This window comes from Paenibacillus sp. RUD330 (assembly GCF_002243345.2).
Classification (GTDB): Bacteria; Bacillota; Bacilli; order Paenibacillales; family Paenibacillaceae; genus Paenibacillus_O.
Genome location: NZ_CP022655.2, coordinates 5,385,072 through 5,441,717, shown reverse-complemented (window position 1 = coordinate 5,441,717; position 56,646 = coordinate 5,385,072). Strand labels below are relative to the sequence as shown.

The 56,646-nt window shown below is 59.1% G+C and carries 55 protein-coding genes (2 of these 55 running past the window's edge); 36 read left to right on the top strand and 19 right to left on the bottom strand.

Going from position 1 to position 56,646, the window contains the following annotated elements; genetic code table 11:
• The 7 genes from CIC07_RS25800 to CIC07_RS24530 all read left to right on the top strand — a co-directional run.
• Window positions 1-798 carry the 3' portion of an isochorismatase family protein gene (locus CIC07_RS25800; protein ID WP_094248290.1) on the top strand. It extends 417 nt beyond the left edge of the window, so only the last 798 of its 1,215 coding nucleotides appear in the window; its start codon lies off the left edge, out of view; the stop codon is at window positions 796-798.
• 328 nt (window positions 799-1,126) lie between these two features.
• Window positions 1,127-1,936, top strand: coding sequence for an SDR family NAD(P)-dependent oxidoreductase (locus CIC07_RS24555; protein WP_076357327.1), 810 nt, complete (start codon window positions 1,127-1,129; stop codon window positions 1,934-1,936).
• 42 nt (window positions 1,937-1,978) lie between these two features.
• Window positions 1,979-3,244 (top strand): MFS transporter, encoded by a 1,266-nt coding sequence (locus CIC07_RS24550; RefSeq protein ID WP_076357330.1) that lies wholly within the window; start codon window positions 1,979-1,981, stop codon window positions 3,242-3,244.
• Between the two features lie 25 nt (window positions 3,245-3,269).
• Window positions 3,270-4,019, top strand: coding sequence for an SDR family NAD(P)-dependent oxidoreductase (locus CIC07_RS24545; RefSeq protein WP_076357332.1), 750 nt, complete (start codon window positions 3,270-3,272; stop codon window positions 4,017-4,019).
• 11 nt (window positions 4,020-4,030) lie between these two features.
• A complete protein-coding gene (locus CIC07_RS24540; RefSeq protein WP_076357334.1) occupies window positions 4,031-4,765 on the top strand; it encodes an SDR family NAD(P)-dependent oxidoreductase in 735 nt (244 codons plus the stop codon).
• A gap of 69 nt (window positions 4,766-4,834) precedes the next feature.
• On the top strand, window positions 4,835-5,254 hold the full coding sequence (locus tag CIC07_RS24535; protein WP_076357336.1) for a MarR family winged helix-turn-helix transcriptional regulator: 420 nt from the start codon (window positions 4,835-4,837) through the stop codon (window positions 5,252-5,254).
• A gap of 83 nt (window positions 5,255-5,337) precedes the next feature.
• Complete coding sequence (locus CIC07_RS24530) at window positions 5,338-5,733, top strand: VOC family protein (RefSeq protein ID WP_076357338.1); 396 nt, start codon at window positions 5,338-5,340, stop codon at window positions 5,731-5,733.
• Window positions 5,734-5,841: 108 nt separating this feature from the next.
• On the opposite strand, the gene CIC07_RS24525 is transcribed toward CIC07_RS24530, so the two are convergent.
• Complete coding sequence (locus tag CIC07_RS24525; protein ID WP_076357340.1) at window positions 5,842-6,285, bottom strand: MarR family winged helix-turn-helix transcriptional regulator; 444 nt, start codon at window positions 6,283-6,285, stop codon at window positions 5,842-5,844.
• Window positions 6,286-6,453: 168 nt separating this feature from the next.
• Between CIC07_RS24525 and CIC07_RS24520 the strand changes: the two genes are divergently transcribed.
• Complete coding sequence (locus CIC07_RS24520) at window positions 6,454-7,413, top strand: quinone oxidoreductase family protein (protein WP_076357342.1); 960 nt, start codon at window positions 6,454-6,456, stop codon at window positions 7,411-7,413.
• Window positions 7,414-7,603: 190 nt separating this feature from the next.
• Here the strand turns inward: CIC07_RS24520 and CIC07_RS25795 are convergent, their stop codons facing one another.
• Entirely contained in the window at window positions 7,604-8,047 is a 444-nt protein-coding gene (locus tag CIC07_RS25795; protein ID WP_139334429.1) for a hypothetical protein, read from the bottom strand.
• A gap of 7 nt (window positions 8,048-8,054) precedes the next feature.
• Window positions 8,055-8,651: a TetR/AcrR family transcriptional regulator gene (locus CIC07_RS24510; protein WP_094248289.1), complete on the bottom strand. Its 597-nt coding sequence runs from the start codon at window positions 8,649-8,651 to the stop codon at window positions 8,055-8,057.
• Between the two features lie 202 nt (window positions 8,652-8,853).
• On the opposite strand from CIC07_RS24510, the gene CIC07_RS24505 reads away from it, so the two are divergent.
• From CIC07_RS24505 to ade, 4 genes are all read left to right on the top strand, one after another.
• Window positions 8,854-9,615: an SDR family oxidoreductase gene (locus CIC07_RS24505; RefSeq protein WP_094248288.1), complete on the top strand. Its 762-nt coding sequence runs from the start codon at window positions 8,854-8,856 to the stop codon at window positions 9,613-9,615.
• Window positions 9,616-10,144: 529 nt separating this feature from the next.
• Window positions 10,145-11,644 (top strand): malate:quinone oxidoreductase, encoded by a 1,500-nt coding sequence (locus CIC07_RS24500; RefSeq protein ID WP_076357350.1) that lies wholly within the window; start codon window positions 10,145-10,147, stop codon window positions 11,642-11,644.
• A gap of 236 nt (window positions 11,645-11,880) precedes the next feature.
• Window positions 11,881-12,999 (top strand): SGNH/GDSL hydrolase family protein, encoded by a 1,119-nt coding sequence (locus CIC07_RS24495; RefSeq protein WP_094248287.1) that lies wholly within the window; start codon window positions 11,881-11,883, stop codon window positions 12,997-12,999.
• 171 nt (window positions 13,000-13,170) lie between these two features.
• On the top strand, window positions 13,171-14,976 hold the full coding sequence (ade, locus tag CIC07_RS24490; protein ID WP_076357354.1) for an adenine deaminase: 1,806 nt from the start codon (window positions 13,171-13,173) through the stop codon (window positions 14,974-14,976).
• Window positions 14,977-15,103: 127 nt separating this feature from the next.
• On the opposite strand, the gene CIC07_RS24485 is transcribed toward ade, so the two are convergent.
• From CIC07_RS24485 to CIC07_RS24465, 5 genes are all read right to left on the bottom strand, one after another.
• A complete protein-coding gene (locus CIC07_RS24485; RefSeq protein WP_076357356.1) occupies window positions 15,104-15,418 on the bottom strand; it encodes a hypothetical protein in 315 nt (104 codons plus the stop codon).
• The gene (locus CIC07_RS24480; protein ID WP_076357358.1) at window positions 15,411-15,779 is read right to left on the bottom strand and encodes a DUF6864 domain-containing function; all 369 of its coding nucleotides are present in this window, start codon (window positions 15,777-15,779) and stop codon (window positions 15,411-15,413) included. Before CIC07_RS24480 ends, CIC07_RS24485 begins: the two co-directional genes overlap by 8 nt.
• A 211-nt stretch (window positions 15,780-15,990) precedes the next feature.
• Window positions 15,991-16,848 carry a class II fructose-bisphosphate aldolase gene (locus tag CIC07_RS24475; protein ID WP_076357360.1) on the bottom strand — a complete coding sequence of 286 codons (858 nt, stop codon included), beginning with the start codon at window positions 16,846-16,848 and terminating at the stop codon, window positions 15,991-15,993.
• A gap of 417 nt (window positions 16,849-17,265) precedes the next feature.
• Window positions 17,266-19,692: an alpha-L-arabinofuranosidase C-terminal domain-containing protein gene (locus tag CIC07_RS24470; RefSeq protein ID WP_076357362.1), complete on the bottom strand. Its 2,427-nt coding sequence runs from the start codon at window positions 19,690-19,692 to the stop codon at window positions 17,266-17,268.
• A gap of 120 nt (window positions 19,693-19,812) precedes the next feature.
• Window positions 19,813-21,402, bottom strand: a complete 1,590-nt coding sequence (locus CIC07_RS24465; RefSeq protein ID WP_076357364.1) for an arylsulfatase — start codon at window positions 21,400-21,402, stop codon at window positions 19,813-19,815.
• 171 nt (window positions 21,403-21,573) lie between these two features.
• On the opposite strand from CIC07_RS24465, the gene CIC07_RS24460 reads away from it, so the two are divergent.
• A complete protein-coding gene (locus tag CIC07_RS24460) occupies window positions 21,574-21,888 on the top strand; it encodes an ArsR/SmtB family transcription factor (protein WP_076357366.1) in 315 nt (104 codons plus the stop codon).
• Window positions 21,889-21,953: 65 nt separating this feature from the next.
• Window positions 21,954-22,424: an SRPBCC family protein gene (locus tag CIC07_RS24455; RefSeq protein ID WP_076357368.1), complete on the top strand. Its 471-nt coding sequence runs from the start codon at window positions 21,954-21,956 to the stop codon at window positions 22,422-22,424.
• 240 nt (window positions 22,425-22,664) lie between these two features.
• Here the strand turns inward: CIC07_RS24455 and CIC07_RS24450 are convergent, their stop codons facing one another.
• On the bottom strand, window positions 22,665-23,456 hold the full coding sequence (locus CIC07_RS24450; RefSeq protein ID WP_076357370.1) for a hypothetical protein: 792 nt from the start codon (window positions 23,454-23,456) through the stop codon (window positions 22,665-22,667).
• Window positions 23,457-24,189: 733 nt separating this feature from the next.
• Between CIC07_RS24450 and CIC07_RS24445 the strand changes: the two genes are divergently transcribed.
• A complete protein-coding gene (locus CIC07_RS24445) occupies window positions 24,190-25,149 on the top strand; it encodes an ATP-binding protein (protein ID WP_481855876.1) in 960 nt (319 codons plus the stop codon).
• 45 nt (window positions 25,150-25,194) lie between these two features.
• On the opposite strand, the gene CIC07_RS24440 is transcribed toward CIC07_RS24445, so the two are convergent.
• Complete coding sequence (locus CIC07_RS24440; protein ID WP_234992953.1) at window positions 25,195-25,896, bottom strand: glycosyltransferase family 2 protein; 702 nt, start codon at window positions 25,894-25,896, stop codon at window positions 25,195-25,197.
• A gap of 152 nt (window positions 25,897-26,048) precedes the next feature.
• Here CIC07_RS24440 and CIC07_RS24435 point away from each other — a divergent pair, with 152 nt between their 5' ends.
• Window positions 26,049-27,812, top strand: a complete 1,764-nt coding sequence (locus tag CIC07_RS24435) for a stalk domain-containing protein (protein ID WP_076357376.1) — start codon at window positions 26,049-26,051, stop codon at window positions 27,810-27,812.
• Between the two features lie 291 nt (window positions 27,813-28,103).
• Here CIC07_RS24435 and CIC07_RS25735 read toward each other — a convergent pair whose 3' ends face one another.
• Complete coding sequence (locus tag CIC07_RS25735) at window positions 28,104-29,615, bottom strand: exosporium glycoprotein BclB-related protein (RefSeq protein WP_083688148.1); 1,512 nt, start codon at window positions 29,613-29,615, stop codon at window positions 28,104-28,106.
• A 239-nt stretch (window positions 29,616-29,854) separates the two neighbouring features.
• Here CIC07_RS25735 and CIC07_RS24425 point away from each other — a divergent pair, with 239 nt between their 5' ends.
• The 7 genes from CIC07_RS24425 (at window position 29,855) to CIC07_RS24395 (ending at window position 38,675) form a co-directional block, all read left to right on the top strand.
• Window positions 29,855-30,754: a 3-hydroxyacyl-CoA dehydrogenase gene (locus CIC07_RS24425; RefSeq protein ID WP_076357380.1), complete on the top strand. Its 900-nt coding sequence runs from the start codon at window positions 29,855-29,857 to the stop codon at window positions 30,752-30,754.
• Between the two features lie 161 nt (window positions 30,755-30,915).
• Window positions 30,916-31,920, top strand: coding sequence for a Gfo/Idh/MocA family protein (locus CIC07_RS24420; RefSeq protein WP_076357999.1), 1,005 nt, complete (start codon window positions 30,916-30,918; stop codon window positions 31,918-31,920).
• Window positions 31,917-32,849, top strand: a complete 933-nt coding sequence (locus CIC07_RS24415; protein ID WP_076357382.1) for a helix-turn-helix transcriptional regulator — start codon at window positions 31,917-31,919, stop codon at window positions 32,847-32,849. The genes CIC07_RS24420 and CIC07_RS24415 overlap by 4 nt, the downstream gene beginning before the upstream one ends.
• Before the next feature lie 67 nt (window positions 32,850-32,916).
• Window positions 32,917-33,387, top strand: coding sequence for a GyrI-like domain-containing protein (locus CIC07_RS24410; protein WP_076357384.1), 471 nt, complete (start codon window positions 32,917-32,919; stop codon window positions 33,385-33,387).
• A gap of 226 nt (window positions 33,388-33,613) precedes the next feature.
• Window positions 33,614-34,183, top strand: coding sequence for a GNAT family N-acetyltransferase (locus tag CIC07_RS24405; protein WP_076357386.1), 570 nt, complete (start codon window positions 33,614-33,616; stop codon window positions 34,181-34,183).
• A gap of 224 nt (window positions 34,184-34,407) precedes the next feature.
• Entirely contained in the window at window positions 34,408-37,521 is a 3,114-nt protein-coding gene (locus CIC07_RS24400) for a galactose-binding domain-containing protein (RefSeq protein WP_076357388.1), read from the top strand.
• A 170-nt stretch (window positions 37,522-37,691) separates the two neighbouring features.
• On the top strand, window positions 37,692-38,675 hold the full coding sequence (locus tag CIC07_RS24395; RefSeq protein ID WP_094248286.1) for an iron-hydroxamate ABC transporter substrate-binding protein: 984 nt from the start codon (window positions 37,692-37,694) through the stop codon (window positions 38,673-38,675).
• A gap of 71 nt (window positions 38,676-38,746) precedes the next feature.
• On the opposite strand, the gene CIC07_RS24390 is transcribed toward CIC07_RS24395, so the two are convergent.
• The 4 genes from CIC07_RS24390 to CIC07_RS24375 all read right to left on the bottom strand — a co-directional run bounded on the left by CIC07_RS24390 (window position 38,747) and on the right by CIC07_RS24375 (window position 44,450).
• Window positions 38,747-39,664, bottom strand: a complete 918-nt coding sequence (locus tag CIC07_RS24390) for an aldo/keto reductase (RefSeq protein ID WP_076357392.1) — start codon at window positions 39,662-39,664, stop codon at window positions 38,747-38,749.
• Window positions 39,665-39,973: 309 nt separating this feature from the next.
• Complete coding sequence (gene cstA, locus CIC07_RS24385) at window positions 39,974-41,767, bottom strand: carbon starvation protein CstA (protein ID WP_076357394.1); 1,794 nt, start codon at window positions 41,765-41,767, stop codon at window positions 39,974-39,976.
• A gap of 177 nt (window positions 41,768-41,944) precedes the next feature.
• Window positions 41,945-42,691 carry a LytR/AlgR family response regulator transcription factor gene (locus CIC07_RS24380; RefSeq protein WP_076357396.1) on the bottom strand — a complete coding sequence of 249 codons (747 nt, stop codon included), beginning with the start codon at window positions 42,689-42,691 and terminating at the stop codon, window positions 41,945-41,947.
• Window positions 42,666-44,450, bottom strand: a complete 1,785-nt coding sequence (locus CIC07_RS24375; protein WP_094248285.1) for a sensor histidine kinase — start codon at window positions 44,448-44,450, stop codon at window positions 42,666-42,668. The genes CIC07_RS24380 and CIC07_RS24375 overlap by 26 nt, the downstream gene beginning before the upstream one ends.
• A gap of 227 nt (window positions 44,451-44,677) precedes the next feature.
• Between CIC07_RS24375 and CIC07_RS24370 the strand changes: the two genes are divergently transcribed.
• Genes CIC07_RS24370 through CIC07_RS24355 form a run of 4 tightly spaced genes read left to right on the top strand, consistent with a single transcriptional unit; the run spans window position 44,678 to window position 46,581 of the window.
• A complete protein-coding gene (locus CIC07_RS24370; RefSeq protein ID WP_083688289.1) occupies window positions 44,678-45,310 on the top strand; it encodes a bifunctional transcriptional activator/DNA repair enzyme AdaA in 633 nt (210 codons plus the stop codon).
• On the top strand, window positions 45,282-45,800 hold the full coding sequence (locus CIC07_RS24365; protein ID WP_076357402.1) for a methylated-DNA--[protein]-cysteine S-methyltransferase: 519 nt from the start codon (window positions 45,282-45,284) through the stop codon (window positions 45,798-45,800). The genes CIC07_RS24370 and CIC07_RS24365 overlap by 29 nt, the downstream gene beginning before the upstream one ends.
• Before the next feature lie 59 nt (window positions 45,801-45,859).
• Window positions 45,860-46,048 carry a hypothetical protein gene (locus tag CIC07_RS24360; protein WP_076357404.1) on the top strand — a complete coding sequence of 63 codons (189 nt, stop codon included), beginning with the start codon at window positions 45,860-45,862 and terminating at the stop codon, window positions 46,046-46,048.
• 50 nt (window positions 46,049-46,098) lie between these two features.
• The gene (locus CIC07_RS24355; protein ID WP_076357406.1) at window positions 46,099-46,581 is read left to right on the top strand and encodes a hypothetical protein; all 483 of its coding nucleotides are present in this window, start codon (window positions 46,099-46,101) and stop codon (window positions 46,579-46,581) included.
• Window positions 46,582-46,722: 141 nt separating this feature from the next.
• Here the strand turns inward: CIC07_RS24355 and CIC07_RS24350 are convergent, their stop codons facing one another.
• Genes CIC07_RS24350 through CIC07_RS24340 form a run of 3 tightly spaced genes read right to left on the bottom strand, consistent with a single transcriptional unit; the run spans window position 46,723 to window position 48,602 of the window.
• Entirely contained in the window at window positions 46,723-47,508 is a 786-nt protein-coding gene (locus CIC07_RS24350) for an ABC transporter permease subunit (protein ID WP_094248284.1), read from the bottom strand.
• Complete coding sequence (locus tag CIC07_RS24345) at window positions 47,505-48,413, bottom strand: ABC transporter ATP-binding protein (protein ID WP_076357410.1); 909 nt, start codon at window positions 48,411-48,413, stop codon at window positions 47,505-47,507. Before CIC07_RS24345 ends, CIC07_RS24350 begins: the two co-directional genes overlap by 4 nt.
• Window positions 48,414-48,602, bottom strand: coding sequence for a PLD nuclease N-terminal domain-containing protein (locus CIC07_RS24340; RefSeq protein WP_076357412.1), 189 nt, complete (start codon window positions 48,600-48,602; stop codon window positions 48,414-48,416).
• 313 nt (window positions 48,603-48,915) lie between these two features.
• On the opposite strand from CIC07_RS24340, the gene CIC07_RS24335 reads away from it, so the two are divergent.
• A complete protein-coding gene (locus CIC07_RS24335; RefSeq protein WP_076357414.1) occupies window positions 48,916-49,383 on the top strand; it encodes a phosphotransferase family protein in 468 nt (155 codons plus the stop codon).
• 107 nt (window positions 49,384-49,490) lie between these two features.
• Here the strand turns inward: CIC07_RS24335 and CIC07_RS24330 are convergent, their stop codons facing one another.
• Window positions 49,491-49,955, bottom strand: a complete 465-nt coding sequence (locus CIC07_RS24330) for a VOC family protein (protein ID WP_076357415.1) — start codon at window positions 49,953-49,955, stop codon at window positions 49,491-49,493.
• A 164-nt stretch (window positions 49,956-50,119) separates the two neighbouring features.
• Between CIC07_RS24330 and CIC07_RS24325 the strand changes: the two genes are divergently transcribed.
• The 8 genes from CIC07_RS24325 to CIC07_RS24290 form a co-directional block, all read left to right on the top strand.
• On the top strand, window positions 50,120-50,554 hold the full coding sequence (locus CIC07_RS24325; protein ID WP_076357417.1) for an Lrp/AsnC family transcriptional regulator: 435 nt from the start codon (window positions 50,120-50,122) through the stop codon (window positions 50,552-50,554).
• Window positions 50,555-50,672: 118 nt separating this feature from the next.
• The gene (locus CIC07_RS24320) at window positions 50,673-51,014 is read left to right on the top strand and encodes a zinc ribbon domain-containing protein YjdM (RefSeq protein WP_076357419.1); all 342 of its coding nucleotides are present in this window, start codon (window positions 50,673-50,675) and stop codon (window positions 51,012-51,014) included.
• Between the two features lie 160 nt (window positions 51,015-51,174).
• On the top strand, window positions 51,175-51,861 hold the full coding sequence (locus tag CIC07_RS24315; protein WP_076357421.1) for a response regulator transcription factor: 687 nt from the start codon (window positions 51,175-51,177) through the stop codon (window positions 51,859-51,861).
• On the top strand, window positions 51,854-52,957 hold the full coding sequence (locus tag CIC07_RS24310; RefSeq protein ID WP_076357423.1) for a sensor histidine kinase: 1,104 nt from the start codon (window positions 51,854-51,856) through the stop codon (window positions 52,955-52,957). The genes CIC07_RS24315 and CIC07_RS24310 overlap by 8 nt, the downstream gene beginning before the upstream one ends.
• A 263-nt stretch (window positions 52,958-53,220) precedes the next feature.
• On the top strand, window positions 53,221-54,093 hold the full coding sequence (locus CIC07_RS24305) for a M15 family metallopeptidase (RefSeq protein WP_076357425.1): 873 nt from the start codon (window positions 53,221-53,223) through the stop codon (window positions 54,091-54,093).
• 351 nt (window positions 54,094-54,444) lie between these two features.
• Entirely contained in the window at window positions 54,445-54,813 is a 369-nt protein-coding gene (locus tag CIC07_RS24300) for a MerR family transcriptional regulator (protein ID WP_234992954.1), read from the top strand.
• Between the two features lie 12 nt (window positions 54,814-54,825).
• Entirely contained in the window at window positions 54,826-56,070 is a 1,245-nt protein-coding gene (locus tag CIC07_RS24295; protein ID WP_076357429.1) for an MFS transporter, read from the top strand.
• Window positions 56,071-56,257: 187 nt separating this feature from the next.
• A protein-coding gene (locus tag CIC07_RS24290) for a DEAD/DEAH box helicase (protein WP_083688150.1) crosses the window boundary here: on the top strand, window positions 56,258-56,646 show its 5' portion. The gene runs 1,024 nt beyond the window's last position; 389 of the gene's 1,413 nt are visible here — the first part of the coding sequence; the start codon lies at window positions 56,258-56,260; its stop codon lies beyond the right edge, outside the window.

The following is a 56,646-nucleotide window of genomic DNA, read 5'->3' as shown; positions in this document are numbered from 1 at the left end:
CGGGAAGCGGCAGACGAGGACTTTGTGCTGAAGGTGCTTGCCGACGCATGCCTCGATGCCGATCCTGAAGTCCATCGCGTTCTGATGGACAAAGTGTTTCCTCTTCAAGCAGAAGTGATTTCGGTCGATCAGTGGGCGGATTCGCTGGCTGTACGGCCGGAAGCCCAGGACGAGAAGAAGGAGAAGGCGAGAAAGTATTCGATGCTCAACCAGCTGGCCCGGAAGGGGCAAACGGTGTTTGCGGGATCGTCGCTGATGGAGTTTTTCCCGATCAACGAGCTGCAGCAAACGCTGGACCGCAGCTGCTGCCTGTATAACCGCGGCATAGCCGGCTTCGTGACGGCGGAGCTGCTGGAGTCGCTGGAAGCCTGCATCTTCGAGCTGGAGCCCTCCAGCATTTTCATCAACATCGGAACCAATGACATCAGCGCGCCGGATTACAAGCTGGAGCGTCTGCTTGCCGGCTACGACGAGATTCTGACTCGGATCGCCCGGAGATTGCCGGACTGCCAAGTATACGTCATGGCTTATTATCCCGTGAATGCCAAGGCGGAGTTTCCTTTCGTGCCGCGGGAGTCGATGGAAGAGGTGTTCCGCACCCGGACGAACGAAGCGATTCGGGAAGCGAATCAAGCCATCGGGCTGCTGGCGGCCAAGCATGGCTATGCGTTCATCGACGTGAACGAGGGCTTGGCCGACGCGGAGGGCAACCTGAAGAAGGAGTATGCGGTCGACGGCATTCACATGCTTCCGAGCGGCTATGCCGTCGTGTGGAACAACCTGAAAAAATATTTGTAGGCGTTCGCCTTCCAGCGGGCAAGGACATTCCTCTTTATCCGATGCTTACGGGCCGACTGCGGCCATGCAGGGCTCCCGACGAGGGAGCCCTTTTGGTTTCGAGGCGCAATCCATGGCAGCGGAGGACAAGGATCCGTTCGGCGCGGAACACAAGGGTCTGGTTCCATTTTCTTTCCTTGCTCCCAGTATTTAAGCCATTACCAGTCGGAGTTTCCATTGCGCCGGGATCTATCTTTTGATATTATTTAGACGTCTAATAATTAAACATCTAAATATAGATGATGCGGCATGCGTCATCAACCGTTTCAAAGAGAGGAGCCTGAACCAAATGGAAAGAATGAACGGCAAGGTTGCCCTTATTACCGGAGGGGCTTCGGGAATCGGCTTGTCCGCCGCCAGCCTGATGGCGAAGGAAGGAGCCAAGGTCGTCATCGCGGATTTCAACGTCGAGGGGGCGAAGGCTGCGGCTGAGAATATCAAGGCTCAGGGCGGCGAAGCGGTCGGCGTCTTCCTGGATGCCGGCGACGAAGTCTCGATTCAGGAAGCCGTTGAATTCACTGTCAAGCAGTACGGCATGATTACGGTCCTGTTCAACAATGTGGGGCTGACGAATCTGAAGAAGGATCTGGATGCGGTCAACGTCGATCTCGACGAGTGGGACAGGCTGATGAACGTCAACCTGAAGAGCGTGCTGCTCGGCTGCAGGTTCGCCATTCCTCACATGATCGAAGCCGGCGGCGGCTCGATCATCAATACCGCTTCCATGGCGGGATTCGCCTCCGATGCCGTCCGCGTAGCCTACGGCGCTTCAAAAGCCGGCGTCGTCAACCTGACGAAGTATATCGCGACTCAGTATGGCAAGCATAATATCCGATGCAATGGCGTCGCGCCTGGACTGATCTTGACGCCGGCCGCCAAAAACAATATGCCGCCGCAGGTATTGGATCTGTTCGCGAAATACAATGCGCTGCCTTACCACGGAGAGCCGGACGATATCGGCCATACCGTGCTGTTCCTGGCATCGGACGAGTCGAAGTTCATCACCGGACAGACGATCCAGGTTGAAGGCGGACATTATATCGCCAACCCTACCGTTCCGGATTTTGAGCAATTTATGAAAGCGGCGCAGAGCGGCTAGAGCTCGCGCAAGGAACCTTAGAATCGGGGAGAGAAAAACGCAATGAGTCACGCCAAAAAGAAAATCCACTACGCTTGGTGGATTTTGCTGGGGCTATGCATCATGGTCGGATTGGGAAAAGCTGCTCTCAACAACTCCGCGGGCCTCTTTTTAAAGCAAGTATCGACTGATCTCGGAGTCGGAATGGGCAGCCTGTCCTTGTACTTCAGCGTCTCGGCTATCGTGACGATGGTGTTTCTGCCTATCGGCGGCAAATTGATGGCCAAGTACGATACCCGGTTCATCTTGAGCATCGCCGTCATTCTGCAGGCCGGTGCGTTCGCTCTGTTCGGGCTCATGAGCTCCGTTTGGGGATGGTATATCCTAGCCGTTCCGCTGGCCGTAGGCGGAGTGTTCATCACCGTCATCGCCGGTCCCGTCCTGATCAATCAGTGGTTCAAGAAGAGCAAGGGGCTGGCGCTTGGAATCATGGGAGCGGCAGGCGGCCTGCTTGGAGCCTTCACCCAGCCGGCTGTCGGCAACCTGATCGCGCATCAAGGCTGGAGACATTCCTACATGATCGTCGGCATCGCGGTCATCGTGATCGTCGTTCCCATCGTTATCCTCTTGCTGAGGAAGTCGCCTCAAGAAAAGAAAGCGCTTGCGTATGGGGCGGGAGAAACCACGGGCACAATCGGAACCGCGGCCGCAGCGGCGGAAAATAAAGGGGTCACCTTGGCTGCCGCCAAAAAATCCTCCGCTTTTTATGCGCTGATCGCCTTTTTCTTCATGATCACTTCCGCGGCAAGCTTTTCAATGCACATTCCGACGTACTTGATGAACAAAGGCTTCGATGTGTCGTTCGCGGGCAATGTCATGGCGACCAATATGATCGGCGTGCTGATCGGCTCCTTGGTCATCGGCTACGCGAGCGATAAGATCGGCACCCGGAACACGGCGATCGCCGCGATGCTTCTTGGGCTGCTGTCGATCGGCCTGCTGCTGTTCTCGGCTTCCAGCACGGCCGTCATCTCGCTTGCGGTCGGCCTCTTCGGCCTTGTGTCCGCCTCGATCGGAACGCTGGGGCCGGCTCTGACCTCGGCTCTGTTCGGCAATAAGGAATACAGCCAGATTTATTCCAACGCCTCCATGGGGCTGGCGATCTCATCAATCGTGGCCCTGCCGGCCTATGGGTACGTGTTCGACTATACGGGCAGCTACACCCCGGTTCTGTATGCGATCGGCATCATGCTGATCATTAATATCGCCTGCATCGGCCTTGCTTTCCGAGGAAAGAAAAGGCTGGAGCAGGCCGGATCGTGGAATTAATCCAATCGAAGAGAGAGGGATTTCAATGAGATTGCAAGGGAAAGTCGGAATCATCACCGGCAGCGCATCGGGAATCGGCCGCGGCATGGCGCTCGCCATGGCCAAGGAAGGCGCGCATATCGCCATCGTCGACGTGAACGAGCAGAAAGGGCAGGAGACGCTCGCCGAGGTCAACCGCTGCACGGAAGGCTGCCTTTTCATCCGGGACATCTCGGTCAAGGACAATGCGCATGACATCGTGGCCGAGGTCGTCAAGAAGTTCGGCAAGCTGGATATTCTGGTGAACAACGCGCATGCGTCGAGGCAAGCCAGCTTTATCGACACGACTCAGGAGCAGCTCGACCTGTCGTTCGGAACGGGCTTTTACCCGACCTTCCATTTCATGCAGGCGGCTTACGCCGAGCTGAAGAAATCGCAGGGCAAGGTGATCAACTTCGCATCGGGCGCCGGCATCGACGGACAAGTGACCCAGACCTCCTATGCGGCCGCCAAGGAAGCGATCCGGGCGATCTCCCGCGTCGCGGCGAACGAATGGGGACCGGACGGAATCAACGTCAACCTGATCTCGCCGATCGCGCTGACGCCGGGTGTCGAGCAGTGGCGCGACAGCGCTCCGGACATGTACGAGGCGATGATCAACCGCATTCCGCTGCGCCGCCTTGGCGATCCGGAGCAGGATATCGGCCAGGTCGCCGTATTCCTGGCGAGCGAAGAATCGAATTACATCACCGGCCAGACGATCATGGTCGACGGCGGTTCCATCAAATTACGTTAGGAGCAATCACAATGGGAAAATTGGATCGGAAAGTAGCCATCGTAACCGGCGGAGCATCGGGCATCGGCGAATGCATGGTGGACCTGTTCGCGCAGGAAGGCGCCATCGTCATCGCGGCGGACATCAATGAAGCCGCGCTTGAAAGGGCCAGCCAGAAAAGCAATGTGCATGGAATGAAGCTGAATGTCGCCTCCGACGAGGACTGGCAGGCACTGGCCAAGGAAGTCCACGAACGCTTCGGCAAAATCGATATCCTGGTCAACAACGCCGGCATTTCCTCGGAAAAGCCTTTCGCCGAAATCGATGCCCAGGACTGGCAGAAGATGCTCTCCATCAACGGCTTCGGGCCCTTCGCCGGCATGAAGCATGTCGCTCCCTATATGGCGGCCCAGAACAAAGGATCGATCGTCAATATTTCTTCCTACACCGCCTTGATCGGTCAAGGCTTCAATCACTACTCCGCCTCCAAGGGCGCGGTGCGGGCGCTGTCCAAAGCGGCGGCCACGACCTTCGGCCGCCAAGGCGTCCGGGTCAACGCCATCTTCCCGGGCATCGTCGAAACGCCGATGACCCAAGCGCTGAGCACCTCCAAGGATCTGCTGGGACGCCTGATCCAGGCCACGCCTCTCCAGCGCCTCGGACAAGCCATCGACATCGCCCAGGCGGCGCTGTTCCTGGCTTCCGACGACTCCTCGTACATCACCGGCTCCGAGCTGGTTGTCGACGGTGGATACTCGGCCCAATAACGTGTAAGATGAGGACAGCCCTTAATTTCCATTAGGGGCTGTCTCTTTTTGTTGTTCAAGGAGGAGCTTATGGAAGAGCAGACCATATTCGAACTCATCCGCGATATGGACCAATTCACCAATCAACTGATTGTCCAGTGGAACAAAACCTTTTCCGAAGACCTCGGCGTCTCCCATGTTCTCGTGCTCGGCCACTTGAAGCAGAACGGGAAAAGCCGGCCTTCGGACATTGCCAAAATATTGGGGCTCACCCCGCCGACGCTCAGCTACCTGTCGGAAAAGCTCGTCGGCAAGGAGCTGGCTGTCCGCAAGGTGGATGAATCCGATCGCCGGATCGTCTATTTGGAAATTACCGAGACAGGCGCCGCTGTCCTTAGGAAAGCGACTCTGGAAGGCCAAAGGCTGCGCAGGGAGCTGTTCCGGAAGCTGACCGAGGAGGACCGGGCGCATCTGGCGAGAATATATAAGAAGATGAACAGCGGAGACTAAGGCAGCGGTCCATCGGCGGGCGGAAAGCGGCTCCGAAGGAGCGTTCCAGGCTTTGGAGGCAGGACAATAAGGAGGGAACGGACATGAATAAGGTAACGCCCTTTTTGATGTTTGAGGGAAACGCGGAAGCGGCGATGAAGGTGTACGTCTCCGTGATCGAGGATTCGGAAATCAAAAGCATCACCCGGTATGGTGCGGATGAACCCGGCCCGGAGGGAACCGTCAAGCAGGCGGTCTTCTCACTGAAGGGCCAGGAAATCATGTGCATAGACAGCTTTGTCAAACATGCCTTTACTTTCACGCCGTCGTTCTCCCTGTTCCTTGCTTGCGACACTGAAGAGGAAGTGGAACGCGTTTTTGCGCGCCTGTCGGAGGACGGAGAGGTTCTGATGCCTCTGGGCGAGTATCCGTTCAGCAGGAAATTCGGCTGGATTGTGGACAAGTTCGGCGTTTCATGGCAGCTTGCACTGCCTCAGTAGACACAGGTGGATTCATCCTGGCTGGCCGCCGATGCCGCCTCGTCTTCTTATGAAGCATGCAAGCACCTGGATTGGACGTGCAGGGGGCATGGCGCGAAGCCTGGCCACTCAGTCCTGCAAACGAGCGGAGGCGCCCAGAAGCTTCGCTGCAAGGGAGGCGAGCCGGGAGCGCTCGTCGTCAGGCAGGACATCGAGAGCGGCCTGCAGCCGCAGCTCGATCTCCCCGCCGACGCTGCGCACGAGCTCTCTGCCGGTTGAAGTCATGCGGACGTTGAACCCCCGACGGTCGGCGGGAGCGACCGTGCGCTCGACCAGCCCGCGGCGCTCCGCGCGGTCGACCAGCCCGGTAATGCTGGACTTGTCGAGATCGAGATGCCGGGACAGCTGCTGCATGCTCGGCTCACGATCGCGCAGAATGCCGAGCAGCCGGATTTGAATGACCGACAGGTCATGCTCGGCGCCGGCCCGTCCGAGAATGGATTGGACAAGAAAGGACAGCTGGACCAGGCTGTCCACGGCCGACAGGCCGCTTTGAGATTCATCAGGATGCATAAGATTTCACTCCGGACAGGGTAGGATGGGAATGAAGGGCGCGGAAGCCATTTTGGCTCAAGCGCTCTTTTTGCATTGTACCACAGAGGTTGACTTAATACGTGACACAAACTATATTGTTTGTATCACAAACTAAATGATCGCAAAGCCGCGAAGGAGGCCCTTGCCATGCATGCAGCCGTAGTACGTTCTTTCGACCGCGTTCCCCAGTACGAAACGTTCGATGCGCCTCGACCGTCCGGAGAAAACGAAATCCTTGCCGACGTTGTTGCTGCCGGTCTGCATCCTCGAGTCCGGTCCCAGGCCGACGGCTCCCATTACACCAGCCGGGAAGAGCTGCCGCTCATACCCGGCATCGACGGAGTCGGACGGCTTCCGGATGGCCGGACGGTTTATTTCGTCGCCCCCGATACCTCCTACGGAACGCTGGCGGAGAAGTCGGTTGTCGACCTGCGCCGGAGCGTGCCGCTGCCCGCCGGCGCCGATCCTGTGCTCATTGCTGCAGCCATGAATCCGGCCATGTCCTCGTGGGTCGCTCTCCGCCGCCGGGTGGATTTCCAGCCGGGACACAAGGTTCTTGTCCTCGGGGCGACCGGAAGCTCCGGACAGATGGCGGTTCAGATCGCCAAGCTGCTTGGCGCAGGCCAAGTCATCGGCGCCGGACGTCATCAGGAACGGCTCGACTCCCTTCCGGCGCTGGGCGCCGACGAGGTCGTCTCCCTTGCGGGCGACCCCGAGGAGGCCGCGCGGCGGCTCGGTGGAGCGGCCTCTGAAGTTGATGTCGTCATCGACTATCTGTGGGGGAAGCCGGCCGAGCTGGCGATGCTTCCCCTGCTCAAGAGGAGAGCCGACCGGAGCCGGGCCTTGTCCTGGATCCAGATCGGCTCCGTTGCAGGTCCGACTGCTGCCGTGCCTTCCGCCGCTCTCCGATCGGCCAACTTCAGCCTTCTCGGCAGCGGTCAAGGCTCGGTCTCGACGGCGGGATATGTAGCCGAGCTTCCGGCGCTGATCGACGTCATCTCGGCCGGAAAGCTCCGAGTGGATGCAGCGGCCGTCCCGCTTTCGGAAGTCGCGGAGGCTTGGAATGCTCCCGGCGCCCGGCGAGTGGTGTTTCTTCCGGAGCAGTAGGTGGATAACGATGGGCAGGCTGCGCTATGCATCGTTAGGCCATCGCGGCGCAAAGCTGCGGATCATGAAATAACTTACCGATACGGATCCTTTATGATAAATTTGACCTAATTAAAAGAAGGAGGCGTTGTCTTATGAAAAGAACCTCAACCAATCATAGGGTGCTCAAGAAAAAGGGGAAGGCGTTGGATTAGCCCTGTAAACGGCGTTGTCTCCCCGTGAGGAGGGTATCGGAATGGATTCCGGCAATAAGGCCGATCGTGTTGTTGATTTTACTTTGGATGGCGTTTCTTTTCGATTGCAGGAACAGCATGACTTTGGTTGGCTGCGCTCGCTGGGCCGAGTTTTCAAGGTATTTGATCGGCAGGATTCCGGCAACATCTGCTTTGGAGTCGAGAAGCACGGAAGGAAATGCTTCGTCAAATACGCAGGAGCGAAGCCCACGGAGTTTTCGGGTGATCCTAGGGATGCCGCAGCAAGGTTGTCCGAGGCCGTTCCGTTGTACTCGGCTTTGAAGCACCCGCAGCTCATCCGGCTGCAGGACCACTTTCCAACCCCAGACGGCTGCGCCGCCGTATTTGAATGGTTCGAGGGCGAGTGCCTGCATCCGCATTGGTCTTTTTCGGTCCTTCATAGCGGATTCAGAACCTGGGGGCTCTGCCGTCCGCTCGATCATAGGGATACGTCAGAATCTTGATCAGCTGCTCCGCCATGTGATCCGGCGTGTATTTGTAGCCTTCCCTGACCCACTCGACGATGAGCCCGAAGAGGGCGTAGGCGATATAGCTGGCGAACAGATCCGGGTTGATCTTCCCGTCGCCGCTTCCCATGGTGTCCTGCTCCCGCATCACCAGCTGCTTCAGCGTGCCGCAGATCCGGTCCTGGAAGCCGGGCAGCGCATTGGAATTGATGATGATCCGGTAAAAGTCGGAGTAGGAATCGACATGCTTGAAAATGATCACCGAGGAAGTCGTCAGCTCGCCGATCACGAGCTTGTCGGTATGGAGATAGGGCTCGTTGTAGGCCCGGATCAGATCCTCCATGACATCGTTCATGAGCTCTCCGAGAAGCTCTTCTTTCGTCTGATAATGCTTGTAGAACGTCCCGCGGTTCAGCTCCGCCCGGGTGACGATATCCGTGACGGTGATGTGCTTGAACTCCTTGGTCTCCATGAGCAGGATCAAGGCGTCCTTCAGCTCGCGTTTGGTCTTGCTCACACGCCGGTTGGGTACTGGCAACAGATCACCGCCTAAATGTCTACTTCGCGCATGAAGATGAACAGATCGTGGGACAGGCATCCGTTTTTCGACAGTCGGGAAGTTTTTTGCATATTGATCCTTAAATTATAGAGGACTACACTGGTGGTGTACAAATTCGCGAATGATGGATAGGCCCATCCCCCAACTGACACCCTAATCGATAAAAAGGAGCGATCCTGTCATGAAACTCCACGAACAAGTTGCCATCGTAACCGGCGCCGCCTCCGGCATGGGCAAAGCCATTGCCGAGCTGTACGCCAAGGAAGGCGCCAAGGTCATCGTCGCCGACCTCAACCTCGAGGGCGCGCAGCAGGTCGCCCAGGGAATCGTCGCCCAAGGCGGCACGGCCAAGGCCCTTCAGGTCAACGTAGCGAAGCTGGAAGACATTGAAGGCATGATCGACACCGCCGTGAGAGAATACGGCACGCTGGACATTCTCGTCAACAACGCGGGCATCATGGACGGCTTCGAGCCGGCCGGCGACATTGCCGACGAGCGCTGGGATCTGATCTTCGACATCAACACCAAGAGCGTCATGAGGGCTATGCGCAAAGCCATTCCGATCTTCCTGGAGAAAGGCAAGGGCGTCATCGTCAACACCGCCTCCACCGGCGGATACAACGGAGCGCATGCGGGCGCGACCTACACGGCATCCAAGCACGCGGTTGTCGGCCTGACCAAGAACACCGGCTTCATGTACGCGCAGAAGGGCATCCGCTGCAATGCGATCGCTCCGGGAGCGGTCATGACCAACATCCAGTCCTCGATGAAGAACATGAACGAGTTCGGGATCAGCCGCTCCCAGCTGTCTCAAGGCTTGATTCCACGCGCGGGCTCGCCGGAGGAGATCGCCAAGGTGGCCCTGTTCCTGGCCTCCGACGATTCGAGCTTCCTGAACGGCACGGTCGTCACCGCCGATGCGGGCTGGACTTCCGCTTTCTGATCGGTTCTTCTCCGCCGCACCGGCCCATATCTGAATGCCAATCGCCCCTGCTGGTTCAGCGGAGGCGATTTTTTCTTATCGGCGCAAGGAGGCCATGGCGCTGGCCAGAGCCCGATTGAGGCGCGTAATGGCGCGAATCGGGTGATTAGGAGCCGTCGCCCGCCGCTGTACGGCAAGCTGCTGCAGATTTTGCCCTATTAACCGGATTCTTTTATAGACATTATGCTCGACTCCTACTGGGAGAGTCCGTATAATTGTATACAATGCCAACTTTCCGACGTGGGAGCTATATTCAAATGCCCGGGTTGGAATACTAAGCTAAGATGGGGAAAACCGTCCGTAAAATCCACATTTCGCGGCCTGCTTATCGCCTCCCATTATTATATAATAGTAAATATCTTAATCTGCAGATAATCATGGTCATCGTGTTCAAAAGAGCGGTGTGACTCTGTCGCGCCTTGCTTGCTATGCAATTTGTCCGAAAGAGCTGCATTTTTTCTTCAAATATCAGCGTGTAAGGAAGGTAAAAATGAGTAAAACACAAACCCAAACAGACGTTATCTTAATTGGTGCAGGCATCATGAGCGCGACTTTAGGGGCGCTGCTCAAGGAATTAGCGCCCGACTGGAACATCTCCGTGCTCGAGAGGCGGGCGACCGCAGGCGAGGAGAGCTCCAACGAATGGAACAATGCGGGGACGGGACACTCCTCCCTGTGCGAGCTCAACTACACGGTCGAGAAGCCGGACGGATCGATGGATATCAGCAAGGCGATCGGCGTGAACGAGGAATTTCAGGTATCGAAGCAGTTCTGGTCCTATCTGGTCCAAAGCAAGCTGATCGCCAACCCGCAGGACTTCATCATGCCGGTTCCCCATATGAGCTTTGTGCAAGGGGAGAAGGATGTCGCCTTTTTGAAGAAGCGGTTCGACGCCCTGTCGGCCAACCCTCTCTTTGAAGGAATGGAATTTTCCGACGATCCGCAGAAGCTGAAGGAATGGATTCCGCTGATGATGAAGGACCGGACGACGAAGGGTCCTATAGCGGCGACCAGGATTGAATCCGGAACGGACGTCAACTTTGGCGCTTTAACGCGCATGCTGTTCGCCAACCTGCAGAGCCGGAACGTCGAGATCAAATACAAGCAGAACGTCGACGATATCAAACGGACAAGCGACGGCCTGTGGGAACTCAAGGTGCGGAACGTCGACAACGGCGCGGTCGAACGCCGCACGGCCAAGTTCGTCTTCATCGGCGGAGGCGGCGGCAGCCTCCATCTGCTGCAGAAATCCGGCATCCCGGAAGGGAAGGGCATCGGCGGCTTCCCGGTCAGCGGACTGTTCATGGTGTGCCAGAAGCCGGAAATCGTCGCGGATCACCGTGCCAAAGTATACGGCAAAGCTCCGCTGGGCGCTCCGCCGATGTCGGTGCCGCATCTGGACACCAGGGTCATCGACAAAAAGGAATCGCTGCTGTTCGGACCGTTCGCCGGCTTCTCGCCGAAGTTTTTGAAATACGGCTCCATGCTTGATCTGGTCACCTCCGTCAAGATGCACAATCTGGTCACGATGATGGCGGCAGGCGTGAAGAACGCATCCTTGACCACGTACCTGATCAAGGAAGTGATGCAGTCGAAGGAAAAGCGGATGGACGCCCTGCGGGAGTTCGTTCCGAACGCCAAGAGCGAGGACTGGGACCTGCTCGTAGCCGGACAGCGCGTGCAGATCATCAAGGATACGGCAGCCGGCAAAGGAACGCTGCAATTCGGCACGGAGGTCATCAACGCAGCGGACGGCTCGATCGCCGCCCTGCTCGGCGCTTCCCCTGGCGCCTCCACTGCCGTTCCCGTCATGCTGGAGGTATTGGCCAAATGCTTCCCTCAGCAGATCCAGTCGTGGGAGCCGAAAATCAAGGAAATGATTCCTTCGTACGGCATGTCCCTGATGGGCAACCCGGAGCTTATCCATGATATCCATGAATCAACGGCTAGGACGCTTGGACTGAGCCCAAGTCCTCAAGCGGTCAGGTAAGATTCGATGAAATGGCTGTGATCGCGTATGCGGTGCGGCATCCGCTTTGCTGACAGCCCCGTCGTCATGACGGGGCTGTTTTTTAGTCCGGCGAGCCGCCGCATGCGCTCCGCATGATCTCCGCTTGATTTCCGGATTAGGGCAGGCTGCGGTTTTTTCCTTTTGCAGGGCGACATCGGGCAGGGTCCGGGAGTAAACTGGATCTAACGACGAAACCGCAGATGGAGGATAAGACGATGAATGAATTGACTGTACACGCCCTATCCGATCTCCCGCATGCCAAGGTGCATGGCCGGACGACGGGAGAGCGTTCCCCGCTCACTCTTTTCTGGAGCGGAAGCGCCCTTGAGCTTCAGGCCCAGGGGTCCGAGCTATGGGTGGAGCTGGAGGCCGATTACGGCCAGTATGAGCCGTGGATCACCATTCTGATCAATTCGGTGCCGGTCGGCAGGCAGATGGTCACGGCAGGCAGGCACTGGGTCTGCCTGTTCCGCGGCATGGACGGAGAGACAGCCAAGAACGTCCGCATCGTGAAGGACGTGCAGCCGATGAGCGGCGATCCGCGCTGCTCCCTGCACATCCATGCGGTCAAGTTCGACGGGGAGTTTCTGCCCGCAGAGGACAAGCCCTATAAGATCGAGTTCATCGGAGACAGCATCACTTCCGGCGAGGGAGCGATCGGCGGCAGGGAGGAAGCGGACTGGATCCCGATGTGGTTCAGCGGCACGCGCACCTATGCAGCCCTTGCGGCGGAAATGCTGAATGCGGAGTGCCGAATTATTTCCCAAAGCGGATGGGGCGTCCTGACGAGCTGGGACAACAATCCGCATGGCAATATTCCGCAGCATTACCGGAAGGTATGCGGCCTTCTGACGGGAGAGAGGAATGCGGCTCTCGGCGCCTTCCGCGACTATGATTTCGCTTCCTGGCAGCCGGATGCCGTGGTCGTGAATCTGGGCACCAACGATGGAGGCGCGTTCTACTCGCCGGAGTGGAAGGATGAGGAGGCCGGCAGGGCCTATAAGCAGCGTCTGAACGAGGACGGGACCTTCAACGAGGAGGATCTGAAGGCTTTCGAGGCTGCGGCGGAGAGCTTCCTCTCGACGATCCGCTCCTGCAACCCCAATGCCTATATCGTCTGGGCCTACGGCATGCTGGGAACGCCGATGATGCCGGCCATCTACCGCGCAGTCGATGCCTACATCAAGCGTTCGGGCGACCGGAAGGTGTCGGTGTTCCAGCTTCCCGCCATGACGGAGGAGACGGCGGGAGCAAGGAGCCATCCCGGCGCCGCGGCGCATGAGCAGGCAGCCCGAGAGCTGGCTGCCTGTCTGCGGGGGCGGCTTCGGCCTTAGAACGGCTCCCCCGTCATGGCGATGGGGAGCCGCTGCATGCCGGCAGACCGCCGTCATGCGATCTCGCCGCGCCTCCAAGCGGGGTCCGGCCGTGAGGCTGCATAGGGCGGCGGATATCGTGATAAGCTAGATAATTGGAAGGATTTTCGATTGAAGGAGTGGAGGAGCAGGATGAGCGCTGGAAAAAGAACGCCGCTGCATGAAGCAAGCCGGCTGCTGTCCCAGGTAGCCCGCGGCGAGGCGGAGGCCGAGGCCGTCATCCGGAACGGGATTCTGGTCAACGTCCATACCGGGGAGCTGCTGGAGCATGTCGACGTTGCGATCGCATCCGGCCGGATCGCATACGTGGGCAACGCGGAGCATGCCATCGGAAGCGGCACGCGAATAATCGATGCGGCGGGAAGGTACATCTGCCCCGGCTTGCTGGACGGGCATATGCATGTGGAGAGCACGATGCTGTCCGTGACCGAGTTCGCCAAGGCCGCTCTGGCCAAAGGAACGACCGGAATCTTCATGGATCCGCATGAGATCGCCAATGTATTCGGAACGGAGGGCGTGAAGCTGATGCATGAGGAAGGGCAGCAGCTTCCTCTCAAGGTGTTCACGACCTTTCCCTCGTGCGTTCCGGCGACTCTCGACCTTGAGGATGCCGGCGCCAGGCTGGGCGTCGAGGACATCTCCAAGGGACTGGCCTGGGACAATGTCGTCGGACTCGGGGAGGTCATGAATTTCCCTGGAGTGGTGTACGGAGATCCCGTCATGCTCGGAGAGATCGAGGCCACGCTCATGAGCGGCAAGACGGTCACCGGCCACTTCCCGAGCGAGGATGACCGCATGCTGCAAGCCTATCTCGCCGCTGGCGTCACCTCCGATCATGAGACCGTCACCCGGGAGCAGGGGCTGCAGAAGCTGCGCATGGGCATGCATCTCATGATCCGCGAAGGCTCCGCCTGGCATGACGTCAAGGAAGTCATCAAGGTCGTGACCGAGGACAAGGTGCCGACGGGCAACATCTCTCTCGTCACCGACGACGTCAGTCCGCAGACGCTGATGGAGAAAGGACATCTCAACCATGTCGTCCGCCGGGCTATGGAAGAAGGCGTGGAGCCTGTCACGGCCATCCAGATGGCTACGGTGAATGTGGCGAGGTACTTCAACTGCGAGCGGGATCTCGGCAGCATCGCGCCGGGGCGCTGCGCGGATATTCTGCTGCTGGACGATCTGGAGCGGATGCTGCCGTCGACCGTGCTTGCGGACGGGGTTGTTGTCTACGATCAAGGACAGCTGCGCGAGGAATGCTTCCCGGCGTTCGTGTATCCGCCGCATATCCGCCAGTCCATGCATGTCGGACGCGAGCTGGCGGCGGAGGACTTCCGGCTCGCCAGCCGGTTCGACGCGGCTGCCGCCCGCGTCAACGTCATCCGCATTATCGAGAACAGCGCGCGGACCGAGCAGGCCGCCGCGGAGCTGCCCGTGGAGCAAGGCGTCATCCTGCCGGATATCCGGCAGGACACGATCCGTCTGGCCTGCATCGAGCGGCATCACGGCAAGGGCCAGGTGTCGCTGGGCTTCGTGCAGGGCTTCGGAATAACGCAAGGGGCTGTCGCCTCCACGGTGGCGCATGACAGCCATAACCTGCTCGTCATGGGCGTGGATGAGCGGGAGATGGCGTTCGCGGCCAATGAGCTCGTCAAGATCGGCGGAGGCATGATTGTGGTCAGGGACGGTGAGGTGCTGGCGCAGGTTCCGATGGCGATCGCGGGACTGATGTCGGAGAAATCGCTGCCGGAGGTCGTGTCCGAGGTGGCCGGGCTCGAGGAAGCCTGGAAGGCGATCGGCTGCTCCCTGAATGCTCCGTACATGACCTTTTCGCTGGTGGCCCTGCCTGTCATTCCGGAGATCCGGATTACGAACCGGGGGCTGGCGGATGTGACGCAGTTCAAGCTGATCGACGTCGAGATGGCCCCGCCGCAATAAGGGCCGGCTACAAGCGGCGCCCGCCTTGCCGACAAGGCGGGCGCCGCTTGGCGTGTTCTAGAAGACGGCCTGTCTCCGCATCATCTCTGAGCAAGCCCTATTCCGGCTTGGGGCTGGTTAATCGGCTTCATCCTCCGGAATCCTTGGAACGCGATCCGATCAAGTATCCGATGATGGTCGATTCGACCGGAAGGACGACGAGCGTCCACATCTCCTTCAGCCCGAAGTCGGCGGAACGGTACGACGCGGGCGTCAGCGTATAGACGAGGGCGATGAGCAGGACGCCAAGCGCGATCGTGCCCACGATATAGAGGCGGACATTTTCGCCGGAGCCGTAAAATCTTCCGAGGAAGCCGAGCTCGGCTTTTCTTTTGTCGCTTTCCGCGTTCGCGGCGATGATTTTGCTGGCGACCTTGGGATCCTGGATCTCGAGCTTATTCATCTCCCGGACCCCCTTCGCCGGAGTAGAACGTGAAGGCAAGCGCCCATGCGGACAGATCGTAGTGGATCGTCACCTCGTAGCGGAGAGACAGGCTGCGGTTGTCGAGCACGCCTAGATGGATCAGATCCTGATTGCCGGTCGGCTTGCCGCGCGGATAGTTGATGCAGGCGATGCGGACCTCGTTGTAGCGGATCAGCTGGATATCCGTCGCGATGTCGTCCCGATGCGGATCGTGTTCGATGCAGAAATGGAAGGTCAGAGGGTCCTTTTCTTCCGACAGCGTGATTTCAATCGGGCTCATGCCGTAGGCGGATACACGGCCGTAGTAGACGGCCTCCATTCCCCCGGAAGTTATTTTCATCTTCATCCCTCCGATAGCGGTCTCGTACAAGCATCATCGTTCTAGTGTACGAGAGAGGCTGCTGGGACATGACTGCCGAAGGAGCCGAGGCCGGACAAGAAGTCAGGGGCTCCTTCCAAGGCGATGCGCCCATTTAGGCGGCTGCCTATTCCGGCATGCAAAAAAAGGCAGGAAGGACCGAGGTCCTCCCTGCCTTTTTCGTATGGTCGTCTTACGCTTTGTTGGAAGAACCGAACTCGCGCATCTTGCCGATGACCGTCGCTTTGATCGCATCGCGTCCTGGTGCCAGGAATTTGCGCGGATCGTAGACTTCATGGTCAGCCGTCACGATTTCGCGGACTTTTTTCGTGAAGGAGATTTGGTTCTCCGTGTTCACGTTGATCTTGGCCGTTCCGAGGGAGATGGATTTCTTGATGTCGTTCGTAGGGATGCCCGTGCCGCCGTGCAGAACGAGCGGAAGCTTGATCGTCTCGCGGATTTCCGCCATTTCCTTGAAGCCGAGGTTAGGCTCGCCTTTGTAAGGACCATGGACGGAGCCCAGAGCAGGAGCCAGGCAGTCGATGCCTGTCAGCTTGACCAGCTCGAAGCATTCTTTAGGATCTGCGTAGATGACGCCGTCGGCAACGACGTCGTCTTCTTGGCCGCCGACCGTGCCGAGCTCGGCTTCAACGGAAACGCCCTTGCTGTGCGCGTATTCAACGACTTTCTTCGTCGTCTCGACGTTCTCGTCGAACGGATGGTGGGAAGCGTCGATCATGACGGAAGTAAAGCCGGCATCGATGGCTTCTTTGCATTTGTCGAAGCTGGAGCCGTGGTCGAGGTGGATGGCAACCGGAACCGTGACTTTCATTTCGTCGATCAGGGCGCCGACGATGGCGGTAACGACCTTGAAGCCGCCCATGTAGCGGGCCGCGCCTTCGGATACGCCGAGAATGACCGGGGATTGCTCTTCCTGTGCCGCAGCGAGGATCGCCTGCGTCCATTCCAGGTTGTTGATGTTGTACTGGCCGACGGCGTAGCCCTCGGCAAGCGCTTTGTTCAGCATGTCCTTCATGGAAACGAGTGCCATTGTAACTCCTCCTAGTGTCCTGTTTCTGTAGATGGTTTCTCCTCATTCGAGCCCGGGGGCAAAATGAGAATGGCAAGGCTAATGGACCAGCCAATGCTTGTCTACAGCTATTTTAACATAAATGCAGGTCCGTGAACCTGGAATTTATGAGCCAGCCGGCGCTTCAACGCTGACATCGGCGAGTCAGGTTCTGCGAACGCCGGTTGGATCGGCGATCTCCGGCGCAAGTGCAAGGATTAAATTTCCACCGCGAGGCCTCCTTTATTCGTTCCAAACGAAAAAGCCCCGAGGCTGGGCTCAGGGCTTTTGATGAGGAGCGATGCGGGTGGAGATGGGGGAGGCAGAAGGCCTGTCATAGGGAACCATGCGGGTGGGGAGGGTCCGTCCGGCATGTCATAGGGAATCATCGGGCCGGGGTCAGCCCAGCTTCTCGACCTTGGCGTTGTCGATATAGAAGATGCCGTCCGCATCGTTCACTTCGAACCGGAGATCGGTCAAAGCGGAAATTCCGGAATTGTTGAAGCCTTTCTCCGTCACGCGCTCGCCGTTGATGAAGAGGCTGTAAGAGGCGGTTTCGGTGTTGAGCAGCAGCTCGACATCGTACCACTGGCCCGCGGCATAGACCGCGCGCGTTTTGATATCGTTTTTGATTTTCCCGTCGGCGTTGAAGTTGGCGTCCGCCGCTATGGAGCTGCCGCCCATGACCAGGAACCGGAGCCGCGCGCCGGTCTGGGCGGACTTGATCCGCGCCGTCGCCCGGATGATGCCCGTAAGCGAGCCGACAGGGCGCGAAGCCGACACGTTGGTCCCGCTGCGGGTCAGCCGCAGCACGCCGCTGCCCGGCTGGCCGGGGTCGGGCTGGTTCGTTCCGCTGCCGGCGGGCGTCACGGCGTAGCCGTTCGGGACGGTGCCCGGGGCGTTGTCGAAGTCGTTGAAGATCACGCCCGTCCAAGGGTTGGCCTGATTCCCGCTCCAGCGGAACGAGGTGACGGAGTGGGCCGGGAACGTATAGGAGAACGTGGAGGCGCCGACTCCAAGCGCCGCCGAAGTTTCCGTGATGCCGACGTCGTTCGGATGGGACACGTCGTTGAACGACGTGAAGCTGGCGCCGTTCAGCGTGCGGAGAGCCGCCTTGCCGGCGATCTGGTAGCCCCTCAGATCGACCTGCGCGTTGACCGCGTTCGCCGATGAGCGGTTGATGACGACGAGGTACAGGTCATTCCCCGTCTTCGATGCGGCCGCGGCGAGCGCCGGGTAGGACTTGGTCTCGGTTTCGACCGGATTGTTGACGATCCAGCTGCTGAGCAGGCGGCTGCCCGTGCCGTTGCCGATCAGGCTGTACGCCTTGGCCATGCTGGATTCGACGAATGCAGACAGGTCGGGAGCGGCAGGCGCGTACAGACTGTTGTACACTTGGCCTGCTCCCGGCAGCGCCGGTCCGCCGCCGAACGAATAAGCGGCCAGTCCCTGGTGGATGTAGATGCCCCAATTGGAGTTGATCGCTCCCGCCAGAGCCGTCGCATAGGTCAGCGCGCGGCTCAGGATTCTCGCTCCGTCCGCTCCCATAGGGCTGTTCACGACAATCCGTCCGTATTCCGTAATCGGCGCCGTCGTGTCGTTGCGGAGCGACCGGTCCCGGAGCTCGCTTCGAATCGTCTCCAGATTGCGGACGTGGGCGTCGCCTTCGGCGATGTAGGCGTCGTGCAATTGCTGCACGGTGGAGTGGTCCGCGCCGCTGTAGTAATCATGGACGACGTATCCATCGACCTTGCTCCTGGGAATATAGTCGTAGATGGATTCCAGGCTGCTGTACACCCGGATGCCGGGATCGATTTCCTTCATGGCGTCCGCATAGGCTTGAAAGCCGGCATGGACATGCTGATAATTCGCTGCGATGACGGCCTGATTCGGCGGAATATGGCCATGAGTGCCGTCGCCGAACCGGATTTCCCCCGTGGCGTCGTCGAACTGGTAGACGTTGGACGCGCCGGCGGCCGCGAGGCTGGCGACTTCGGTCCATGCCGTCCCGTTCACGGTGACGGTCTGCGTATCGGCTGCGACGGGCGCGTAGCGGGTGTAGAATTTCTCGGCGGCCGCTCCTGCGCTCCGGTTGTCCGACCAGGTGCCGTATTTGCGGGCTCCGCTCTGATGGACCGTATCGCCGAGAGCGTATTTCTCTCCGAAGCTTTTGTTCGGACCGGCCGCCGAGGCTCCATCCATCCAATACCTCTGATTGGCCGAAGCCATTTCGTTGCCGAGCTCGAAGTGGGTCACCTTGTACGGGGCAGGGTGGCCGTTCGCCGCCCGCACGGCGGCCCAATCGGTTCCACCGCCCGGATTGCTGCCGTCGTTCGGGGAATTCAGGTATTCCACGAGATCGGCGGCGCTTTGGGGCGTCTCGGTCACCTCGCTGACCATGTAGACGGTGTCGGCCTGAAGCGATTCCGCGTACCGCAGCCCTTCATCCACTCCGAAAGCGGGGTATGCGCTGGAATAATCGCTGCCGAGCACCTCGTTTTTGCGGCTGGCGAGAGGACCGATGGAGTCTTTCCAGAGAAACAGGTTGCCGATCGTTCCGGCGGGGTACCGCAGCATGCCGAATTTGGCCGCCGCCATTTTGGCCTGGATATCGGGATAGACCTGACCCTTGGCGGAATCGTAGAGTCCGTTGGCATTGTTGGAATACCTTCCGTTGGCTCCGATGACGTCGCGGTCGATCGCGCCCCGGTCGACCGAGGAATCGACGATGATTCCCGCTTCGCCTGCGGCGATGCTTCCCGAGGCCGGCAGAGCCGCCGATGCGGCGAGCAGGACGACGAGACTTTTTTTCAAAAGCGGCTGCATATCATTGGCCTCCTTGCAGGATGGGTTGGAAGACGTGAAAAAGAAGGGTTCGGCAGCGGATTTTCCTGGAGCCGGCCGCATGCGGGGCGGTGCCTCACGGGATGTTCCGCTTGGAACCGGCTACCGCTTCAGCAAGCGGAGGATCTCCTCGCGGGGCTTCACTCCGCATCGGTCCGCCCACGACTCGTATCGGGCAGCCATCTGAGCGGCCCGCTCCGGATAGGCCGCCGACAGGTCGCGCAGCTCGGCGCGGTCGGAAGCCAGGTCATAGAGCTCCCACGGACCCGGATGCCGCCGGACGAGCTTCCAGGAGCCGATCCGGACGGCCGCGTTGCCCTCATGCTCCCAGAACATCGGCGCGTTCCTGTCGGCCTCCCCGTCCAGCAGGCGCAGCAGGCTGACTCCTTCCATGGGCGGGATGCTCCGGCCCCGATAGAGGTCCGGATAGGCGGCCCCCGCCGCTTCCGCGATGGTGGCCATGATGTCCGTCAGCTGGCCCGGAGAATGCCGGAGTCCGCCGGGATCGGCGACCCGCTCCGGCCAGTGGAGGATGAGCGGAGTCGAGATGCCTCCTTCGTGGATCCAGTGCTTGTAGAGGCGGAAGGGCGTATTCGACAGATTCGCCCATGGCAGGCCGTAGCTCTGGTAAGTGGATTCCCCGCCCGGCAGCAGGCGCTTGTCGTTGCCGAAGACGACGCGGCCGCCTTCCCGGTCATGGGAAGCGGCGATGAGGCTGTCCAGCAGCCAGCGCTCGCTGTCCAGCCCGAGCTGCTCCGCGCAGCCTCCGTTGTCGGCAAGGAAGATGAGCAGCGTGTTGTCGAGCCGGCCGCTCCGCTCCAGCGCATCGACGATCGTCCCGATGCCCTGGTCCATCCGGTCGATCTGGGCGGCGTACACTTCCATGGCGCGCAGCTCCCATTCCCGCTCCGAGGCTTCGTCCCAGGCGGGAGCCTCCTCGTCCCTCGGCGAGAGCTGCAAGTCCTCCCGCACGATGCCCAGCGCCTTCATCCTCTCCAGCCGCTCCGAGCGCAGCCTGTCCCAGCCGGCATCGAACCGGCCCTCGTACTTCCGGATCGTTGCCTCCGGCGCGTGGAGAGGCCAATGCGGAGCCGTATAGGCGGCATAGAGGAAGAACGGCTGCTCCGGCGCTTCCGCATGATGGCGGTCCAAAAAGCGGACGGCCTGCTCGCTGATCGCGTCCGTGTAGTAATACCCGGCATCACCAGCGACTTCGTCCTCGATATTATCGTTGTTCCGGCAAAGAGTGGTCGGCTGGAAGTAGCTGCAGGCGCCGGCGATCGTGCCGTAGAACTCGTCGAATCCGCGCTGGGCAGGCCATGACGGCGCCGGCGCCGACTTGCTCGCCGACAGATGCCACTTGCCGCTCATATACGTGCGGTATCCGCTCTCCTTCAGCACCTCCGCGATCGTGACGCACCGGTCGTTCAGGCTTCCTGCGTAGGCGTCCTCGTTCAGGTTCTCCAGCATAAGCCCGACCCCCGACTGATGGGGATGAAGCCCGGTCAGGAGCGAGGCTCTCGAAGGGCAGCAGCGGGCCGTGTTGTAGAACTGCGTCAGGCGGATGCCGCCTGCGGCCAGCCGGTCCAGATGGGGGGTGTCGATCTCGCCGCCGAAGCAGCCGAGATCCGAGTAGCCCATGTCGTCGTTGAGAATCAGGACGACGTTGGGCTTGGTTGTCTGTTCAGGCATGATTCCGCTCCTCCGCTATAAAGTAGGGTTATCAAAGAAGCATACTTGGAATTATACGTTACACGACCTCCTGAACGATGGAAATAGCGCATTGTTTGGCAGGAAGACCACCGTATGTCTGCTGTTGTTCATGCCTTGACGGAAATATAGCTGAACGGTAATATATAAGCCATGAATGAGGACAAGCTGTTTGAAGTGCTCGCCGAGCCCCAGCGCAGAAAAATTCTCGATTCCCTGCGCGTCCGGGAGCGCTCTGTCGGAGAGCTGGTTGCTTTATCGTCGCTAAGTCAGCCCGGAATCTCCAAGCATTTGCGGATATTGCGCGAAGCCGAGCTCGTCTCGGTACGAAAAGAAGGGCAAAGCCATTGGTATCGATTGAACGCAGAGCCATTGAAGGAGCTGGATCGTTGGTTCGAGCCTTATCGGCGGTTCTGGTCGGACAGGCTGGACGCTCTGGAGAAGCATTTGGACGAAGAGGACCGCTAGAACGGTCGCGTGATACCAGGGATTTCGGGGGAGACAGCCCTGATTCCCAAAGAGGAGGTCCAATCATGCTGGCGACATTAACCCCTGTAAAGGATGGATACGAAGCCCGCTTCGAGCGGCGCTTGAAGCATCCGGCCGAAAAGGTCTGGTCGTCGCTCACAGTCAACGGCAAGCTGGCGGAATGGTTCCCGGAGCTCCGGGTGGACGAGCTTCGCGAAGGCGGAAGCATCCGGTTCGACATGCGGGACGGCACGTTCAAGGAGCTTGAGATTCTCGAGCTGCGGGAGCATTCCGTCCTTGAATACGCTTGGGGCGAGGACAGGGTCCGTTTCGAGCTTTATCCGGAGCCCGGCGGATGCCGCCTCGTCTTGATCGAGACCATCCGCGAGATGACCGGCCATACACCCAAGGATCTGGCCGGCTGGCATGTCTGTCTCGATGTCATCGGCGCCTTGCTGGACGGGAGAACGATAGCCCGCATGGAGGAGTGGAAGCTGGCTTACGAGGACTACAAGCTGCTGCTGATGACCTTGTAAAACCGCCATTACCCTGTCCGCGTGAGTGCAGTCCATAGATGAGGCGGCTGTTATCGTCTGCATCATGTACGGCAGAAATGCAAAGAAACCCTGCTCATTCGTTTGAGCAGGGTTTCTTTGCGGCAATATACAAGAGCCATAGGCAAGGTGCGAGGGCTGCCGGCCGCCGCTGCGGCAAGCAGCTTCGGCCGGCAGATCAGGCTCGGGGATCCCAGCTGCTTGTGCCGGGCTTGCCCGACTTTATAGATCGGCGAAGCTGGCCTGGATGCAAGCGACAATCGCTCCGATGACCTGCCCTTTGAACGCATCCGGAACCGATTCGCCGGAGACGTTGTGGTAGGTGTACAGGTTGGCAGCCGTGTCGAGAGTGAAGCCGAACGAAAGCAGGGCTTTTTCAAGCTCGGCAGGTAGCTGGTTCGATCCGAGCTTGTCGACGTAATAGGCTGTCGGGCCTACATAGAGGTCGACGTCGCCCTTGCTCGATTTAATGATCAATACGTCGTTTCGGTTGTTCAGCTCCCATTGGCCCTTCGAGTAAACCGACAATCTCGAGCGCTCAAGTCCGCTGAGGCCGTCAATATTCACCCCGAAGATGTAGTTGATTATTCTGCGGCTATCCGAGCCCTGAATGCTTTCTCCGTAGGCGGACAGGAAATGGTCCATGACGTCGTTCTTTTTCAGACTCATGATAGCGGAGTCCCGGCTCTCGTCATCCGAAGCCAGACCGAGATAGGTGCGCACACCGGCCATGATCTCGGAGTTGTAGCTCGCAAGCAGATTGCCTTCATCGTTTTGAGACATGAGATCGAGGTCGAATCCGAAAACCTTGCCTACCGCGTCTCGAATGACTTGGCCCCGCGCCGGGTTTCCGAGCGACTCCAGATAGATGTCCATGACGCGGACTTGCGCCAGGGCATTGATCTGGCTGTCCATCTCCGTCGAGCTTTCATCTGCGCCCAGGGATGCCCGAACAACCTTCATCACCTCGATTGGATATTTGGTGCTCTGCTGATTTATGACAGCATCGGCCATTGAGCAACTACCTCCGAATGAATGGTTTTGACTTGCAGAACTTGGCTGCCGCCATACCTACAATAGCACAGGGGCGACAACGGAATAAATGGAAAAGCAGGAAAATCTCCATTGTGCGCAGGCTGCCAAACAGGGGGCGGAATGTACCTTCCGCGCCTTTTTTTGGCTGCTCGCAGGGGAGAACAGGAGCGCAGCGGAGCCTTGAAGCTGCACATGCTGGCGGCCGCAGTCAACGGCGATTCCCTTCCTGGCGCAAGCCGGTTCGCGGTTTTATTGGAGGCGTTTTCAAATCAAATTTTAGGATTATTCAAAATATAACGATGAAATCATATGTAATTGATCAATCTGTGATTATAATGGTGTAACGAAATGCTTGCTGACAGAATATAGCTTGAAAATGAAATTTATTTCCCTGCTGCATCAAATATTGAAAGGAAGTTATTCATTGTTTGAGACCTTGCTCTTGAATTTTCTGTTTTTATTAGTTCCAGTCGTGGCTTTTTTAATCTTTTTTGAAAATAAACCCCATCCCTATCATAACAATATCCTTGTTGTTTTATCTGCCATCACGATGATTCTTTGTATCATCAAACCAATAAAGCTAGATATTGGATTTATATTTGATTTGAGATATATCCCGTTCATCCTTGTGGCTTTGTTTGGAGGCCACAAGAATGTATTCCCGCTGTATATCATCCTGAATGCATGCCGCTTCTATGTTGGAGGGCCAGGGATGCTGGAATCGTTCCTGTTCTCTACCGGGGTCTTCATCCTGATTCCTATCTACAGCAAAACGTTCTTGAAATTGGATTCCCGGGGCCGTGTTGTCGCGGCGGCCGCCATTGCCTTTCTGACGATGGGATGTTACCTCGCGACTCTGAGCCTGATTCTAGGCGTATCCGATCGGCAGTTCCGGACCCTCTCCTGGAATGCCTTGACGACTTATGTCGGAGTGACAAGCGTGATCATGATTCTGATCGAGAAGATTCTGATCAACTTCAAGAACAGGGAGCGGATTCTCCAGTCGGAACGGTTGAATGTCGTCAGCGAGCTGGCGGCAAGCGTCTCGCATGAGATCCGGAACCCGCTCACCGTAACGAGCGGATTTCTGCAAATGCTGCAGAAATCGGTGACGATCACGCCGGAAGAGAAGAATTTCGTGGACCTTTCATTGCAGGAGCTCAACCGGGCGGAGAAGATCGTCAGCGATTATCTGTCGTTCGCCAAGCCGCAGTCGGAAAACATGGTCTTCTCCAACATGATCGATGAGCTGGAATACACCAAAAATGTCATCATGCCGTATGCCTCGATCCATGAAGTTGAGGTGAAATTCAGCTTCAGCAACAGCCTCCAAATCCGGTATGACCGGAATCAGATCCAGCAATGCTTGATCAATATCTACAAAAACGGAATCGAGGCGATGAAGGAGACGGGAGGCGGCATCCTCTCCATCGATGTCGCCGAGAGGAAGCAGCATATCGTCATCAGCATCCGGGATACGGGAATCGGAATGACCAAGGAGGAGATCTCCCGCCTGGGCAAGCCGTATTATTCGACGAAGGCGGAAGGGACCGGCCTTGGCATGCTCATGGTCTACAGCACGATCGACAAGGTGAAGGGCGTCGTCGAAGTCGAGAGCGAAAAGGGCGTCGGCACGACCTTCCTGCTCACCATACCCGCGAGCGGCCGGTGACGGAGGCCTGCTGCTGCAGGATCGCCGGCCGGTCCTCCGCGCCGGTCAGGCTTTTTTCTTGGCGTAGGCGGCATAGGCATCGGTAACCGCAATGGGAAGGCTTTTGGCCAGATAGTACCGGTCGTTGACCTTCCAGGTGTGGGTGCTCTTGTTTTTTCTGCGGATGTACACGTAATTGTAGGGGGAGGATGCATAGACGGTGCAGCCTCTCTTTCTGCATTTCCTTAAAAACCGGACATCCTCGCCCAAGGAAATATCGTCGAAGCGCGCGTGCTTCAGCACGCTCCTCCGGAACAAGATCGTGCCCCCTTGGATAAAGTCGACGAATCTATGCTGCTCCTCGGGGGAGCGGACGACCAGCTGCCTGCCTTCCTCCAGATAGACGAGGCAGGCATGCTTGCCGATGACGGAGCTTCCTTTGGAGACAAGCGTCTTGACCTGCTCCCGAAGATAATAAGGCGAATAGTAATCATCGTGGTCAAGCTTGGCGATCAGTGGATGCTTGGACCGCGAGATGCCGCAGTTCAAGCATTGGCCGAGCGATATTCTCTCGGGCACAGAGTAGACGCGGACATGGCGGTGAGCGGAGGCTAGGCGCCGGATCGCCTTCAGATCGGCCTTGTCCTTGTTGACGATGAGGATCAATTCCTTGTTCGGATAGAGCTGCCGCTTGTAATTGCTCAGAATGTTCGGGATGAATTCGGGCCTGTTCGTGCAGGCCACGATCGATACTCCAGGTTTGGCCACGTCTCGCCCCTCCATTTCGATTCAGGTCCATTCATTCTATGAAAGACGCGAGGAAGGCGCTTGGCCAAAAGCCTATCGGGTAATGGAAACATATTCCTGATTTGCGCGTCTATATTGACGTTCCTATTACGAACCGATAAGGAGAAGCCTACATGAAGAAAGCCGCCTCGCTTCTACTGGCGTCGAGTCTCTGCCTGAGCCTTACGGCCCTTCCGGCGCAGGCATCGGAAGCCGCCAAGCCATTGCCCGAAGTGTTCGGAAATATGATTGTCTTTCCTTATGACTATCAGAACAAAGCTTTCATCCGCGGACAGAAAACGGACATCTACGGCGATTTCAAGCTGGCGCAGAAAAAGGGGCGCGTCCTCGTGCCGATTCGCCTGATGAGCTATCTCGCGACTCAGGCGGACCTTCAGCAGGGCTGGGAAGCCAATTGGCAGCAGCAGAAGCCGGATGAGGTCGTTCTCCACAGCAGCAAGCTCAAACGAACGGTCAAGTTCACCGTAAACAGCACTTCGATGACCGTGAATGGCGAAGTCCGCGTCATGGATGCGGCGCCGCAGAAGGTGAACGGACAGATCATGCTGCCTTTGCGAAGCGCGGCGGAAGCGATCGGCAAGAAGATCGATTGGCATGACGGCCTTATTCTCATCGGAGACGATGCCGTGGATTGGCAGGATCCCGGGAGTCTCGCGGCCGGCGGCAAGGTCAAGGAGCAGCTGGCCGATTCCCGCAAGCCGATCAATTATGGCGATTCCGTCCCTCTTGGCCGGCATGGCAATGTCTCGTACTATTTCAAGCGCCTGTATACGGGCAGCGGAGCTGTCGAGAAGCTGTACCGCCAAGCGGACGGTCAAAAAGAGGCCGCCATTGAGCTGGCCGGAAATCCGGTATTCGATCAAGCGAAGGTCATCGGGCAAAAGCTGTATTATGTAGCTGCCGTTGATAAGCTGGCCGAGCTGCATGCGTATGACCTTGCAACCGGAAAAGCGGCCGCCGTTGCCAAGCTGTCTTCTTGGAAGCCGGAGAATGGCTGGGTTGCCGGCATCGAGAGGATGGATGGCGATCTGTACATCATCCTGCATACAGGAGACTTGACGGTAGGATCGGAGACGTTATACCGGGTGGATAACGGGACCCTCGCCAAAGTCGCCGACGCCCGCAGCATCATCCACTACGTCAAATCGGGAGAGGCTCTGTATTTGGCCGAATCCGATCCGATGGCCAAGCCGGAAGACAATCTGAGCCGAGTGGATCTGAAGACCGGCAAGAAGGAGGCATTCGGGCAGCCTGGATATGCCTACCTCATGAACCGGACGTCCAACGGGCAAGGTCTCGGATACTCGAGCGCCGGCAGCATGTATGCCCGGGACGGCTATCTGTATGCGCTCGGCTACAAGGAAAGCGACGGGGCGGATGAGAGCTCCGTCTACAGAATCAGCTTGGGAGATCAGACGCTGACCAAGCTGACAGGCCCGGCCGCATCATTCTGGATGGACGGAGGCCGAATATACTACGTCGAGGGCAAGACCGGTCATGTGATGTCCGCCGGGATGGACGGGAGCGGCGCCAAGACGCTGGTCAGTCGAAAGGCGGCACAGGTCCAATTCGTCGCCGGAGCCATTTATTACAAGGTCAATCCGGCCGGCAGCGACTACGACCCCGGAGAGCTGTTCCGGTACGATCTTGCCTCCGGCAAGGAAACGAAGCTGGCGGCTCAGCCCGTCAGCACGTATTATGCGGGCCCGGCCGGCGTCTACTATCTGTCCGGCGGTTACGAGCCCGGCATCTATCGGATCGATTCCAACGGAGCTCAAGTCCGGGTAGCCTCGGACAATATCGCCAGTGCTATCCTGACGGAGGAGGGCATGGTATACACGATGGCCTACAAGGAAGGGATTTATGCGGTGAAATAGGCGGACTTCGTCGGCTGCCAGCCAGCGCTCTCATTCCATGAGCGCGCAAAAAAGAAGAGAGGCTTCGGCCTCTCTTCTTTTTTGCGTTCAACGGGAACCGCCGGCAGGCTATTGAGCGGGGACAGGCCGGTACGATCCCTTCCACGATACCCAGCGGCCAAGAGGCTCCGGCCGGCTGTTGGACCACAGGGATCGGGCTCCAGACAGGAAATGTTTGACTGGGCTATCGTAGGAGTGGCGGCTTGGGCGGAGATTCCGGAAGCCGTCAAGTCCATGAGTCAGGGAAGGGGGTCATTTGATTTGCACGCTCGCGCTCGCATACCCTCCGATCGTATTGTTCAAGGTCAGCCCTGCCGCGGTGGCCGAGAAAACCAGAAGCAGCCGCGAGCCCGCTCTGACCTGCACGTTCAGTCCGCTGCTGATGCCATACGATATGTTGCCGACAGGGATGATTCCCGTGAGGGGAGGGCTCAGCGGCACACTGGCGCCGACCGGCGTGAATTGGTTGTTGGGGTTTGGCGATACATAGAGCTGAGCCGTGATGCTCACGGTGCTTCCAATGAGAGCCAATGCATTCGTCGAGCTGAAGTATCCACTGATCGAAGTGATCGTTCCGGATTCGGGAACCAGGAATCCGTAATTGAGATTGACGCCCGCACCTCCCGTCAGATCAATGATGGGCCCGAGTTGTACGGATGCATGGCTGCCGAAGCCGAGCAGCGCTCCTTCACCTGAAAGTCCGCCGATTATGGTCGTGAGCGATACGGGGGTGCCGGAAGCAAATGGAATTATCGTGCCGATGCCGCTGCCGACAGATCCATCGGCGCCTTTGGCGGCAATGACGGTATAGTCGGGCGATAGGCCAGGAATTCCAACCGGACTGGCTGTGGTCGTTATATAGGTGCTTCCGGAATAGGTGACAAGCTGATTGATCGGATAATTCGCTGCGGCAGCGAGGTCATACGCAACGAGACCGCTGATGGAACCGGCCGGTCCGGCTGGTCCTGCAGGGCCTTGGGGACCGACGGCCCCTTCCGGTCCGACCGGGCCTTGCTGGCCGGCAGCGCCTGCCGGTCCCGCGTCGCCTTTGGCGCCGGTAGCGCCCGCGTCGCCTTTGGCGCCGGTAGCGCCGGTGTCGCCTTTGGCGCCGGTAGCGCCCGCGTCGCCTTTGGCGCCGGTAGCGCCGGTGTCGCCTTTGGCGCCGGTAGCGCCGGTGTCGCCTTTGGCGCCGGTAGCGCCCGCGTCGCCTTTGGCGCCAGGAGCGCCCGCGTCGCCTTTGGCGCCGGTAGCGCCCGTGTCGCCTTTGGCGCCAGGAGCGCCCGCGTCGCCTTTGGCGCCGGTAGCGCCCGCGTCGCCTTTGGCGAACACGAGCTCGACCGTTTGGCTTTTCGGATCCCAGCCTATTTGCGCGCCGAAGGCTGCCGCGAAGAGGCGGATAGGGAGGAGAACGCGGCCTTCTTTAATCTGAGCCGGGGCATCCAGCGCGACTTGCTCCGTAGAGGAGCCGTTCCTGACTGTCGCTTTTTTGGTCCCGACAACGAGAGTCACCGTGACGCCATCCTTGGCAGCGGTTACGGTCTGGGTCTTGCTGTCCCATGCGACATCGGCCCCCAGCGCTTGATTGATGTCCTTCATCGCCACGAGCACCGTGCTGTTGACGAGAATGGGAGCGACTTCATACTTCACCTTCATGTCGTTTACGTTCAATGTGATTCCTCCGGCCGCGGATACGGCTGGCGCCGAGACGAGGCTGACGGCCAGCGCCAGCAGCAGCGTCGACTTGGCTAATGTACCTTTTACCACTTGTTTGACCTCCTTGGAATGATGGTGGACGGGTGCGGCTCCTATCGCTTCTATGATGCTGTATGCCGGTAATGGGATGAAGTGCGGGTCCAAGGCCTGTTCCCTGTTCTAATGTCGGACGGCAAGGTCGAAAATGATAGCGGGAATATTAAAAAAAGGAAGAAACGGGGTAAGGAGTCGTATGATTGTTCCTGAACACGGGAAACTTTACGGTAACCAAAAGGAGAAGGAGAGCGAAGATGAACTTCAATGTGATTATGGTGGCAGGCAGCGGCGTCCTGGGCAGCCAGATCGCTTTTCAGGCGGCATTCAAAGGTTTCCGGGTCACGGTATACGACATCAATGACGAAGCCTTGGCCAAAGCGAAGGAACGAATCTCGAAGCTGAAAGCCAACTACAAGGAGGATCTCCGGGCGACAAGCGAGCAGGTGGACCAGGCTTACGACCGGCTTTCCTTCAGCAGCGACCTTAGCCAGGCGGCAGCCGATGCCGACCTCGTCATCGAAGCCATTCCCGAGGTCGTCCGGATCAAGACGGAATTCTATGAGAAGCTGGGCCAAGCGGCGCCGGAGAAGACCGTCTTCGCCACGAATTCCTCTACGCTGCTGCCCAGCCAGTTCGCCCAAGCGACGGGCCGGCCGGCGCAATTTCTTGCCCTCCATTTCGCCAACGAGATCTGGAAAAACAACACGGCCGAAATCATGAAGCATCCGGGAACCGACCCGGCCGTGTTCGATCAAGTGGTGGCATTCGCCAAGGCGATCGGGATGGTCGCCCTGCCGCTGCACAAGGAGCAGCCCGGGTATATTCTGAATTCGCTGCTCGTTCCGCTGCTGGATGCGGCGCAGATGCTTCTCGTGAAGGAAGTCGCCGATGTCGAAACGATCGACAAGACGTGGATGGTCGCGACGGGCGCTCCCCTCGGCCCGTTCGCCATCCTGGATGTCGTAGGCATCAACACCGCTTACAACATCGGCCTCTCCAAGGCGCAGGCGACCGGCAGCGAGCTGCATCGGAAGGCAGCCGACCTCATGAAGTCGGAGTATATCGACAAGGGCAAGCTGGGGCGCGCGACGGGAGAAGGATTCTACAAGTATCCGAACCCGAGCTTCGCGGATCCGGAGTTTCTGAAGAGCTGAAGCTGTCCGATATAGGCTTGGATGAAGAGAGGGAACGCATTCCCTCTCTTTTTTGCCGTGCAATCCGTGGTATATTTTGTTTATCCATAGGCAGTCGGCAGATGCAGACCCTGGGCGGGATTGTCATTCTTAAATTCTTGAACGAAGAAACGGAGCGGAGCATGAAAAAGATCAGGTTGGCCGTCATCGGTCTGGGCGTAATGGGAAGGAATATGATTGTTCAGAAGGCTCCCGGGTTTCCGGAAGATATCGAGCTGGCGGCGGTATGCGACCCTGACGCGGCTGCGATCGAGAACGTCCTGGGCAGCGCAGGCGGGGTAAGGACTTATTCGGATTACCGCATCATGCTGGATGAGGGCGGCATCGACTTGCTGTACATCGCCGTTCCGCCGGCCATGCATCATGAGGTGGCGACAGCCGCTTTGCAGAGGAACATCCATGTGTTCTGCGAAAAGCCGCTTGCGAACAGCCTGGAGGAAGCCCGCCAAATGGCGGAGCTGGCAGCGGGATCGGATCTCGTGAACGCCGTGCATTTCTCGTTCCCGCTGGAGCCCCCGGTCCTCAAGCTCAAGGAGCTGCTGGAGGAGGGCGCGGCCGGCACTGTGGAGAGAATCGAACTGTTCCTGCAGTTCCCGCAGTGGCCGCGGGCCTGGCAGCAGAACGGATGGGTCGCGACCCGGGAGCAGGGCGGATTTCTGCTGGAAGTCGGCATTCATTGGATCCATATGATCCAGCAAGTTTTCGGCCGCATCGCCCGGCTGAGCAGCGAGGTCTCTTATCCGGCCGACAGCGGGCTGTCCGAGAACAAGGCCGAAGCGACACTGGCCTTGGACAACGGAATTCCGGTCCTCCTGAGCGGAAGCGCGGGCATGCCCGGCGAGGAGAGGGTTTCGATGGTCGTCCATGGCTCCAAGGGCGTCGTCGCCTTGGAAAACTGGCAGCATCTGTACAGCGGGAATTCCGCCGACAGCCTTGAGGCGGTCGATGCCGACGGCATCGCGAGCCCGCTCCCGATGCTGAAGCAGGTCATCGCGGCGCTGAGAGGCGAGGCTGCGGTTGTCTATGATTTCGCGGACGGCTACAACGCCCAGGTTGTGCTGGAAGCGCTGCGCCGATCCGCCGGCTCGGCCGTCGAGCTAGGGCCGCTGTATCTCACCCGTCCATGAAGATCGACCGTCTTCTGGCCATCACCGTGCTGCTGCTGAACCGGGGGCGGATCAGCGCCAAGGAGCTGGCCGAACGGTTCGAGGTTTCAACCAAGACCATCTATCGCGACATCGACAGTCTGAACCTGTCCGGCATTCCCATCGTCACGTTCAAAGGCGTATCGGGCGGCTTCGAGATTATGGAAGGTTATACCATGGACCGCCAATTCCTGACCCGCGAGGAGATCGGCGCTTTGGCTTCGGCTGTGAACGGGATGAAGTCCGCGCTGGATGACGGCATGCTTGCCGTCCTGCTCGACAAGGTCAAGGCGCTTGTCGGGAAATCCGGCCGCAGTCCCTCCTCCTCGGAAGCAGTCATGTTCGACTTCAATCCATGGGGGCAGAGCGGTCAGGCCAGAGAGAAGCTGCTCATGCTGAGGCATGCGGCAGACCGCATGCTCAAGGTGGAGATCCAATATGTGGACCGCAACGGAAGCGGGAGCGAGCGGGTAATCGAGCCTGCCAATCTGATCATGAAGGCGGGCATCTGGTATGTGAGGTCCTTCTGCTTGCTGGAAAATGAGATCAGGGTGTTCCGGCTGTCCCGTATTCGGGAGCTGCGGCTGCTGCCGGAGCATTTCCGCAGTCGCGAGCTGCCCTTGCTCGACAAGTACGAATGGGATCGGGAATGGTCCAAGGATAAGGAAACGGATCTGATCCTTGAATTCCATCCCGATGCGCGTCACAGGGTCGAGGACTCCTTTCCTTCCCATCTGGTTCATCCCGATGCCGATGGCCGGGTTACAGTGGCGGGGAGGCTTGCGGTGGATGAGTGGTTCTATGGCATGCTGCTCAGCTACGGAGAGCATGTCAAGGTGATCGAACCGGAATTCGTGGCGGAGGAGCTCGTATTCCGGGTGCGAAAAATAATCGGCCTGTACGCGAAATAGGACCGACAGCTGTCCACTTTTCTGCTCTATGCTGATATCAAACCAAGAGCGGAAGGACGGTTGCCGGATGAAGACCTATGTGACGGAAAGGCCTATGCTGACGCTCGCAGGCGTGAGCGCAAGGACGACGAATGCCAGGGAGGCAGGGCAGGACGGCGTGCTGCCTGGACTGTGGCAGGCGTTTTTCAGCAGCGGACTGGCATCGGAAGCACAAAGCCGCCGGAGTTGCATCTATGCTTTATACACCGATTATGAATCCGATGCTGCAGGCTCATACAGGGCGTTGGTCGGCTGCGAGGCCGACAGCAGTCTTGCGGAGAAGGAAGCGGACGGGGCTGTCGTGCCCGCCGGCAAGTATCTTGTTTTTCGTACGGAGCGAGGCCCGATGCATGAGGTTGTGCCGAAGGCGTGGGCGGAGATTTGGAGCTACTTCAAGAGCTCATCGGAGATAAGGACCTTCACCGGGGATTTTGAGCAGTATGCTGCTCAAGGGGATGGGGGAGACACGGAAGCGCTCATCCACATTGCGATACGTTGAGAACACCTGCCACAGCAGGAAGCAAAAGAACGGGAAGCCCGAGGCTTTCCGTTTTTTTGCGGGAGTGCGCCCAATCCTCATGGACGGTTATAACGAAACGGTCCCTTGCCGCCAAGCCCGCCGCTCGGTAAGGTTAGGCTAAACCTCGAAAGGCGCTGGACTGTATACCGGTTCCTTGCTCGAGGCTGTTGGATCATGAAAACTTGGGATTGGGAGATGAACGACAATGAACGACAGTCTGTCTGCGATGCGCCTGGAAACGGAGCGCCTGATCATCCGGCCGTACAAGGAAAGCGACTTGATGGATTCCTACGAGCTGATGCAGGATGGAGAGCTGCTGACGTACATGCATATGGACGTGCTGTCTTTCGAGCAGTATGAAGAGCTGTTCCGGTGGCTGCTGGACAGTTACGGGGATGGTTTTGAAGAGCCCTTCAAATACTCTTTCCCCATCCTAGCCAAGGAGTCCGGCGAAATGGTCGGCTGGTGCGGCATCGGGGAGCTTGACTTCAGCCGCCCGGACAAGGAGCTGTATTACCTGATCCGCCGCAGCGACTGGGGCCGGGGGTATGCGGGCGAAGCGGCTGCCGCGCTGGCCGCCTACGGATTCGATGCCATCGGGCTGGACCGGCTGCATGCCAAGGCCGACCCCCGCAACGCGGCGTCGCTCCGTGTGCTGGAGAAGCTCGGCTTCGCCTTCAGCCATGTGCTTGGAGGGTTGGCCGGCGACGATGAGGACTGCAACGGAGAGAGGATGCATGTGCTTTCGAGAGAGAGCTTCCAAGGCCGCCGGTAAAGACGAAGCATGGGGCCCTTTCTTGTGGGCGAAAGGGCTTTTTTGCTTTTTCCATTCCGGCGTTGTCACAAAAATGGCTTTATAGGTCATCCATGTAGTGGCCTGCCTGGGAGCGCCTGGCTACAATGGGAGGTGAAAGCGCGCCTGACCGCCATTCATTCCGAACGAGAAGGAGGGCTGAGCAAGTTCCGCTTCAGATCAAATCATACGGAGGTATGAATAACATGAGATCGAATGCAAAAACGGGCAAGCTGCTGGCCCTGTTCCTGGCGCTGTCCTTGATGGCTCTTCAACTTCCTTTTGCACCGGGGGCTTCCGCCGCTCCGCAGACGTATGAGGCCGAGTCCGCCGTGCTGACCGGCGGCGCCGTGAAGGCGGCCGACCATGCCGGATATACCGGCACCGGCTTTGTCGGAGGATTGACGGATGCCAATAAAGGCAATGCCTCCATCACCTTTTCTGTAAGCGCTTCCTCCGCAGGCGGCTACACGACGGTTCTCCGTTATGCCAACGGCTCCGGAGGCAGCCAGACGATGAGCCTGTATGTCAACGGTGCCAAGATCAAGCAAATCCCGCTTGCCGGCACGGCGGACTGGAATACTTGGTCGACCCAGACCGAGACCGTCTCGCTGAATGCGGGCAGCAATGCGATCGCTTACAAATTCGACGCGGCAGACACGGGCAATGTCAATATCGACAATATTACGGTCGATGCTTCCCTGGGCGCCAATCTGGCTCTGAACAAAGCGGCAGCGGCCAACAATGCGTTCTCCGGCTTCCCCGCATCCAATGCCACGGACGGAAATGCAGCGACCTATTATGAAGGAGCGGCGAATTCCTATCCGAACACGCTGACCGTGGATCTGGGCAGCGCGCAAAGCATCGGCAAGGTCGTGCTCAAGCTTCCTCCTTCCTGGGGCGCGAGAACCGAGACGCTCTCCGTGCAGGGCAGCTCCGACAACTCGTCCTATGTCACGCTTGCGGCTTCCAAGGCGTATGCCTTCGAGCCGTCGTCTTCCAACACGGCCGCGATCGCCTTCACGGCAGCCTCGGCCCGCTATGTGCGGGTCAGCGTTACGGCCAATACCGGCTCGACGGGAGGCCAGCTGAGCGAAGTCGAGGTGTACGGCTCCGGCTCGGCGACGCCGACGCCGACCGCTACTCCGACAGCGACGCCAACGCCGACAGCGACGCCGACACCGACGCCGACACCGGCCGGAACGTATGAAGCCGAGACGGCGACGCTGTCCGGAGGCGCGGCCGTGGCGAGCGATCACACGGGTTATAGCGGAACCGGCTTTGTCGGCGGCTTCACCGATGCCAACAAAGGCAGCGCTTCGGCAAGGTTCAACGTGAGCGCTTCGACTGCGGGCAATTACAGCGTTGCGCTGCGTTACGCCAACGGCTCGACGGCCGCCCAATCCTTGAGCATCTACGTGAACGGCGCCAAGGCGGCGCAGACCGCCCTAGCTGCGACTTCGAGCTGGGACGCCTGGGCGGTCAAGACCGACACCGTCGCTCTGAATGCCGGCAGCAACACGATCATGTACAAGTACGATACGACCGATACCGGAAACGTGAACCTCGACAAGATCGACATCGCCTATGTCGTGCCGACGCCTACGCCGGTGCCGACACCGACGCCGTCTCCGGGCTCGTATGGAGCGTCGATGCCTTATGACGCCTATGAAGCGGAAAGCGCGTCCTACACAGGCGCGATCGTAGGACCGTCGACCACGTTCGGCGACCTCGCTTCGGAAGCCTCGGGACGAAAAGCCGTCAAGCTGACCGCGGCCGGCCAGTATGTTCAGTTCACGCTGAACAAAGCCGCCCAAGGCTTGACGATCCGCTACTCCATCCCGGACAACGCGGCCGGAACGGGCATCGATTCCGCGATCAGCCTATATGCCGGCGGAACGCTGATCAAGGACGTCGGCCTGACGTCCAAGTACAGCTGGATCTATGGAGCCTACGGCACGGAAGGCGGGGAGATCCGCTGGTCCAACAATCCGAATGCGGCTCCGAACACGCCGCATCACATGTATGACGAGGTGTCGGTCCAGCTGGACAAATCGTATCCGGCCGGCACGGTCATCAAGCTGCAGCGCAACGCCTCCAACCTGAACTTCGCCTCGACGGCGAGCGTGACGGTCGACCTGATCGAGACGGAAGCCATCCCAGCCGCCTTGTCGATGCCTGCGGGATATGTGTCCATCACGAGCTACGGCGCGGTGGCGAATGACGGAGCCGACGATACGACGGCCATCAACAATGCCGTCAATGCGGTCAAAAACTCGGGCGGAGCCTACAAGGGCGTATGGATTCCGGCGGGAACCTTCACGCTGAACAACGGCACCAAGGGAGCCGGCTACAACGGAACCGGAACGAGGCTGTATCTGGACAGCGGCGTATCCATGAAGGGCGCCGGCGTCTGGCATTCCACCCTCTCCGGCAGCTATGCGGGCATCTACCTGCGGGGCGGCAACGTCACGCTGTCGGACTTCAAGCTCAGCGCGAACGATCTCATCCGCGACGATTACAACGGAGTGACCGGCGTGGAGGGCAACGGAACGAACTCGACGATCTCCAATCTGTGGATCGAGCACGCCAAGGTCGGAGTGTGGCTGACGAACCAGACCAATGCCGGCGCGATCACGAATTCCCGGATCCGCCAGGTCTGGGCGGACGGCATCAACCTGCATTACGGCACGAGCAATACGACCGTAAGCAACAACTCGATCCGCAATAGCGGCGACGACGGCATGGCGATGTGGTCGGACACCTATCTGGATACGAACAACACGTTCAGCTACAACACGGTCCAGATTCCGACGCTGGCGAACAACATCGCGATCTACGGCGGCAAGGACAACAAGGTCATCGGCAATCTGGTGACGGATACCGTCGTGAACGGCTCCGGCATCTCGTTCGGCACGAACTTCAACCCTCCGTCCATGACGGGCACGCTGACGGTCCAGAACAACATGCTGCTGAGAGCGGGCTCCTACCATAAGGACTACGGCTATCAGATCGGCGCCATCTGGGCTTACTGGGTCGGCAACAGCGGCAAAGCCCAAAACCTGACGGTCACCGTATCGGGCAATACGATTCAGGACAGCGTCTACTCCGGCGTCTTCATCGAGGAGCCGGCTCCGGGCGTATCCGTGACGTACGCTTCCAATACGATCACTAACGCCGGTACTTACGGCTTCTATGTGAGGGGATCGGCGACCGGCGCGTCCACCTTCACGAACAACACGGTGAACGGTGCGCCTTCGGGCAAGTTCGTCAATACCTCTTCGAGCTTTACGGCAAGCGGTTCGGGCAACAACTGGTAAAGATCTACCAAGACCCCTCTCCATTCCGGAGAAGGGGTCTTTTTTTTTCGGCGGTCGGCAATCGCAACAAGCAGACGTTCCCGATTGACAAGCCTTCTATCTGCCTCTATAGTTTAAAGGGTGATACTGATAATCATTATCAAAAGATTAGACAAAAAAGGGGTATTTCAATGAAAAAGTGGATGTTCATACCAGTCCTTCTGCTGCTGACGGTGGCGCTGGCCTCCTGCGGCAGCAAAAATAACGGCAGCAACGGCAATACAGCTGCGAACAGCGGCGGCACGCCGGGCGCCTCCGAAGCTCCTGCCGCGTCTAATGCGCCATCGCCTGGGCCCGATGGGGCTTCCGGGACGATCACCTACGAGTCCGAGACCGGCCCGGTGGAGGTTCCGGCGAACCCGCAGCGCATCGTCGGCCTGACGAACGCGCCGAACATCCTTGCGATGGACGGCAAGATGGTGGGCGTCGATGAATGGACGGGGAAAGATCCGCTGTTCAAGGACAAGCTGCAGGGAGTCGCCGTCGTGTCCGAGGACAGCCTCGAGCAGATCATCGAGCTGAAGCCGGATCTCATCGTGGCCGGAGCGCAGACGAAAAACATCGACAAGCTCAAGGAAATCGCGCCTACGGTCGTCTACACCTGGGGCAAGCTGGATTACCTGAACCAGCAGCTGGAGATCGGCAAGCTCCTGAACAAGGAGAAGGAAGCCCAGGAATGGATCGACAGCTTCAAGACGCGCGCCGCCGAGGCCGGCAAGGAAATCAAGGCCAAGATCGGCGAGAGCGCGACGGTATCGGTGCTTGAATACGACGCCAAGAGCTTCTATGCCTTCGGCAACAACTGGGCCCGCGGGACGGAGATCCTGTATCAGGCGATGGGACCCGGCATGCCTGAATCCGTCAAGAAAGACGCCCTCGGTCCCGGCTACTACACCCTCTCGAGCGAAAAGGTGCCGGATTATGCCGGCGATTGGATCGTCCTCAGCCAGATGGCCGGAGTCGAGAACCCGATCTTCGAAACCAAGACGTGGAAGAGCATTCCAGCGGTCGAGAAAAACCAGGTCATCACGATCAAGACGGAGGAGTCCAGCTACAGCGACCCTATTACGCTGGAGCATCTGCTGGCCGTTTTCAAGGAAGGCTTCCTGAACTAAATCCGGAACGAGAACACAAAAAGAGTGCGCCTCCAGCCATCGCCGATGGCTGGAGGCGCACTCTTTGCTTTTTACGGAAGGATATTGCCTGCCGCACGGAAGATGGCGTACCATTCCTCGCGCGTGAGCTCAATGTCGGCGGCTTTGACGCAGTCCTGCAGACGCTCGATGTTCATCGTGCCGACGACCGGCTGCATTCGGGCCGGATGGCGCAGGATCCAGGCGACCGCGATCGTCGTGTTGCTGACCCCGTACTTCGCCGCGACCTCGTCGATCTGCTTGTTCAGCTCGGGGAACTTGTCGCTGCCAAGGAAGACGCCTTCAAAGAATCCGTACTGGAACGGCGACCAAGGCTGGATCGTGATGTCATGCAGACGGCAGAAGTCGAGGATGCTGCCGTCGCGGTTCACGGCCGAAGCGTTCTCCATGTTGACGTTGAAGCCCTGGGAGATCATCGTGGCGTTCGTGACGCTCAGCTGCAGCTGGTTGGCGACGATCGGCTGCTTCACATATTTCTGCAGCAGCTGGATCTGCATCGGATTCTGGTTGGAGACGCCGAAGTGGCGGACCTTGCCGGAGCTCTCCAGCAGGTCGAACGCCTCGGCTACCTCCTCGGGCTCGACGAGCGTATCCGGACGGTGGAGCAGCAGCGTGTCCAGGTAATCGGTCTTCAGCCGCTTCAGGATGGCGTCGACGGAATTCAGGATATGCTTCTTGGAGAAGTCGAACATGCCGGGGCGGATGCCGCATTTGGACTGCAGGATGAGGTTCTCGCGCACGCTCGGCGTCATATGGACGGCTTCGGCGAAGATTTCCTCGCAGTCGCCTCCGCCGTAGATGTCCGCATGCTCGAAGAAATTGGCTCCGAGCTCAAGCGCCGTCTGGACGAAGCGTTCAGCGTCCGGCTTGTCCAGCGAGTTGATGCGCATGCAGCCGACGGCGACGACGGGAACCTCCAGGCTGCTTGTTCCCAGTGGAATCGTTCTCATGGATAAGGACCTCCTAAATGTATGTAGGAATAAGGACAAGGCATGAATCTCGATATGACTCTATTGTGGCATATAGGGAATCCGCTTTCAACACGTGTTCACAAAGAGAAGAGGTGGCAGGAGTAGGGCAAGGGCGGGCGGAGAAGAGGATAGGGACAAGAGTAGGCCGCTGACGGCAACGCGGCAAGGCAAGGCAGCCATAAAAAGAAAAGGCATCCCGGATCTGTCCGGAATGCCTCGTTTGCAGTTTGGTGCAAGGAATGATGTCCTGAAATCGGGCTTCTAATCGAACGGATGCAAGCGGCGACGTTAAGAAGACAACGATTCCAGCTGAGCCCGCGGGTGGTTGAACGTCTTGATCCAGTTGCGCGCCGCCGTGAACATGATGATGATGCCGAGCACCAGCATGATGATGGACAGCACCGCGTTCAGGACGTTGTAGCCGGAGGCGTCCGGGTTCAGGTAGACGTTTTTGACCATCCAGTAGCCCGCGTAGTTGACGGTGACGAACAGGTAGGCGAGCGGAATGAGGCAAGTGAGCATATACCGCCGCTTGTCGGCCACCCGCAGGATGACTGTCGCTCCGATGATGAGGCCGATGGAGGCCATCAGCTGGTTGGAGACGCCGAACAGCGCCCATACCGAGCCGATGTCGCCCGAGAAGAGCAGATAGCCCCACATGAAGCAGGCGAGCGCGCTGGCGAATATCGTGCCGGGTATCCAGTCGACGCGCTTCAGCGGCTTGTACAGCTCGCCGAAGAAATCCTGGATCAGATAGCGGGAGACGCGCGTGCCGGCATCGATCGCCGTCAGGATGAACACCGCTTCGAACATGATGACGAATTGGAAGAAATACGGAGCGAGATTCTCGAACCATGGAATCTTCGTGAAGATATACGTCATGCCGACGGCGAGCGTCACCGCGCCGCCTGTGCGGCCTTCCAGATCAAGGCCGATCTCCTGGCTCAGCTCCGGCAGATGGACGGTGCTCATGCCCAGCGTCGCGAAGACTTCGGGCTTGGAGTTGATGGCGAAGTAGTCGCCTGGCTGCAGCGCCGTAGCCGCGATCAGCGCCATGATGGCGACAAGGCATTCCACGAGCATCGCGCCGAACGCCACCGGCTTGATGTCGCTCCAGCGGTTGATCATCTTCGGCGTCGTGCCGGAGCCGATGAACGCATGGAAGCCGGAGATCGCGCCGCAGGCGATCGTGATCGAGATGAACGGCCATACCGGCCCGGCCAGGATCGGTCCGCCGCCGCCGATGAATTCCGTCACGGCAGGGAACTCGATCGCCGGATTGATGATGAAGACGCCGACGATGAGGGCGATGAAAACGCCGATCTTCATGAAGCTGCTCAAGTAGTCGCGCGGGGCGAGCAGCAGCCAGACCGGCAGGGCGGCGGCGAAGAAGGCGTAGATCGGCAGGATGACCGAGAGCGTGCTCGTATCGAACGTCAGCCAGTCGCCGACCACGGTGTCCTGGATGGAAGGGCCGGCGAAGACGCCGATCAGGAGCAGGATGAAGCCGATCGTGGAGGCGAGCTTCAGGTTGCCGGTCTTCTTGTAGAAGAGGCCGACGCCCATGGCGATCGGAATCGTGATGGCGACGGCGAACGTGCCCCAAGGGTTGTTCTCGAGCGCATGCAGCACGACCATCGACAAGCCGGCCATCGTGATGGTGATGATGAACAGCATCGCGAGGCCGGTGCAGAAGCCGGCGACCGGTCCGAGCTCCTGCTTGGCGACCTCGGAGAGAGACTGGCCGTTGCGCCGCATCGAGGCGAACAGCACGACGGCGTCATGCACCGCGCCGCCGACGACCGCGCCGATGAGCAGCCACAGGAGGCCCGGCAGATAGCCGAACTGGGCGGCGAGGATCGGGCCGACGAGCGGTCCGGCTGCCGCGATGGCGGCGAAGTGATGGCCGAAGGCGACCCATTTGTTCGTCGGGACATAATCCTTGCCGTCCTTGAGCGTATGCGCCGGAGTCGGCGTATCGTCGCTCAGCTTCAGCACCTTGCGCGTGAAGAACGTGCCGTATAATCGATAGGCAATCATGAGAATGCATATGGAACCGATTACGATTGAAATCGCATTCATGGTGGTGACCTCCCAAGACGTTGATATTCTCTAGAATAGAAAAAGAAACGCCTTGGAAACCGTTTTCAAGATAAAACGCAGGAATTCAGGGATGAGGCGCAGGGATCAAGCGGCGAATGGAAGCGGCTTCATCGCGGAATCAAAGCCTCGGAGGCGAGAGGGGGCACTAAGCGGAGCTCAAAGCCCGATCAGCTGCTTCAGCTCCTTCAGATACGTGCGGCTGACGGGCACCTTGGCTCCGTTCCTCATGATCAGCGTGCAGGTCGAGTGGAACCAGGGCTGGATTTCCTCGATCTCGTCCACATTGGCGAGATAGGCGCGGTGGACGCGCATGATCGGCGTTCCCTGCAGCTTCTGCTCGAAGGTGACGAGCGGCTCGCCGACCTTGTACGTCTGCTCTGCGGTCACCACCAGCGTTTTTCCTTCTTCCGCCGTGATATACAGGATTTTGCCGATGTTCACCAGAAGGATGCGCTCGTCGACCGTGATCGCCAGCTTGCCGGTCCGCTCCGGCGCGGAAGCAGGCCGGAGCGGCGCAGGAGCCTGGCGGCTGGGGCGGCCTTCACGCAGCGCGGCGATCTTCTCCACCGCCCGGCGGATCCGTTCTTCATCGTACGGCTTCAGGATGTAGTCGGCGGCGTTGAGCTCGAACGCGCGGAGCGCATATTCGTCGTAGGCCGTGGCGAACACGATTTCCGGACGGGGGTCCAGATTCTGGAGCTGCTGCGCGATTTCAAGCCCGCTCTCTTCGGCGAGCTGGATATCGAGAAAGACGGCATCGGGCGCCGCCTTCCGTATGCCCTGGATCGCCTCCTCCAGCGATTCCGCTTCTCCGATCACCTCCACGCGCTTGGTGCGGTGCAAGATATAGGCCAGCTCGTCGCGGGCGAGCGGCTCGTCATCCACGATAAATGCTTTCAGCATCCTGTTCCCCCCCATAATGATGGCTGAGCGGCACGGCAATTCGGATCCTGGCGCCGCCGCTGCCGCTTGCGATCTCGAAGCTTGCGGCTCCCTGATAGATCTCTTCGATGCGTTTCCTGATATTGTGCAGCGCTGTCCCGGTGCCGGAGGCGGACTTGACCTTCTGCCTGCCGACCGTCCCGAGAAGCTCCTTGGCGAAGCCGATGCCGTCATCCTCTGCGACGAGCACCATCCGGTCGTCCTCCCGGAACGCGGTGATCGTCACATGTCCCACCCGTTTTCCCTTCAGCGGTCCGAAAGCATGGCGCACGGCGTTCTCCACGAGAGGCTGCAGGGTGAACGGCGGAATGAGCACCTCTTCGAGCGCAGGATCGATGTCCAGCTCGACCTTGTATTTGCCTGGAAAACGGGCCTTCTCCAGCATCAGGTAGGCTTCGACATGCTCCAGCTCCTTGCGCAGCGGGATGAGCATCTGCCGCGCGCCCTGAAGATTGCTGCGGAAAAAGACGCCGAGCTGCAGCAGCAGCTTGCGCGCGGTCTCCGGATCGGTGCGGCACAGGGCGGAGATCGTGTTGATCGCATTGAACAGGAAATGCGGATGCACCTGCGCCTGCAGCGCCTTGATCTCCGCGTCCTTCAGCAGACGGCTCTGCTGCTCGGCCTCCGCCAGCTCCAGCTGCGTGGAGAACAGCTTGCCGAGGCCTTCGGCCAGCTCCTGCTCCACCCGGTCCATCTGAAGGGGGTTCGTGAAATAGAGCTTGAGCGTGCCGACCGTATGCTGATGCACCTGGAGCGGCAAGACGATAGCCGCCTGCAGCGGACAGCCCTCATGGTTGCATTGGATCGCCTCCCGCGTCTTGGCCTTCAGCAGCCGGCCATGCTCCAGCACGTTGCGGGTGAGCTGGGTGGAGATGCTCTGCATCGGGATATGATGGTCCGAGCCGGTTCCGACATGGGCCAGCACCTGCTGCCGGTTGGTGATCGAGATCGCATCGGCATGGGTCGTCCTCAGCATGATCTCCGCCACCTCGCGGCAGGAGTATTCGCTCAGTCCTTGCCGGAAGAACGGCAGCGTCTGGTCGGCGATATGCAGCGCCTTGTGCGTCTGGAGGGCGCGGGTGCGCTCCTCCTCCTGCACGATCGATTGCACGAACAGCATGAACAGCAGCGTGCCGAAGCCGTTGATGACGATCATCGGAATGCCGATGACCCGCACGAGCTCCAGAGCGGGCTCGAACGGGCGGGCTGCGAGCAGGATGATGCCCATCTGCGCGCATTCCATGACGATGCCGATGACGACGGCGCGCCAGGTCATGCTCTTGCCCTTGCGGCGCATCCGGGCTCCGATCAGGCCGGTGATCAGGCCGGCCATGATCGTCGAGACGCCGCAGGCGGCCGCCGTGAAGCCGCCGAGCGTAATGCGGTGCACGCCGGCGATCAGGCCCGCCCCGAAGCCGACGAGCGGGCCTCCGAGCAGGCCGCCGAGCACGACGCCGAGCACGCGCGTATTGGCGAGGGCGCTTTCATAATCGACATTGGCCTGCCAAGCCTGCGAGGCGATGGCGCCGTGGCTGATTTTGATTCCCGTATAGTTGCTGATGATGCCGAATGCGCCGAAGATGGCGATCAGCAGCAGCTTCTCCTTGAGCCGATGCTCATGGTGGATGATTTGGCGGAACGACTTCATCCGGGAGAGCAGAAAGACGACGATGAGCAGAATGCCGACCCTCTCGAGCATGAGCGGCAGCAAATGGATCACGAAGGGTTCACCTGCTTCCATGGGTTTGAGCCTGATTATACCCTAAAATGAAACGGGTCCGTCAGGCGCCGTGGAGATTCCGACCTTAAAAGCAAGAATGAGGATGATTCGGAGCGCCATTTGAGCTAGACTGACCTTGCGAGTCACCCTCCTCGGCTGCGAGATGCCGGTGAGGGCAGAAGCAGTCCGGAGAACCCGGCAAGGAAGGCGGCGGCACGGTGGAGACCATGGGCTTCGAGGAAATGTGGGAAAAGATCATCGCCTGCGACAAAACGTATGACGGCTTGTTCTATACCGCCGTGAAAACGACGAAAATCTACTGCCGTCCGTCCTGCCGCTCCAGAAAGCCGAAGAAGGAAAATGTCCGCTTTTACGGACATAGGGAGGAAGCCGAAGCGGCCGGATTCCGTGCCTGCAAGCGATGCCAGCCCGAAGCGGAGCGGACTCCCCATGCCGCCCTGATCCGGAGCGTAACGGCCTTCCTGGTCCGGGAGCACCGGCGGGCTCTGTCGCTGCGGGACATCTCCGCATATGCCGGCGTAAGCCCGTACCATCTGGAGAGGCTGTTCAAGCAGGAGACGTCGGAGACGCCGCGGACATTTCTGGAGAAAATACGGGTGGACAAAGCGGCCCGCCTCCTGCGCACGACAGACCGGGGCAGCCTGGACATCTGCTACGAGTCCGGATTCCGCAGCCCGTCTCATTTCTACAAGGCGTTCCGTCGCCTGACGGCTTGCACGCCAAGCCAATACCGCCGCCGCTCGGCCGCAGGAGAGGCTTCAGCGTTCTGCGACGCGCATCCGGCTCATCAACCCAAGGAGGTCATTTCCAGTGAGCAAGCAGCATCGAGTCGGCCTTGACACCCCCATCGGGGTGCTCAGCATTGCCGGTACGGACGAGGGCGTCCAATCCATCCTGTTCTCCGAGGAGGAGCAGCTGCCGGAGCCGATCCGGCCCGATACGCCTCAAGCTCTGATGGAATGCCGGCTGCAGCTGGACCAATACTTCCGCGGCGAGCGCCGGATGTTCACGTTCCCATGCGCCGCTCAGGGAACCGAATTTCAGAAGCGCGTATGGCAAGCCTTGACCGATGTGCCCTACGCGCAGACGGCATCCTACAAGGACATCGCCGTTGCGATCGGCAGCGAAAGGGCGATCCGGGCGGTCGGCAGCGCCAACGGGAGGAACAAGCTGAGCATCGTCGTCCCCTGCCACCGGATCATCGGCTCCAGCGGCGCCCTGACCGGCTATGCCGGCGGTCTTTGGAGGAAGGAGTGGCTGCTCCTCCACGAGAAGGCTGTCCAGTCCGCCGAGCCCGGAGCTGCGCGCGAAAAAGAACCCCTTCCGTGAAGGAGTCCTTTCTGTGCATAATAAAGGCAAGACTGCCAACGCGAAAGGGAGTGGACCAATTGGCGCATGAACCTGTTGATCCGGAAAGACAGGAGCCAAAGAAAAACGGAGGCGCCTTGCTCTGGATCGGAGTCGGCATCGCCATCGGGTCCTCGCTCGGAGCGGCGATGGACCATTTCGCGGTTGGAATTGTCATGGGCACCGGAATCGGAACGGCGCTCAGCCTCGCTGCGCACTTCAAGAAATAACGGGAAAGACCTTATATATTCCATCCTTTTAAACTAAAGGAGACAAAAGAGTGGGTAGACGATCGACGTTCTGGTTTCTTCTTGTGCTGCTGTTGACGGCTTGTTCAGCGGGAGCAGGCGAAGGGAAGACGGCGGACAGCACGCCGGGAGGCAAGCTGAGCCTGATCAATGTGTCGCTCTACAGCAGCGATTCGACGAAAGCGCAGCCCGAATTGATTCTGGTGCAGAGCAATCCGGACCCATTGGCTGCAGCTGAGAAATGGACTGAAGCCGATAGCTCCATAGCGTTGCCGCCAGTCGGATCTATCGCTAGAATCTATGTTCTTCAGTTTCAATACCCTGCCAAAACGTCGACGGAGAGCGTCCATTACTTCCTCTTAGCAGATAACAAGAACAACTATTACCTGAAGCGGGTCGAGCCTCGGCAGATTGCGGACTTGGACTCGTTTGCTCCCGAAGACAAGGAGCCCATCCTGGAAAAGTCAGGGAAGGAAGGCTGGCTCTCGGTCGCTCCTCCTGGATTCTTCGATTGATGAATGGACGATAGGACGCATGATCGGCATGGAAACAAAACCAAAAAACACGCAAAAGGCTCATGGCCTATGCGTGTTTTTTTGGTTCTTCCTGCTGTGGTTCCTGAAGTCCATTCCCGGAACCGGCGTCCGCTTACCCGCTTATTTTGCTCCCGTGTTCCCTGCCTTCCGCTTCGAGAATAGCGAGGAACCGACAACCATGGCGCCGGTCAGCAGCGCAGCCGCCGCAACGGGCAGCCAAGCGCCTGAAGCCAGACTCCCGGTTGTGAGCAGCGTTCCTGCTTCTCCGGTGAGCCTGCCGGGGCTCCATTTCATGAAGCGGCCAAGCAGGCTCGGCAGCAGCGAGAGCACGGCCAACGCAAGCAGCGCCAGGAAGGCGGCTCCGGCCTGCGAATCCATCGCGCTGCTGAACAAGAGCACGGCCGACAAGGCGAACAGCAGCCATAGGGCGTACAGGAGCAGGCTCTGCCCTATGAGCGGGAATGGAACGCTGCCGATGAGGATATCGGTATAGTACCAGGTGGCGAGGTAGCCGATCCCGAAGGCGGAGAGCGTAAGGAAAGCCATGCCGGCCCACTTGGCCGTCGCCAGCGACAGATGGGATACGGGCTTCACATGGATCATGACCGCCGCGCCGCTCTGGCGCTCGCCGGAGACGATGCCCATGAACGACAGGGCGAGTATCAGCAGCCCGAGCGTGTTGTACTGGGACAGCGTCTTCAGCATGATGTCGGCGGCGGTAGGGACGGGCATGGCGGCGGCGACCTCCTTGGCGATGCCGTTCGCCTCCAGCAGCTGCGGCATGTAGGCGGCCGTGACCGGGTTCATGACGCCGAGCAGGATGAAGACGACCGGTATCCACAGCCACTTGTAGCTGCGTCTCATGCCGAGCATTTCCTTCCGATAGAGAACCATCCACTGGGTCATGGCCGCACCGCCTTTACAAATAGATCCTCCAGCGTCGATTGGCCGGTTTCCAAGCTGGAGATTGATATTCCGTTCTCTAAAATGGCTTGCAGGACAGAGGTCTTCGCCGCTTCGGGATTTCCCGCCAAGGCCAGCTTGACGCCGGCAGGCAGGCTGTCCGCTTGCCGGACGCATGGAAGTCCCGCCAGAGCCTTGGTCCACTCCGCGCGGGGCTCGGCGAACCTTACCGTCAGCACAGGCTCCGTATGCTCCCGCATCACCTGGAGAAGCTCGCCTCCCAGCGCGATGCGCCCGTCCCGGATGATGAGGATGTCGTCGCAGACCGCCTCCGCATCGTGAAGCACATGGGTGGAGAACAGAATCGTCGTCTCCTGCTTCAGCTCCTGCAGCAGCTCCAGCACCTCGCGGCGGCCGAGTGGATCCAGCGCCGATACCGGTTCATCGAGCAGCAGCAGCTTCGGCCGGTGAATGATCGCTTGGGCGATGCCCAGGCGCTGCTTCATGCCGCCGGAATAACCTCCGATCCGGCGGTCCGCGGCGTCCGCCAGACCGACGCGCTCCAGCAGTTCAGAGCTGCGGTCCGCGGCTTCTTTTTTTCCCAGACGGGCCAGGCGGCCTGTGAAGGCCAGGAATTCCCGGCCGCTCATCCAGTTCGGGTAAGCCGGATACTGGGGCAGATAACCGATGTTGGGCCGGATATCGCCTCCGCTCTTGCCGTCGAAGGAGATGCTGCCCCCGGATGGGGGGAGCAGGCCGGCGAGCATGAGGAGGGTCGTCGTCTTGCCGGCGCCGTTGGGCCCGAGCAGCCCCGCGCAGCGGCCCTCCCCGACGGTGAACGACAGATCTCCGACGGCTTCCTTGCTGCCGAAGGATTTGGACAGCCGGGCGATTTCAAGAAACGGCATTCAGTCCGACCTCCTTCCGAAGAGGAAATAAGCGACGCTTCCGAGCAGGCTGGAGAACAGGATGATGATCGCCCATATCCACTTGGGACCGTTGGTCCGCCGGACCTTGGACAGATCGACAAGAGCGGCGACGATGAGAATGAGCTGCAGGACGGCGAGCGGCAAAATGAGCTTCAGCATATCCGACATGATTGCTACCTCCCGTGTATTTGGAATTCCCGCGATGGGAACAAGATGTGGTTGGAATCGATTCGGCAGCCGGCCGAATCGATTCCTTGAGCGCGAATCTTTCCTTATGGCCTTTCATAGCGATATGACGCCGCCCGGCGCCGATTCGTTCATTTCCACTTTAAGGAATTCGGATCGGCTGGCGGGTACGGGATCGGGCAAGTCGACGCGAAGGCGCGGGAGTACGGGATTCTGGAGGAAATGGAAAGGCTGGACGTTCTGTGCTCCAGGCCCGTCCTGTCCGGCAGCTTGCCGGATCAAGGGCTGGGTTAATATGCTCGTCACCTATATCGAGGGGGAAGACGCAGCGGAGGCGCTGCCTCGTCTGCCGGTCGGGGAGCAGGAATCGATCGGAATTCATGATGGGCGGGAGCTGCGCAAGATTCACAGGGCAAGCGTCCCGGATGAGGCTGAGCCTTGTCACGATCGGATCTTGGCCCGGCTTCGCTCCTACAGGCAGGACTACGAGGCCTGCGGCGTCTGTCTGGACCGCGGCCGGGAACTGCTGGAATTTCTGCAGGAACATATCGGGCTGACGGAGGGCAGGCGAAGCGTGCTCCAGCATCATGACTATCATGCCGGGAACCTGATCGTCTATGGCGGGGAGCCGGACGGCCGGTTTCTGACAGCTGTATGCGCTCTATATCGGCCTGGTCTGCCTCTCATCCGTTCCCTGGAACGTCCGGGTAAGACCGGCAGAGACGGCGGACATGCTGAAGCGGATAGGCAAAGCCATCGATGACCACGAGGGCTTCAGCCGTTGCAAGCCCTTTTGGTATCCGGGCTGAGCCGTCGGGAGCGGACAGCAATAAAGCATGGCCGCGGACGGCCATGCTCCCTGAGAGGCAGTTACTCCATGCTGTCGGGACGGAGAGAATCGAAGTCGATTTCTTCCATGAACTCCAGCACTTCACCGTTCGGACTGTGGACGAGGGCATTGCGCACGGTCATCACAGGGTTTCCGAGAGCCAACACTTCAGGCCCGATGAGCGGCTTTGCCCCGCAGGCGATTGCATGACGATAGGACTGCTCCGCATCGTCGACGTAGAAGGCCAGATGCAGCAGCGCTCCATGGACGATTTCCTCCCCGGCAGCGGCTGGGCGGCCTTGGGCGGGAATATCGGCCTCCGGCCCGAATACTTCGATGCACGTTCTCTTGTCCGGCGATACAAGCAGGGACGCCTCGCGGATCGAGAAGGCAGGCAGGCTCCAGGAATGAGCGACTCGGAAACCGAGAGCCTCCTGATAAAAGTTGAGTGTCGCCCGGTAATCCTTGGCTTGGATCGCAGCATGCGCAAGACCTCTGACGGCCATGAAGCATCTCTCCATTTCATTGAAGGAATTTCCCTTCAGTATAGGGAAGTCTATTGGAGATCGACATGCATGTATGAAGGTTTATGTACGTATTTACCTGCATAATAAACGGCAAAATAAAGTTGATGCCTTAGGTTGTTCATTCCGTTGGAAAGGAGAATGAAATGAATACATTGCTGGATGAGTCCGACCATAAAATCATGCTCTTGCTTCAAGCCCGGGGACGAATCCCGGTTGCCCAGATCAGCAAGGAGATCAGCATGTCCCAGCCAGCCGTCAAAGAGAGGATTCTGAAGCTGGAGGAGAGAGGGTTCATTACGGGTTATACAGTCCGATTCGACTTGAGCAGGCTTGGCCGCGGAACGACGGCCTTCATCATGATGAAGACCGAGCATTGCCAGGAGCTCGTCGATTATTGCGGCCAGGCAGCCGAAGTGACGGAGCTGCACCGGATCAGCGGGGAATACAACTATATGATCAAGGTCCAAACCGCTTCGATCGAGCAATTGGCGGACTTCCAGGATTCGCTCGCCCGCATGGGCAGCTCCAAGTCCATGATCAGCATGAAGACGATTCTGGAGGACAGGGTGCTGCTGTAACGACCTATATTCCGGGATGGCTGTCGTCCGATTGCAGGCTCCCGCATGATGTCCTATACTGGGCAAGATAAAATCATGCCTCGGACATGCGATCCGACCGATTGGAGCTTCGGATAAAATGGCTAGTTTGCCCAAATGCCCGGAATGCGCTTCGGAGTATACTTATCCCGACGGCGATTTGTTCATTTGTCCGGAATGCGCCCATGAATGGAGCGGCGCAGCAGCCGCCTCGAACGAAGAGAATGCCCGCATCGTGAAGGATTCGAATGGAAACGTTTTGAATGACGGCGATTCGGTCACGGTCGTCAAGGACCTTAAGGTCAAGGGGACCTCCCTTGTCGTCAAGATCGGCACGAAGGTGAAGAACATCCGTCTGATCGAAGGCGACCATGACATCGACTGCAGGATCGACGGCTTCGGCGCGATGAAGCTGAAGTCCGAATTCGTCAAGAAAAGCTGAGCCATCCGGAGGGACTGCTCAGGTAGGGCCGCCTCTCGCGGGCGGTCTTTTTCCTGTTTTGACTATAGTCTGCCCGAATGATTGGTTTTTTGGAGCCAACTCTGGTAGAACTGAAGAAAAGCCATGCCTAGAGGGCGGCAATCGGGGAGGCGGACAGCAGATGAAGCGGATTACGGTTCTGGTCGCGGATGACGAGGCGGAGATTGCCGACCTGGTCGCTCTGCATCTGGAGAAGGAAGGGTACAACGTGGTCAAGGCCGCAGACGGCACAGAGGCGCTGCGGACGATCCAGTCGCAGCGGGTCGACCTCGCCATTCTCGATATCATGATGCCGGGACTCGACGGCTACGAGGTGACTCGGCAGACCCGTGTGGAGAATCATATCCCGATCATCATTCTGAGCGCCAAAACCTCGGATTTCGATAAAATATCCGGCTTGGTCATGGGGGCGGACGATTACATGACGAAACCCTTCAATCCCCTTGAGCTCGTGGCGCGGGTGAACGCCCAGCTGCGGCGGTCGATGCAGCTGAGCCGGCCGAAGGAGGAGCATTCGGTGCTGGAGGCCGGGGGGCTGGCGATCGACTCCATGCGGCGCACGGTCGCCGTATACGGGCATGGCGTGGAGCTGACGCCCAAGGAATTCGATATTCTGCATCTGCTCGCGAGCCATCCCGGCAAGGTGTTCGCAGCCGAGAACATTTTCCGCCATGTGTGGGAAGAGGAGTATTTCGACAGCGGCAATACGGTGATGGTGCATATCCGCACCCTGCGCAAGAAGCTGGGAGAAGACAAGGACAAGTGGATCAAGACGGTCTGGGGAGTGGGATACAAGTTCAATGGATAAGTGGCTGAGAAGCTTCCGGGCCCGAATGATCGCGCTGCTGGCGCTCAGCATGCTGCTGTCCGGCCTGGTCACGTATGCCGTGTTCAAGGCGCTTCAGTATTACTACAGCAGCCATGTGAGATACGGGGAGCCGCTCGAGCGGCTCCGCCATGCCATCCGCAGCTTTGGCGATCTCAACTTCTTCCTGATCCTGTTCGTCCCGCTCGCGGTGCTGTTCTTCTTCTTTCTGACGACGCCTTACGCCGCCTACTTCCGCGAAATATCGGCCGGAATCGGGCGCCTCGCTTCCGGCGACTTCAGCGGACGCGTCGACATCGCTTCGCGAGACGAGTTCGAGAGCATCGCCCGCGATATCAATGCGGCCAGCGCCAACCTGCAGCGCGCCGTCGAGCGGGGCGACTTCGCGGAGAACAGCAAGGACCAGCTCGTGCTGAATCTGGCCCATGATTTGCGCACTCCGCTCACATCCGTGCTCGGCTATCTGGACCTGATCCTTCGGGACGGCGGCCTGTCCCAGGAGCAGAAAAGCCATTACACGTCCATTGCCTTCAACAAGTCCAAGCGCCTCGAGAAGCTCATCGACGGCCTGTTCGAGGTCACCCGGATGAACTACAGCACGCTTCCGCTCGAGACCGCGCCTCTGGATCTGAGCGAGCTGCTCGCCCAATTGAATGAGGAGCTCTATCCCGTGTTCCAGAAAAGCCGCCTGAGCATCCGGCCGGACATCGCTCCCGGCATCATTGTGAACGGGGACGGCGAGCTGCTCGCGCGGGTGTTCGAGAATCTGCTGGCCAACGCGGCCCGGTACGGCAGGGACGGGGAGTTCGTGGATGTCCAATGCGGCAGGGAGGGCGCGGAGGGCGTCGTCCGCATCGCCAATTACGGCGATATGATTCCGGAGGACGAGCTGCCCCGCCTGTTCGAAATGTTCTACACCGGCGATCGGGCCCGGACCCATCAGGAAGGAAGCACGGGGCTCGGCCTGTTCATCGCCAAAAACATCATCGATCGGCACAAAGGGACGATTGCGGCCGATAGCAGCGCTATCCGGACCGTATTCGAGGTGCGCCTGCCGCTGCAAGGCCAAGCCGGATGAAGAGCGTCGCCCGCAAGCGCGACTGCTCCAAAAGCCTTTCATGAAGCAGGAAGGATTCTGCCATGCCTTCCCGGCCGCCGGCCGGCGGAGGCTGTTTGGCGTTTCCGATTCCGGATCGATCCGCCGATCGCCCTGTCCGATTGCCTGCCCGACCGCTGACGGATGCAATAATCGATTTAAGGAAAAATTTATAAGGCCTCAACTCCTTTTTAACTAGTTGCCCCTATGCTGGAGCAAGAACAGAGCGAAAGGAAAAGCGACTTATGAAGAAGAGATGGATTTCAATGCTGCTGCTCCTGGCGGCGGCCGGCTGCGCATCGGCGCATCCCGAGCCTTCGTCCACGGCAGGGCCTAAGCCTTCGCAGCAGGAAGAATCGGCTGCCCCGGACAGCGGCGCAGAGAAGGAGCAGTCGATATCGCTCGGCAAATCCCGGATCCATCAGGGGGATCTGGTGCTCGTCAACAAGGAGCATGCCGTTCCTTCCAAGGACGGCAAGTCCGATGTGGTCAATCTGTACGAGCACAAGGAGCTGTTGGAGGGCTACGGGCTTCTCGACAACAAGATCCGGCTATCCGAGAGCGTGGCGAAGCGGTTCATTGCGATGGTGAAGGACGCGGACAAGGATGGGGTCAACCATTTTCTGATCAGCAGCGGCTATCGGAGCAACGAGGAGCAGGCCAAGCTCTACCGCGAGCTTGGGGGCAATTCGGCGCTTCCGCCAGGACATAGCGAGCATAATCTGGGCCTGTCCCTGGATATCGGCTCCAGCCGCGCCGAGATGAGCAAGGCTCCGGAAGGCAAGTGGCTGAAAAAGAACGCATGGAAGTACGGATTCATCCTGAGGTATCCGGAGGACAAGACGGATGTGACCGGCATCCGCTACGAGCCCTGGCATTTCCGCTACGTAGGCTTGCCGCACAGCGCAGTCATTCACCGGGAAGGACTTGTGCTGGAGGAATATCTCGACCTGCTGAAGGACCAGGGGACGATCGAAACGGAAGTCGAAGGGGCGGAATACCGGATTTCCTACCATCCCGTCCGGGGAAAGACGACAGTGAAGATTCCGGCGGGAAAATCGTACGAGCTGTCCGGCAACAATTCGGACGGGGTCATTGTAACGGTCCGGATGGATTGATCGGGCAACTACGCATAGGAGACCAGCGCGAACGACAGCCGATGACAGAAGCATTCCAAGAGCATCGGAATGATCATGGAGTCGGATCCATGAATATGAGATGGGAGAACATCCTATATCAGCCGCATGCAAGCGGGGCCGACCGGACAGGAGGCTCCGCTTTTTCTATGCCCAAAAGTTGCAGCTGATTCGGATGCTTAGACACGGATAGGGAGAAGTTAACGTTGACGTTAAGGTTAGGAAGTGGTATCTTTGAGATAATTGTTTTAGTAATAAATAATATAGAAAGAAGGGATAACGATCTACAAAATCGAAGATGTCGCCAACCTGTGCGGCCTGACGAAGCGCACAGTGCGCTATTACGAAGAGATCGGGCTTCTGGCTCCGGAACGGAGCGAGGGAGGCTTCCGCCTGTACACCGAATCCGATGTGGAGAAGTTGAAGAAGATCATCAATGCCCGCGATGCGCTCGGCTTCTCGCTGCAGGAGCTTCAGGAATACGTGTCCATCGGCGAAGAGCTGAGCGTGCTGCGGGACGGCATCCGCATCGTGGAGGATATCGAACGCAAGCGCTCCATGATCGGCGATATGGAGAAGACGGTGGAGAAGCAGCTGAAGATGATGGATCAGAAGATCGCCAAGATCGTGAAGATCCGATCGGAATTCATCGAGCTGAAGGATAAAATTCAGGAAGCGAAAATCAGATACGAAATCGAATAGGAGTGAGCCTTCGTGGCCAATACAACCCAACCTGCAGCAGAGCATGATTTGCCCGCCGCGCGCAGCGGCATTCTCAATCAGCCGCGCGCCGTATGGGCCGTTTTTTTTGCCGGCATTATCGCCTTCATGGGAATCGGGCTGGTCGATCCCATCCTGCCGGCCATATCCGAAAAGCTGAATGCGACGCCGAGCCAGGTCAGCCTGCTGTTCACCAGCTATAACGCCGTCATGGCTGTCGCCATGCTGATCACCGGCACGATCACCTCCCGGCTCGGCATGAAGCGGACGCTGCTGCTCGGCGTCGTCATCATTGCCATCTTCTCCGCCCTCGGCGGCTTCTCGAACGGGATATGGGAGCTTGTCGGCTACCGCGGCGGCTGGGGCCTCGGCAATGCGCTGTTCGTAGCCACCGCGCTGACGGCGATCGTGTCGCTCTCCCGCAGCGGCGTCGCCAAAGCGATCATCCTCTATGAAGCGGCCATCGGTCTCGGCATCTCGGTCGGCCCCCTCCTCGGCGGTGAGCTCGGCTCGATTTCCTGGAGAGGACCGTTCCTCGGCGTCGCTGCCTTGATGGTGCTCGCTTTCATCGCGCTGACGTTCTTGATGCCGAAGTCGGCCGCGCCGAAGACGCCGGCTTATGCCCAGAAGAAGCTGTCGGCTTCCCTCCTGGATCCGTTCAAGGCGATGAAGCATCGGTCGCTTGTCGTTTTCGGACTCACGGCATGCTTGTACAACTTCGGCTTCTTCACCCTGATGGCTTACGCTCCCTTCGTCATGGGACTGGACATCCACGGCATCGGCTACGTCTTCCTCGGCTGGGGGATTCTGCTCGCCTCCACCTCCGTGTTCATGGCGCCGAAGCTCCAGCGGGCGTTCGGCACCGTCAAATCGATGGCGGTCATGCTGGCGCTGTTCGGCCTCACGCTGCTGGCGATGGGCATCTGGACCGACATCCATTGGGTTGTCATCGCCTGCGTCATCTTTGCAGGGGCTCTGCTCGGCAACAACAACACGCTGATCACGACAGGCGTCATGAACGCGGCTCCCGTCGAGCGTTCGACGGCTTCCGCCGCCTACAGCTTCCTGCGGTTTCTCGGCGGCGCGATCGCGCCTTATTTTGCGGGCAAGCTGGCCGAGTGGTTCAATCCCCATGTGCCGTTCATCGTAGGAGCCGCCTTCGTGCTCGTCTCGGTGGCCTACATTCTCGCCAATCGCAAGCATGTGAAGCATGTCGATGAGGTCGAGGCTGCCCATTGATGAATGTTCCCGATCATGCCCAAAGCATGCAGGCTGCCACTGGCGGCCTGCTTTTTTGGACGGTTCCGGAGCCTGAATGGAAGCGGCTTCTGCCAATGATCCTGTATTCCGGCTCTACGATGGGTTATGATGGAGAGGAACGGTTCGTGAGCACACGCGAAAATAGACGTTTAACATAGGAGACCATATGAAATTCGAAGAACTGAACATCGCGCCGGCCATTCTCAAGGCGCTGAGCAAAGAAAACTATACGCAGCCTACGCCGATCCAGGAGAAGGCGATTCCGGCTGCGCTTGAAGGACGGGACGTCCTCGGCTGCGCCCAGACCGGCACAGGCAAGACCGCTGCGTTCTCCATTCCGATCATCCAGAAGCTGAGCGCCGGACGTCCGGGCGGCGGGAAGCCTTCGGGCAAGCGGGTCATCCGCTCGCTCATCCTGACGCCGACGCGGGAGCTCGCCATCCAGATCGAAGAAAATATCAAGGCCTACAGCCGGTTCACGGAGCTGCGCAGCGTCGTCATCGTCGGCGGCGTATCCCAGCACGGCCAGGAGCAGCAGCTGCAGCGCGGCACGGA

Excerpts from the sequence above, each read along its gene's own strand:
- CIC07_RS24310 (WP_076357423.1), top strand. The coding sequence starts at position 51,854 with ATGGATAAGTGGCTGAGAAGCTTCCGGGCCCGAATGATCGCGCTGCTG.
- CIC07_RS24415 (WP_076357382.1), top strand. The coding sequence starts at position 31,917 with ATGAAGATCGACCGTCTTCTGGCCATCACCGTGCTGCTGCTGAACCGG.
- CIC07_RS24395 (WP_094248286.1), top strand. The coding sequence starts at position 37,692 with ATGAAAAAGTGGATGTTCATACCAGTCCTTCTGCTGCTGACGGTGGCG.
- CIC07_RS24315 (WP_076357421.1), top strand. The coding sequence starts at position 51,175 with ATGAAGCGGATTACGGTTCTGGTCGCGGATGACGAGGCGGAGATTGCC.
- CIC07_RS24465 (WP_076357364.1), bottom strand. The coding sequence starts at position 21,402 with ATGCCTGAACAGACAACCAAGCCCAACGTCGTCCTGATTCTCAACGAC.
- CIC07_RS24495 (WP_094248287.1), top strand. The coding sequence starts at position 11,881 with ATGAATGAATTGACTGTACACGCCCTATCCGATCTCCCGCATGCCAAG.
- CIC07_RS24340 (WP_076357412.1), bottom strand. The coding sequence starts at position 48,602 with ATGTCGGATATGCTGAAGCTCATTTTGCCGCTCGCCGTCCTGCAGCTC.
- CIC07_RS24420 (WP_076357999.1), top strand. The coding sequence starts at position 30,916 with ATGAAAAAGATCAGGTTGGCCGTCATCGGTCTGGGCGTAATGGGAAGG.
- CIC07_RS24475 (WP_076357360.1), bottom strand. The coding sequence starts at position 16,848 with ATGGCACTCGTTTCCATGAAGGACATGCTGAACAAAGCGCTTGCCGAG.
- CIC07_RS24525 (WP_076357340.1), bottom strand. The coding sequence starts at position 6,285 with ATGCATCCTGATGAATCTCAAAGCGGCCTGTCGGCCGTGGACAGCCTG.
- CIC07_RS24380 (WP_076357396.1), bottom strand. The coding sequence starts at position 42,691 with ATGCTGAAAGCATTTATCGTGGATGACGAGCCGCTCGCCCGCGACGAG.
- CIC07_RS24345 (WP_076357410.1), bottom strand. The coding sequence starts at position 48,413 with ATGCCGTTTCTTGAAATCGCCCGGCTGTCCAAATCCTTCGGCAGCAAG.
- CIC07_RS24530 (WP_076357338.1), top strand. The coding sequence starts at position 5,338 with ATGAATAAGGTAACGCCCTTTTTGATGTTTGAGGGAAACGCGGAAGCG.
- ade (WP_076357354.1), top strand. The coding sequence starts at position 13,171 with ATGAGCGCTGGAAAAAGAACGCCGCTGCATGAAGCAAGCCGGCTGCTG.
- CIC07_RS24450 (WP_076357370.1), bottom strand. The coding sequence starts at position 23,456 with ATGGCCGATGCTGTCATAAATCAGCAGAGCACCAAATATCCAATCGAG.
- CIC07_RS24425 (WP_076357380.1), top strand. The coding sequence starts at position 29,855 with ATGAACTTCAATGTGATTATGGTGGCAGGCAGCGGCGTCCTGGGCAGC.
- CIC07_RS24305 (WP_076357425.1), top strand. The coding sequence starts at position 53,221 with ATGAAGAAGAGATGGATTTCAATGCTGCTGCTCCTGGCGGCGGCCGGC.
- CIC07_RS24505 (WP_094248288.1), top strand. The coding sequence starts at position 8,854 with ATGAAACTCCACGAACAAGTTGCCATCGTAACCGGCGCCGCCTCCGGC.
- CIC07_RS24320 (WP_076357419.1), top strand. The coding sequence starts at position 50,673 with ATGGCTAGTTTGCCCAAATGCCCGGAATGCGCTTCGGAGTATACTTAT.
- CIC07_RS24535 (WP_076357336.1), top strand. The coding sequence starts at position 4,835 with ATGGAAGAGCAGACCATATTCGAACTCATCCGCGATATGGACCAATTC.
- CIC07_RS24485 (WP_076357356.1), bottom strand. The coding sequence starts at position 15,418 with ATGAATAAGCTCGAGATCCAGGATCCCAAGGTCGCCAGCAAAATCATC.
- CIC07_RS24455 (WP_076357368.1), top strand. The coding sequence starts at position 21,954 with ATGCTGGCGACATTAACCCCTGTAAAGGATGGATACGAAGCCCGCTTC.
- CIC07_RS24500 (WP_076357350.1), top strand. The coding sequence starts at position 10,145 with ATGAGTAAAACACAAACCCAAACAGACGTTATCTTAATTGGTGCAGGC.
- CIC07_RS24460 (WP_076357366.1), top strand. The coding sequence starts at position 21,574 with ATGAATGAGGACAAGCTGTTTGAAGTGCTCGCCGAGCCCCAGCGCAGA.
- CIC07_RS25795 (WP_139334429.1), bottom strand. The coding sequence starts at position 8,047 with ATGAAGGACCGAAAAAGACCAATGCGGATGCAGGCACTCGCCCTCGAA.
- CIC07_RS24435 (WP_076357376.1), top strand. The coding sequence starts at position 26,049 with ATGAAGAAAGCCGCCTCGCTTCTACTGGCGTCGAGTCTCTGCCTGAGC.
- CIC07_RS24370 (WP_083688289.1), top strand. The coding sequence starts at position 44,678 with ATGGGCTTCGAGGAAATGTGGGAAAAGATCATCGCCTGCGACAAAACG.
- CIC07_RS24520 (WP_076357342.1), top strand. The coding sequence starts at position 6,454 with ATGCATGCAGCCGTAGTACGTTCTTTCGACCGCGTTCCCCAGTACGAA.
- CIC07_RS24545 (WP_076357332.1), top strand. The coding sequence starts at position 3,270 with ATGAGATTGCAAGGGAAAGTCGGAATCATCACCGGCAGCGCATCGGGA.
- CIC07_RS24550 (WP_076357330.1), top strand. The coding sequence starts at position 1,979 with ATGAGTCACGCCAAAAAGAAAATCCACTACGCTTGGTGGATTTTGCTG.
- CIC07_RS24480 (WP_076357358.1), bottom strand. The coding sequence starts at position 15,779 with ATGAAAATAACTTCCGGGGGAATGGAGGCCGTCTACTACGGCCGTGTA.
- CIC07_RS24540 (WP_076357334.1), top strand. The coding sequence starts at position 4,031 with ATGGGAAAATTGGATCGGAAAGTAGCCATCGTAACCGGCGGAGCATCG.
- CIC07_RS24350 (WP_094248284.1), bottom strand. The coding sequence starts at position 47,508 with ATGACCCAGTGGATGGTTCTCTATCGGAAGGAAATGCTCGGCATGAGA.
- CIC07_RS24330 (WP_076357415.1), bottom strand. The coding sequence starts at position 49,955 with ATGGCCGTCAGAGGTCTTGCGCATGCTGCGATCCAAGCCAAGGATTAC.
- CIC07_RS24410 (WP_076357384.1), top strand. The coding sequence starts at position 32,917 with ATGAAGACCTATGTGACGGAAAGGCCTATGCTGACGCTCGCAGGCGTG.
- CIC07_RS24400 (WP_076357388.1), top strand. The coding sequence starts at position 34,408 with ATGAGATCGAATGCAAAAACGGGCAAGCTGCTGGCCCTGTTCCTGGCG.
- cstA (WP_076357394.1), bottom strand. The coding sequence starts at position 41,767 with ATGAATGCGATTTCAATCGTAATCGGTTCCATATGCATTCTCATGATT.
- CIC07_RS24445 (WP_481855876.1), top strand. The coding sequence starts at position 24,190 with ATGCTGGAATCGTTCCTGTTCTCTACCGGGGTCTTCATCCTGATTCCT.
- CIC07_RS24470 (WP_076357362.1), bottom strand. The coding sequence starts at position 19,692 with ATGCAGCCGCTTTTGAAAAAAAGTCTCGTCGTCCTGCTCGCCGCATCG.
- CIC07_RS24335 (WP_076357414.1), top strand. The coding sequence starts at position 48,916 with ATGCTCGTCACCTATATCGAGGGGGAAGACGCAGCGGAGGCGCTGCCT.
- CIC07_RS24390 (WP_076357392.1), bottom strand. The coding sequence starts at position 39,664 with ATGAGAACGATTCCACTGGGAACAAGCAGCCTGGAGGTTCCCGTCGTC.
- CIC07_RS24325 (WP_076357417.1), top strand. The coding sequence starts at position 50,120 with ATGAATACATTGCTGGATGAGTCCGACCATAAAATCATGCTCTTGCTT.
- CIC07_RS24405 (WP_076357386.1), top strand. The coding sequence starts at position 33,614 with ATGAACGACAGTCTGTCTGCGATGCGCCTGGAAACGGAGCGCCTGATC.
- CIC07_RS24555 (WP_076357327.1), top strand. The coding sequence starts at position 1,127 with ATGGAAAGAATGAACGGCAAGGTTGCCCTTATTACCGGAGGGGCTTCG.